Source organism: Methylocaldum sp. MU1018, assembly GCF_053646775.1.
In genome coordinates this window covers 2,103,032-2,159,045 of the sequence record NZ_CM132195.1, presented here as the reverse complement: position 1 = coordinate 2,159,045, position 56,014 = coordinate 2,103,032, and the positions used below count along the sequence as shown (strand labels likewise).

Below are 56,014 nucleotides of genomic sequence, written 5' to 3'. Positions count from 1 at the left end.
CTTCTTTATTTCTTCGAGAAGAACGCGCCGTTGCTGGAATCCTGGCAGCGCGAGGTGATCCGCATCGTCCGCAAGATCGCCCAATATCTCTATCCCCAGCGCCAGACCAAGGTGATGAACGAGGGCTGGGCGACGTTCTGGCACTACACCCTGCTGAACGAGCTCTATGACGAAGGCTTGGTGACCGACGGCTTCATGCTGGAATTCCTGCAATCGCATACCAACGTCATCAGCCAGCCACCGTATCACAGCAATCATTTTTCGGGCATCAACCCGTATGCCCTGGGATTCGCCATGATGAGCGACATTCGCCGCATCTGCGAACAACCCACCGAAGAAGATCGCAGATGGTTCCCGGATCTCGCCGGCAGCGACTGGATCAAGGCGCTGGATTTCGCCATGCGCAACTTCAAGGACGAGAGTTTCATCGCGCAATACCTCTCGCCCAAGGTCATTCGAGATTTCAAGCTGTTCAGCGTGCTGGACGACGATCTGAACGACGAGCTGGAAATCACCCACATTCACGACGAAGACGGCTACCGGGCCGTTCGCCAGGTGCTCTCGGATCAGTACAACCTCGGCAACCTGGAGCCCAGCATTCAGGTTTACCGGGTGGACACCCGGGGCGACCGCTCGCTGACCCTGCGTCACTACCAGCATCACCGCCGTCCCCTGGGGGAGAGCACCAACGAGATGCTGCGGCACGTACGCCGGCTGTGGGGATTCAAGGCGAGGCTCGAGACCGTGGACGAGAACGGGAGGGTTCAGAAATCTTACGAATGCGACTGACCCGGATTCGCCTTCGATCGGACACGCGGCACGCCGGGATCGACCGGGACGTCCTCGATTCGGCGCTCAGCCGCTTTTTCAGTCTCGGACAGCGCTTGAAAAGGACGCTCGTATAAAACCGTGACCACCAAGACCCGCCCGGACGACCTTCATTTACTCACAAAACTCCTGCCGCAAGAGCTTCAGGCATCCCTCGCGCGGCAGGCCCACGATGAATTGCTGGAAATCATCCTGGATTTGGGGCGGTCGCCGCAGGCCCGTTATCCCGCTGCGGCCGTCCATTTATCGAACCGCCCGGTCGCCCGCGAAGACCTCGATGCCGTGATCTCCGTCGTGGGCGAATTCGGCGCCGACAACCGCGCCGGTATCGAGGGAACGTTGCACCGCATCTCGGCCATCCGCAATCGGCGCGGCGAGATCATCGGCCTGACTCTGCGCGTCGGGCGCGCGGTATTCGGAACCATCGATCTGATTCGGGATCTGGTGGAGAGCGGCAAGAGTCTCTTGCTGCTCGGCCGCCCCGGCGTCGGCAAGACGACCAAACTCCGAGAGGTGGCGCGCGTGCTGGCCGACGATTTCGGCAAGCGCGTGGTCGTGATCGACACGTCCAACGAGATCGCCGGCGACGGCGATATTCCGCACCCGGCCATCGGCAGCGCCCGGCGAATGATGGTGCCGCATCCGGATCGACAGCATGCGGTGATGATCGAGGCGGTGGAAAACCATATGCCGGAAGCGATCATCGTCGACGAAATCGGCACGGCGACGGAGACGATGGCGGCGCGCACCATTGCCGAGCGAGGCGTTCAGCTGATCGGAACGGCCCACGGTAACACTCTGGAAAATCTGGTGATGAATCCTACGCTGTCCGATTTGATCGGCGGCGTGCAATCGGTCACCCTCAGCGACGAAGAGGCCCGCCTTCGCGGCACGCAAAAAACCGTCAGCGAGCGGAAAGCGCCGCCCACCTTCGATATCGTCGTGGAAATCATCGCCAGGGACGAGGTGGTCGTACACCCGGATACGGCGCAGGCGGTCGATGCCATTCTCGGCGGCATACAGCCCAAGGGCATTCGGCGCCGCGGGCCGGGCGCCGTTCGGTCGGCGACGCCGGGTGAACCCGAGCCGACCGGGGAAAGACCGAACCAGGTTTCGTTCGTTCGCGCCGACCAGCAACGGCCGGTTCGCATCTACGCCTATGCGCTCAGCCGCGATTCCGTGGAGCGCGTGATTCGGGACCTTCACCTGGAAGCGCGCACCGTAAGGTATGCGGATCAGGCCGATCTCATTATCACTTTGCGGGCGCGGGAAGACGACGCGAGCCTGAGACGCATCGTTCAGTCCGCTCATCTGCCCGTCCATGCCGTCAAGAAGAACACGACCGCTCAGATTCGGCAGCTCCTGCGCGGGCTATTCCATATCGTGCCCGGCGACAAACAGGACGAGGTCGGGGATATGGTGCGCGAGACCGAGCGCGCCGTACAGCAGGTCAAGGCCGATGGCGTCATGGCGGAACTCGCGCCCCGTTCGGCTGCCTTGCGCCAAATGCAGCACCGCATCGTGACCCGCCACGGCCTGGTTGCAGAAAGTATCGGCCTTGAACCTCACCGGCATTTGGTGATTTATCCCGTGTGACCGGTTCGCCGCTCGCGAGCCCGCCGCATCCTCTATAGGCCGCTGCTCTTCAGCCGGATGTCGTTTTTGACGGCTCGTACGCCGGAGACGTCTCGCGCGATCGCTTCGGCGCGCTGTTTCTCCGTCGCCGTATCGGCGAAGCCGCTGAGTTGCACCGTGCCTTTGAAGGTTTCGACTTGAATATCGAGCCCTTTGACGACTTCATCTTTCAGTAAGGCGGCCTTTACCTTTGAGGTTATCGTCGCGTCATCGAGATATTCGCCGGTGCTTTCGCGGGTTTTCGAACCGGAGCAACCGACGACCGCGGCGGCTGCGGCGAGAGCAAGAAATTGTCTTCTTCTCATCATGTTATTCACTCCTTTGACTGATGAACGGCGAAGGACTTCTCGCACAGGATGCTTTTCGGGAAGGGCTGCAAGTTTCGAAGGCCCGCAAAAACCTTTCGGCTGGCGGCATTCCCGGCCCTGCGGACGATGAGGATAAGCGAATGCGCGAAACCCGCCGGAACGGCGATTGCCGTGCGGCCGGATGTGTAAGCGCATGAACGAAGGAAGAAAAGTGGAACTTCCTTGTTCCCAAAATACATCCCAGCCAAATTCGGATCAGTCCGGTTACATGCGGAGCATTCCATGTCCGTGTCGGGCATCCCGGCCCGATGATGGGGAGCGCCCAAATCCATCGGAGCGTTCCGACCTCATTCGCAACATCCTGGTCGCATCGGGGAACATCCCGTTCCGGAGCGGCAATACCTCCACGATGTCGCCCTGCCGGAGCATCCGTTGCCCGGACCCAAGACCATCTCAGGTCGGGCTATTTAAACGCACGGCAGTCGGATTAAATATACGTAGATTTCCTTATTTTTAATAAGGCAATTACGGTCATGCCGCCCTTCGGCTAGACATCGATAGCCTATCCCGGCAGGTTCGGGGCGAACACCATCGGACCCGCATCAACGAAACGGGATAATCGAGTAATATACGTACACTCTGACGGGCTCGCTTCATCGGAACACATTGCTGGCCTGACTCGAAGAGCAGCGGAGCTGAAACCTCCCCTTCAGGGCGAATTTCCGAATCGACGACGATGGGAGGCATCGTTATCCTTCCAGCACCCCCCGCCCACGAGGCGGGGCGATCCGCCGACGGGTTCTCGTCCGGCGGATGAAGCCGGGCGCGGATTGAAACGTCAAATTCTTTCGATCATGGGTTGGACATACTTGTTTATTGCCGGGCTATTCGAGGTGGCCTGGGCGGTTGGATTGAAATTTACCGAAGGGTTTACGCGCTGGTGGCCGAGTTTATGGGTGGCTGTCGGCATGATCATCAGCGTTGTCTTTCTGTCCTGGGCGCTGAGAACGATACCGGTAGGCACCGGTTATGCCGTCTGGACGGGAATAGGCGCTGCGGGGACGGCGATTCTCGGCATGGTGTTGTTCGGCGAGCCCAGAGATCTCGCGCGAGTAGCCTGCGTCCTGCTGATCATCCTGGGAGTGGCGGGGCTGAAGCTTCTGCATGGCGAAAATTGATTCGGCGCTTTTTACGCCGAATCGTTCTTGCCGGCACGTTTTTTAGACGAAAATTCCCGATCCAGGCCGGGTATGCCGACGCTTTGAATGTGCATGGCATTGCGGCCTTCCTCGTAACGCGGCAGCCGTCCTTCGGTGCGCCACAATCGGTAAGACAGGGCGGCCGTCAGAACCCGGATCGGATAGTCGCGGGGAAGGTTTTGCAGATAAGGCTGGATCGTCACGAAATCGCGGGCGCCGTACTGGGTCATGATCGAGCGCAAGCCGCCGTTGGCCGGCCCGATGTTGTAGGCGAGAAGGCCGAGGAACAAGTCGCCGCGCATTTCCCCCAGATAATTATGCAGGGTCGCCGCCGCCACGAAGGTGTTGTGGCGCTGGTTGAGCATGTCCAAGCTGTCGACGTCCAGATGCTTCTTGACGACACTGACGGCGAACTTCGGCGGAGCGGTGATTTGAAAAAGTCCACGACCGCCGTCTTTGCTGTCGCGCGGATAGAACGACGATTCCGTCGCGCCGACGCCGACCATGATCTCGGGATCGACATCGAAGGCTTTCGCGGCTTCGCGGATCGTCGGCAGATAGACTTGGGCGCGCTCCATCATGCGCTGCATCTGGGTCAGATCGGAACGCCGATAGGCGGCGAACACCTGATGCGCGATCGTGGTGCGCTCGGCCTCCTGCATGCCCCCGACCAGGACGCGAAGCTTGCCGAGGTCGCGGCCGAATTCATCTTGAACGGCGAACCAGCCGGCGCCGGCGGCCACGAAAACCGCCGGGACGGCGGGCAGAACCGCGCTCTTGAGCACCAGCCTGGCGCGCATGCCCAGCCAGAGCCACAGCAGCACGGCGGTCGCGATGCCGACGCCGAGAACCGTGGCGGCGAAAGGCAGCAGATTGGACCACAACCCGGTCCCGGCAAACCAATCCGCGGAGCGTCCCAGCACCGCGATGATGCCGATCAGGGCCGATGCCGCCAACGCCAGAATTTCGGTGCCGATGACGGCGGTCCATTGTCCTGGCGTCAGCCGCCCGGCTTTCGCGGCGCTTTTTTTGGTTCGTGTCCGTTTCTTTTTGGGTTGGGTTGGACTTGGGGTTCGCCGCTTTTTGGACGTTGACGTTGCGGCAGCGGAAGAATCTGGCGTTTCCAGCGGCAGTTCGGTCTGGACGGGTTCGTGCGATTTGCACGGCGCTGTTGCGGAGGAGTCGGAGGACGGCGCGGGAGGCAGCGAAGAATTCTCTTTGGAGATCGACTTGCGACCGGACACGAATCACCTCTTGACGGAAGTTCCCAATGCCATCCCTGGCCGGCCATGATTCCGGCGATGCGCAACGTTTTCTTCTAAGGTTGCAGTCGCCCGACTACACGCCAGCCTAGCGTTTCGCCCGCCTTCAGCGGTATCAGGGTGTCGTCGCCGAACGTCATGCGATCCGGAACCGTCCACTCGCTTTTTTCGAGAACGATCTTCGCGCGGTTGCGCGGCAAACGGTAAAAATCCGGGCCGTTGAAGCTGGCGAAGGCTTCCAGCTTATCCAGCGCGCCGACAGCTTCGAAAACCGTGGCGTAAAGTTCGAGCGCCGCGTGCGCGGTATAACAGCCGGCACAGCCGCAGGCCGATTCTTTCTGGCTTCGCGGGTGAGGCGCGCTGTCGGTTCCGAGAAAAAATTTCGGGTTGCCGCCGGTGGCCGCTTCCACCAAGGCCAGACGATGGGCTTCGCGCTTCAATACCGGCAGACAGTAAAAATGGGGACGTATGCCGCCGGCCAGCAAGGCGTTGCGATTATAAAGCAGATGATGGGCGGTGAGGGTAGCCGCGATGTTCGGTCCGCCGTCCTTCACGAATTGAACGCCGTCGCGAGTGGTGACGTGTTCCAGAACGATGCGGAGCGACGGAAAGCGCGCCGCGATGGCGGTCAGATGCCTGTCGATGAACGCTTTTTCCCGGTCGAAGATATCGATCTCGGGATCCGTCACCTCGCCGTGAACCAGCAAGGGAACGCCGTGCCGCTCCATCGCTTCGAGCACCGGGTAGATTTTTTCCAGCGCCGCGACCCCGGCTTCCGAATGAGTGGTCGCGCCGGCGGGATAAAGCTTCAGCGTCGCGACCCCGGGCTCTTCGGCAATTCGCCGGATTTCCTCGGGCGAAGTTCCCTCGGTGAGATAGATCGCCATCAGCGGATCGAATGCAAGTCCGGCCGGCAAGGCGTCCAGAATGCGGCGGCGATAGGCGAGGGCGTCCGCCACCGTCGTCACCGGCGGCTTGAGATTGGGCATGATGAGCCCCCGGGCGAATCGGCGCGCGCTGTCCGGCAGCACGTCGCGCATCGCGGCGCCGTCCCGGAGGTGCAAATGCCAGTCGTCGGGGCAGGTGATGGTCAGTCTTTGCATGGGCAAGCCGTGGTTTTCGAAAGACGTCATCTTACAAGATTCGCCGTCGCCGTAGTTTGACCGACGACACAAACCCGCGCTTCGCCGACCGCCTTGCCGTATTCGGGGATACCGGGGCGCCCGGCGTTTCGCGATTGCGATAAGCAGTTCGCGCCGAAAAGACTTAAAATGATCCATCAACACGGTGGCGGAGATACGGCCGCCCAAGCCATTTGTTCATCAACGCTCGACCGAAAACCCGTGAATTCCGTTTCCCACGAACGCATTCCTCTCAAAGATTTCACCGAGAAGGCGTATCTGGACTATTCCATGTACGTCATCCTAGACCGCGCCTTGCCCAACATCGCCGACGGGCTCAAGCCGGTGCAACGGCGCATCGTCTACGCCATGTCCGAGCTGGGTTTGTCGGCTCAGGCCAAGTACAAGAAATCCGCCCGCACGGTCGGCGACGTCTTGGGTAAATACCATCCTCACGGCGATTCGGCCTGCTACGAAGCCATGGTGCTGATGGCCCAGCCGTTTTCCTACCGCTACCCCCTGATCGACGGGCAGGGCAACTGGGGCTCGCCGGACGACCCCAAGTCGTTCGCGGCCATGCGCTACACCGAGGCGCGCCTGACACCGTACGCCCAAACCCTGTTGTCGGAACTGGAGCAGGGCACGGTCGACTGGGTGCCGAATTTCGACGGCACTCTGGAAGAACCGGCCCTTTTGCCGGCGCGCTTGCCGAACGTGCTGCTGAACGGCTCGACCGGCATTGCGGTGGGCATGGCGACCGATATCCCGCCGCACAATCTGCGCGAGGTGGTCGACGCCTGCATTCGCTTGCTCGACGACCCGCGGCTCGGCGTCGAGGAACTGTGCGACTCGATCAAGGGGCCGGATTTCACCACCGAGGCCGAGATCATCACGCCGCGCCAGGATATCGTCCGCATGTATCGGACCGGGAACGGCTCGATCCGCTTGCGGGCGCGCTGGGAACCGGAAGACGGGAACATCGTCGTCACCGCCTTGCCCCATCAGGTGTCCGGCAACGCGATCATGGAACAGATCGCCGCGCAGATGCAGGCGAAGAAGCTCCCGATGGTGGAGGACCTCCGCGACGAGTCCGATCACGAGAACCCGACCCGGCTGGTCATCATGCCGCGCGGCCGGCGTATCGACGCGGATCAACTGATGTCGCATCTGTTCGCGACTACCGACCTGGAAAAGACCTACCGGGTCAATCTCAACATGATCGGCCTGAACGGCAAGCCGCAGGTCAAGAATCTCCAGGAAATCCTGCTGGAATGGCTGAGTTATCGCACGGAAACCGTGCGCCGGCGGCTTCAATACCGGCTGGACAAGGTCGTCGCGCGCCTGCACATCCTGGAAGGTTTGCTGATCGCCTACCTCAATATCGACGAGGTGATCGCGATCATCCGCAACGAGGACGAGCCCAAGCCCGTGCTGATGGCGCGCTTCGGGCTGAGCGATGCGCAAGCCGAGGCCATTCTGGAACTGAAGCTGCGCCATTTGGCCAAGCTCGAAGAAATCAAGATACGCGGCGAACAGGACGAGCTGGAAAAGGAGCGGGCCTCGCTTGAAGCCACGCTGGGATCGCAAAAAAAGCTGAATAACCTCATCAAGAACGAGCTGAAACAGGATGCCGAAAAATACGGCGACGCGCGCCGCTCGCCCATCGTCGCCCGCCAGGCGTCGCAAGCCCTGGACATCACGGCGGTGATCGGCAGCGAGCCGGTCACGCTCATTCTTTCGGAAAAAGGCTGGATTCGCGCCGCCAAAGGGCACGACATCGACCCCTCCGCGCTGGCTTTCCGGTCCGGCGACAGCTTTCTCTCCGCCGCGCTCGGGCGCAGCAACCAGCCGGCCTATTTTCTCGATTCCACCGGACGAAGCTACGCGGTGCCGGCCCATGACTTCCCCTCGGCAAGGTCCCAGGGCGAACCCTTGACCGGGCGCCTCAACCCGCCGCCGGGCGCGCTGTTCAAGGCGGTGCTGGCGGGCGCGGACGATGACTGGTATCTGTTCGCGACCGACAGCGGCTACGGCTTCATCACTCAGCTCAAGGAACTCCATACCAAGAACCGGGCGGGCAAGGCTCTGCTGACGGTGCCGGAACACGCGAAGGTCCTGACCCCGGTCCGGGTCGGACAACCCGAATCCGATCTGGTCGCGATCGCAACGGCCCAGGGCCGTCTGCTGGTGTTCCCGGTCAACGAGATTCCTGTCCTCAACAAGGGTAAGGGCAACAAACTGATCCAGATTCAACCGAACGATCTGGCCGCGCGGCAGGATTACGCGGTAGCCGCGATCGCGCTACTCCCCGGCGCCGGGCTGAAGGTCCACTGCGGCAAGCGGAGCTTGAACTTGACCGCCAAGGATCTCGTCCATTACCAAGGAACCCGCGCGCGCCGCGGAAATCCGCTGCCGAAAGGGTTTCAACGGGTGGAGCAACTGACGCTTCCGGGCTAAGACTCGGCCGACGCTCCTTTGCGGGAGCGGGCTAGAGCGTGTTATGCACTTTGGAGCAGTGGAGCGGCCTTGACGAGCATGAGGATGGCAAAGACGACAAAGTGCAAGCGCGCCAAGGTTTCGGCCAATCGTTCATAATCGCGAGCCAAGCGCCGAAACTGCGCTCCACCACCCACCGCCGGGGCAACAGCACAAAGCCTCTTTTGGCCTCCGGCAGCTTGACCACGTCCAGCCGAATATCCTGCTGGCGGGCGGCCTCGGCCGCCTCGTCGCCGGTGTATCCCTGATCGACAAACGCCACTTCGACAGGCCGGCCTGTAACCTGTTGAACGGAGCGCGCCAGTTCCGCCACTTGAGCACGCTCTTGCTCGTTGGCCGGCGTGACCAGCAGATGGCCCAAGGTATCGACGGCCCTATGGACCTTGCTGCCCTTCTTGCGCTTGTAGCCATCGTAACCGGCCCTCACACCGCTCTCACAACTGGATAGCAGCGTTCGCCCATCGAAGATGACGGCACGGGGCCGCGCTTTCCGGCTTGGGCCTGGCGCAAAATCTCTCGGAGATCGTGCACGATGGCTTCGAAGCAGCCGGCTGCAAGCCAACGCTGGGGCTATTGATAAACGGCTTGCCACGGCGGCAGGTCATGCGGCGACAGCCGCCAGGGCGCACCGGCCCGCACCAAGCAGCGCAGACCATTGAAGATCTCACGCAGATCGTGCTGGCGTTGGGGCGCGTCCGCCTTCATCAAGGTTAAATAAGGGGCCGCGAACATCCATTCGCCGTCCGACACATCGCTAGGATAAGGTTTACGAGTCATCATGCTTGTAATAATCACTTCTCTAGCAAAAAGTTCATAACACGCTCTAACCGTTCCCGCGGCCGAATTCGAAATGCCCTAATGCTCGGTCGGAATCCGTATCTTCTGGCCCGGAAAAATCAGATCGGGATTCTTGATGACTTCCCGGTTCGCCTCGAAAATCTTCGAATATTTGTTCGGGTCCTTGTAGAACTGCTGCGAGATTTTGGAAAGTGTGTCGCCCGGCTGAATGACGTAGTACCGGGTATCGCCGAATGTCTCCACGGCCTCCGGGCTCGACACGCCCGCCGGCAGCTTGACGTCATTCACCTTCACCGCCTCGACGCCCTTGATGTTGCCGGCCATCAGCGCCGCTTTCTGTAAGGCTTCCGCCGAATCGGCCTCGCCGGACAGATAGGCGACGTTATCCCGGAAATCCACCTTCAGGTTCTTGATGCCGGGATTGTTTTCGTTGATGTGCTCTTCTATTTTTCGGGCGGCCTGGCCTTCCTCGCTGAACAGGCGGTGCCCGATATCCTTTGCAAAATCGAAAAGTCCCATGATCGTCACTCCTCAATCGCTCTGGGCGCAAAATGTTTTCGAAAGCTCGAATCCGCGCGACGGACGGTATCGGACAGGCGGCATCCGGTGCCGGTGTATTTCCTGCGAGTCGGCGATGCGATGGAAAAACAAAAAAAAACCAGGAACATAGCTTCGCCGAACGGGAAACGAGCCGGACAACATCGGTGCTCCTTCGCTTTTCCGTATCCGTAGCCTTTGCGATCATTAGACCATTTGAACGATGACTTATCCGGCGCAATACCGGCTAGGGGAACGTGAGTGCGATGGATTTTATTGCTCGGCTGTTGGCTGTGGCTGGCGTGCGCGTGGGGCGACGAACCGGTCACGGTCAGAATCGAGGGGCTCGACGACGAGAAACTGGAAGAAAACATCCGCGCGCTGTTGACCATCGCGCGGCCGGACGGCATGAGCGGTTCGCACAGTATTCGCATCGCCCACGAGCGCGCCCCGGAAGAGATCCGAAAAGCGTTGCAGCCCTTCGGATACTACCGCCCGAAAATCGATGCGTCGCTGACTCGCGAGGGCGCGGGCTGGCTGGCGGTCTATCGAATCGACCCGGGACCCGCCATCGCGCTGGGCGAGGTAGATGTGCGGCTGACGGGCGAAGGCACGGCGTTGCCTGAATTCAAGACGTTGATCGAGCGTTTTCCGCTCAAGCGGGGGGATGTTCTCGACCATGCCCGATACGAGAAGGGCAAGGACGCGTTTTCGGAAGCCGCCGCCGAATTCGGATTCTTCGACGCCCGCTACATCCGCTCGGAAATTTTGGTGCATCTGTCGGATTACCGAGCCGAAATCCATCTGCATTTCGATACCGGCAAGCGTTATCGCTTCGGCGAGATATCGTTCCCGGAGACCCCGCTCAAGCAGTCGCTGCTCGAACGTTTCGTCAATTTCCGGCCGGGCGAGCCTTTTCGTGCCGCGACTTTGGTCAGGCTTCAGAAAAATCTGATCAACAGCGGTTATTTTTCGAGGGCCGATGCGATTCCGCAGCCGGAACAGGGGGACGGGCAAACGGTGCCGATTTTGGTCGAGCTGGAGATGCAACCGAAAAATCGCTTCCAGGCCGGCGCCGGATACGGAACCGATACCGGGCCGCGTCTGGCCCTGGGCTATCGCAATCGTTATCTGAACCGGCAGGGACACAGCTTCTACGCCGACCTGCGGGTATCGCTCATCCGTACCGATCTCGACGCGCTATACGCGATTCCCCTGAAACACCCGGAGAAGGATCAACTCGGCTTCGCCGCGCAAATAGGCACCGAAGACACCGATGCCGGCGAAGCCCGCGTCATGCGCGCCGGGATCAGGCGTTCGACGGCTCGGCGGAGCTTGCGCGAAGTGCTGTCGCTGGACTTGCAGCACGAGCGTTTCGACGTCGGCGAGGGGCCGCAAACGGCGGTCCTGCTGATGCCGGGCGTGGCTTACACCTGGCTGGAGTCGGACGACGTGCTGAATCCCGACCGCGGAGCGCGTGTCGACTTGATCGGGAACGGGGCCTGGAAAGACGTGCTGTCGGACGTGTCGTTTTTCAAGTTGCGGCTGAACGCCAAGGGCATCTATAGCCTGGGGGAGCGCAACCGGCTGATCGCGCGCGCCCAACTCGGCTATATCGCGACCGGCGAATTCGACCGTTTGCCGCTCACGCAACGGTTCTACGCCGGCGGAGACAAATCGGTGCGTGGATACCGCCTGAACGAGATCAGCGCGCGGAACCAAAACGATCATCGAACCGGAGGGCGTTATCTGACCGTCGGCAGCATCGAATACGAGCGGACGCTGTTCGGGCCCTGGGGCGTGGCCGCGTTCTACGATGTCGGACGGGCCGCCAATCGCTTGGACGAACCGTTCAGCCACGGCGTCGGTGTGGGCGGCCGCTGGCGTTCGCCCATCGGTCCGGTTCGGCTCGATTTCGCCGTGCCGCTGTCGAGATCGGAGGATTCGTTTCAAGTGCATCTGATATTGGGCCCCGATTTATGAAGCGCGCAGCGGCGATCGCATCGGCCGTCCTGTTCGTCCTGGCTACCGGAATCTACGCGCTGCTGGCGACCGAAACCGGTCTGGCCTGGCTCGCCCGCGGAGCGGAGCAGGTATTCGGCGGTTTGAAGATCGGAGCCGTATCCGGCTCGGTGTCGGGCGGGTTTTCGCTTCGCGATCTGAACTATCGGAACGCGACATCGAGCGTCGGCGCGCGAGAAATTCGGATCGAATGGCAACCGGGCGAATTGTTGGATGGCGTCCTGCATTTCGGCGCGATTCGCGTGGAAGATGTCCGGATCGAGCAGACGGGCGAGGAGGCCGAGCCGTCGAAAACGCCCCGGTGGCCGGATTTGCGCCTGCCGCTCGATGTGGCGGTCGACGATTTGCAGGTTCGCGACGCGATCTGGCGATCGTCCGAAGCGGCGGAGCCGGCCCGTCTGGAACGGATCGACGCGCGTCTGAAGATTCGGGAAGGCCGCCTGATCGTCGAGCGGCTGGCTCTGAAGACGCCCGACATCGCCGCAACGCTCGCCGGAAACATTGCTCCCCGCGACAGGCGGCCTATCGATCTCGGCACGTCATGGCGCCTAAATCTGCCGAATCGCCCGCCATTCAGCGGAACCGGAACGGTAACCGGAGACCTCGGCCACCTGACGATCGTCCAGCAGATCGAGGCTCCGACGGCGATGAGCGTGACGGTGGAGGTTTCGATCGGCAAAGAGGCCGTCGCCTGGAGCGCCGAAGCCGACCTCCCCGCGTTTCCGTTGAATCGGATTGAGCCGGGCTGGAAAGACTGGCCGCTGTCCGTGCATTTGCAGGGCAGCGGTGCCGGCCGAGAAGCGAAGGTTTCCGGGAATTTCGCGATGACTCTGCCGGATCTCGGCGAGGCGCGGGGAAACCTGGCGCTGATTTACCGGGAACCGGGCGAACTCGCGATCGAGACGCTCAATCTGGCGCTTCCCGAAAGCGGCACGGAAATCGCCGTTTCAGGGCAGCTCCGCAACATTCGAAAAACGCCGGAAATCGCCCTGGAAGCCCGATGGAAAAATCTGCTCTGGCCGCCGCAAGCCAAAAGCGAATGGCGCAGCCCGGAAGGACGCCTGACGATTGCCGGCACCCGCTCCGATATCCGGGTGGAACTCGAAGGCCGCGTCGGGGAACAGCGGGTGCGGGCGGCGGGCGGCATCGGCTTTCCGACCGATGCCGTGGTTTTCCGGGATTTCCGGGCGAACAGCGCGACCACGGCCTTCGCGCTGGACGGCGTCTGGGGACCGCGGCCGGATCTCCGATGGACCTTGAAATCGGACGATTTGGGCATCTGGCTGCCGGGCGCCAAAGGCAGGATGAGCAGCCGCGGAAAGCTGGAAGGAACCCGGTCAGCGCCGGCCGTCGAGGCGGAACTCGATGCGGCCGGTTTGAGATTTCAGGACTATGGCGCCCGGGAGCTGAGCCTGATCCTGAAAGCGGGCGCCGAGCCCGAATCGCCGCTGGTTTTCAATCTTCGAGCGAAAGAGGCGCGGTTCGATGGCTACACCGTGGCTATCGATCTGTCCGGCCGCGGCAGCCTGCAAAGACACGGATTGAGCGGCCGCATCGACAGTCCGCCCTATGCGCTAGCTTTCGAAGCCGCGGGGGGATGGCGCGAGAGGACCTGGCGCGGCGTTCTGAACCGTTTCGATCTCAAGGAACCCCGGTCGGGCGCCTGGACCCTGAGCGCGCCCGCCGGTTTGAAATTCGCGCGCGCCGGCGCCGAACTCGGCGACATCTGCCTGACCCGCCAGGGCGCTCGCTGGTGTTTCGAAGGAAGTACCGCCGAATCGGGCGAATGGCGAGTCTCGACCCGGCTGTCCGGCTTCCCGCTGGCCGTGCTGAGGAATCTTCTGCCGAAACCCGTGCCGATCTCCGGCGTGCTGAACGGCAGCGCGGCGTTCCGCGGCAAAGAGGAGCTGATCGATCAGGGCATTCTGGAGATCGATGCGGAAGGCGTCGCGTTCGAAGTCGCCGTCGACGAATCGAAAAGAGTCCGAATAAAGCCGGAGACGGCCGCCGTGAAGGCCGATCTGTCCAGCCGGACATTGAGCGTGCGGTTAGATCTGCGGCAGACCGGCCTCATGAGCGTTCGAGGCGCTCTGGAAAGCCAGGGACCGTTCCGGTTGTCCGATCTCCAGGACAGACCCGTTTCCGGGCGCGTGACGGCGGATCTGGAGACGTTGGCGGTGCTCGAGCCTTGGCTCGAACAAATCGAGGGCTTGAACGGCTCGTTCAGGGCGGAGGTCGGAATCGGCGGTACGGCGAAAGTGCCTTCGGTCGATCTGCAGGCCTCCGTGCCCGATGCCGGTTTTCGTGTGCCTCGACTGGGTATCGGCGTCGAGCACGCGACGCTGAGGGCGAATTCCTCGGAGCAAGGCCGGATCCACCTGGAAGGGCGCGCGATGTCGGGCGGAGGCTTCATCGGTCTGAACGGTCTGTGGCGGCTCGACGCGGCGGCCGGCTGGCCGCTGGCGTTGAATCTGGAGGGAAAACGATTTCTCGGCGTCGACACGCCGGAAGCCAAGGTCTTTTTGTCGCCGGATCTGAGGATTACAGTCGAGCGGAAGCGGGTCGACGTACGGGGCCGGGTGGAAGTGCCGGAAGCGTCCATCGACGTTCCCGAGAAGGCGGCGGCCGTCACCCCGTCCGACGATGTGGTACTGATCGATGGCCAAACGGGCGACAAGGAAAGCGAATTCCGGATTTACAGCGATGTAGAAATCGGTCTCGGCGAAAAGATCCGAGTCAAGGCGGCGGGTTTCCAGGGCCGATTGGACGGCAAGGTGAGAATCGTGCAGGAGCCGAACGAAGAGGCCCGCGGAACCGGGCAAATCCTCATTCACGACGGCATGTATTCCTTCCACGGCGTCGAACTGACCATCGATCAAGGACGCTTGATCTTCACGAATACCCCGGTCGATAATCCCGGGTTGGATATTACGGTCACCCGCAAGGTGGATGAGATTCTGGCGGGGCTTCGGGTGCTCGGTTTCCTGAAAAAGCCCAACGCTACGCTGTATTCTCGGCCGCCGCTGCCCGAGACCGACATTCTTGCGTATCTGATCGCCGGAAAACCTCTGGACTTCGCCTCGCACGAGGAAGGCAACCGGCTGCGGGATGCGGCCGTCTCCCTGGGCGGGGCCGCCGGCGGCCTGATCGCGAAAGAAATCGGCAGTCGATTCGGTTTGGGCGGCCTGTTGGACGAGATCGGCGTTTCGGCTCCGAACGGCGCCGAAAGCACGGCGCTGTTCCTGGGAAAATATCTTACGCCGCGGCTTTACCTGCAATACGGTCTCGGCCTGTTTCAGTCGAACAACTCGTTCAGATTGCGCTATAAGCTCAATAAACACTGGCGAATCCAGTCGGAAACCGGCGAACAGAGCGGCGCGGATATCCTTTTCGAATGGGAGAAATAGGGCGCCCGGCAAATGTGGACGACGGACGCGCCGGCCGGAAATGCGCTTGCGATTCGAGCAATCGTTTCGCTAGCATTGCACCCTGATGAATTCCGTGGCCGGCACCGTTATTTAAATCAGCACCTTGTTGCATCGAAACGTTCAGGAATCATGCTCCGATCATGAAAGCGATTTTGTCTTTTATCCAGAAACTGTTTTTCGGGTTATTCGTGTTCGGCCTCGGCGTTCTGGTGCTGATTGCCCTGATTCGCTCCAGGGACGATGAAGGCGGAGACCGAGACGTCTGGAAGCGCGCCAAGGCGCTGAACACACTTGAGGGATATCTGGATTATTTGCGGAATTGCCCATCGTGCCCGCACGAGGCGGATGCTGAAAAAGCCGTGGACCAGTTTCAGCGCCCCCGGGGCCTGCTCGCCCGTCTTGAGCATACGCATGTGCCGTCCCACGCGGCGATCGTTCTTCCCGTCTTTTCGCCCGCAGGGCCAGAGATTTTGGGAGCAGCCGGAACGAGCCTGGATTTTTGGGATTCGACTACGGGACAACAGATCTTGCGCGGCAAAAGCAGCTTTCGAATCCGGGGCGGCCGCCATTTGGAAAGCTTGGCCTATTCCCCGGACGGCCTCCGGATAGCGGCCGGAATGTCGGGAAGCGAGGGCGGCTACCTCCTGCTATGGGATCGAAAAAACGGAGAACTTCTCGCCGATTATGCGCTTGAAGGATATGACATAAAGGCCGTTGCATTCTCGCCGGACGGCGCGGCGGTAGGTTGGATCGCCCACGGGCCGACCGGTATCTGGGAGCCGGCCAGCGGGAAATTCCTGCGGGCAACGCACGAAGGTTCGAGCGCCTTGGCGTTCATTCGCCGGGATGACGGCAAGTCGCTGCTGGTTACCGCTTCGGGCAGGGAAATCTGGTTTTGGGACGCGGCATCCATGGAGATAGTCAAGCAAGCGGAGTTCAATACCGATCGATCTCTTTTGGGATTGAGCCAGGACGGTTTTTTGGTGGCCTTTTACGAGGGACCCGTTCTCGAACTCTGGGACACCCGATTGGGCACCCTCATAGCCACGTTGCCAGAACATGACGGCGAGATTACCGCCTTCTGCCGCGACAGACGGAAAGGCTGGATTGCTGTGGGCACCAAAAGCGGCAGCCTGTATCTGTGGGACCTGGCGGAAGCCAAAAAGCTGGGCAGCGTTCCCGCTCACGAAGGGCCTGTCGAGCAGGTCGCTTGCTCGGCTCAGGGCAGGGTGGCGACCGTCGGTTGGGATGCCACCAAGGTTTGGGATCTGGAAAAACTGCGCTATTCGAGCCGACAAAAGCCATATTGACCCGGCTTGCGGGGAAGCTTGCGCTCATCCCGTCTCAGGCATGTCCGGGGATACAGTAAAGATGCGCGTGAAGTCGCGCTCGGGATGATACGAATTCTTACGTATTCTCCGGAGAAAACGCGGACGGTTAAATACAGCTACTCGACGGCGGCCGAAGCAGGCCGGCAAAAACCTCCCGGGGAGGACGTCGGGTTCGGAACCGGAACGTTCCGGAAAGGAGTGAATGCGGCAAGGGAATGGATGGATTTTGCCAGGGAACAGGACGTTCTGCGAAGGTCGGGATTATTCTCGATCCGACCGGGATGGTCGCGACGGATTTGACATGCCTCATACGTGACTGGACTGATCCAAGTTCGGCTCGGATGCGATTTGGAACAGGGAAGTTCGCGTTTTCGCCGATTTAATGGGAAAACAAACTAAAGGGAATCAGGAGGTACTCTTGGTATGACTAGGAAAGCGCTGAAAGCCGTAGATGATACGCCGGGCGAATCGACGCCGGATTCTTCGAACGGCTTGGTTTCATTTCCAGACGATACAATCAATCAAAAAATCGCTGAAGCGGCTTATTTTCGCGCCGAAAAGCGCGGTTTTGCTCCGGGTTACGAAATCGAAGATTGGCTGGAAGCCGAAAAGGAAATTAGATCGGGCTATTTCGATTAAACGGATTCAGGACGGTTCGACTTCCCCGGAAGGCAGAAATCCCCCCCACAGATATTGTTTCTGCCTTCTCTTTTTGCATACTCGTCGGACAAAACAAACGTCCTCGTTTATTTATCCCGATCGCCTCGTTCACCGTTCACCGCCGTTGCCGGCACGCCATACTTCCTCTTCCTGAAGGTCGGGCTTCATGACTTGACCGGGCTCCCCGGCACATCGGCCGATGCCGGCGGCTGTCGAATTCGGTAGTATTTTCCGATTCAAACCCAATCATGAGACGGCCGACATGCACGATAACGAATTGCGTCAGAAACTCGCGGCGGAAACGGGAGAAGTCGCTTGGCAGGAACTGGAGCGCCATTTTGCCCGGGGCGCCTTGGTTGTGATTGCACCGGAATTGGACCTGGTCGACGCCGCTGCGAAAATCGCCGGGGACGATAAAGGCGCTTTGGAGGCCTGGACGAACGGAGGGCAGGTCGTGCGGGCCAGCGACGACCACGCCAGGCAATGGTCGAGCGCGAAATGCACCCTGCGGGCCGTGGTCGTCGCGCCGTGGGTATTGGTACAGGAGATTCGGTCGCCCGACATGCGCTGACCCGACCGGTATGCGCCGCTGCCCGGTGCGTGCGAGGGCATGCTTCGGGGTTCGATGCCGGCGTTCCGTGGATTTGAACGGCGGACGATCCCGGCTATCGGTCGTGCGGGGCGCTTGAGGTCGACATCATGAGCATCAGAATGAAATGCCTGATCGTGCTGACCGTCCTGATGATCGTGGATATCCTTCCGATACCGATCGTCGGGCTCATCGGGCTGTATGTCGTCCTCAATCGCCCGCGCTGGTTTTTGGGCCTGGTCAACCGCTTGTATGGCGAGAAAGGGTGAACGACCGTCAGGCCCGGAGAAGATCTGCGATAAGGGCGATCACGCTCGTTCGATCCGCCGGAATGAAAATCCCAGCAGAAACCAGCCGGCCAAAAATGCCAGGCCCCCGAGAGGCGTGATCCAGCCCAGCCAGCGAATTCCGCTCATGCTCAAGGCATAAAGGCTTCCGGAAAAAAGCACGATTCCGGCAAACATGCACCATCCGGCCTTGGCAAGAAGGCGCGCATCGGGGAATTGCCTGGACGTCACGCCGATCAGGACGAGACCCAATGCATGCCACATCTGGTATTCCACGCCGGTGCGGTAAATCGCCAGTTGATGCTCGTCCAGCACCGCCCGAAGGCCATGAGCGCCGAACGCTCCCATGGCGACGCCGAGGAATCCGGCGATGGCGCCGAGAATGAAGAATGGCTTGTGCATGATGGCTCCGGGTCGGGTTTTCGGAAGACTGCCAGGATTGGCCGAGCGGGAACGGCCCGGCCAATCCGGATCGGGACGGGTTAGTTCAAGACGTTTTGCAGCAGGCCGTTCAAGCGGCGCACGAAGCCCGCGGTATCGTCCAACTGCCCGCCTTCGCTCAGCACCGCCTGGTCGTAAAGAATGTGAGTCAGATCGGCGAAGCGCGATTCGTCCGCCTCGTCCTTGAGTTTCGCCACCAGCGGATGATCGGGGTTGATCTCGAAAATCGGCTTGCCGGCCGGCACGTTTTGTCCGACCGATTTCATGATGCGCTCCATGGTCCGGCTCATTCCATAGATCTCGCTGACCAGACAAGCCGGGGAATCGGTCAAGCGGGCGCTGATTTTCACATCGCTGATCTTGTCGCCGAGCGTTTGCTTGATCCTGTCGATAACGGGCTGAAACGCCTTGCCGGCTTCCTCGGCATGTTTCTTGTCTTCTTCGTCGGCGAGCGTGCCGAGGTCGAGATCCCCTTTGGCCACCGATTGAAGATGCTTGCCTTCGAAATCGGTGAGATAGCCGACCAACCACTCATCGACCCGATCGTGCAGCAGCAGTGCTTCCAGTCCTTTGCGGCGGAAGATTTCGAGGTGCGGGCTGTTCTTGGCGGCGGCGTAATTCTCGGCCGTGATGTAATAAATCTTGTCCTGTCCCTCTTTCATGCGGCCGATGTAATCCTCCAGGGAAACGTTCTGGACATCGGAATCGTTGTGGGTGGAGGAGAACCGCAGCAGTTTCGCGATGCGGTCGCGATTCTTGAAGTCTTCGATCGGACCTTCCTTGACGACCTGGCCGAACTCCTTCCAGAAATTCTGATATTTTTCCGGCTCGTTCTTGGCCATGTCTTCCAGTAGGCCGAGAACCTTCTTGACCGCGCCGGAGCGGATTTTTTCGAGCAGGGCGTTTTCCTGGAGAATTTCGCGCGAAACGTTCAAAGGCAGCGAATCGGAGTCGATCACGCCGCGGACGAAGCGCAGATAGCGCGGCATCAGTTTTTCCGAGCCTTCCATGATAAACACTTTCCGCACGTAAAGCTTCACTCCGTGCTTGGCGTCGCGGTCCCACAAATCGAACGGCGCGCCGGCCGGGATGTAGAGCAGGAGGGTGTATTCGTTGGTGCCCTCCACCCGGCTGTGGAGACGGGCCAGCGGCTCCTGAAAGTCGTGCGAAACGTGCTTGTAGAACTCGTTGTATTGCTCATCCGAAATCTCGTCCCGGTTTTTCGCCCACAAGGCGGAGGCGCTGTTGACGGTTTCCCATTCGTCGGCCGGCTGTTCCTCTCCGAGCGTCTCCTTTTTCATCCGGATCGGCAGGGAAATGTGATCGGAGAACTTGCGGATGATCGAGCGGAGCTTCCAGCCGTCCAGGAATTCGTCCTCGCCTTCGCGGAGATGCAGGGTGATCGTCGTTCCGCGCTCGGGTTTTTCGACGGTTTCCAGCGTGTAATCGCCTTCGCCCTCGGATTCCCAGCGTACGCCGTGGGTCGCGTCGAGACCCGCCTTGCGGGTTTCCAGAGTGACTTTGTCGGCGACGATGAAGGCGGAGTAAAAGCCCACGCCGAACTGGCCGATGAGCTGACTGTCCTTCGCTTCGTCCCCGGTCAGGGATTCGAAGAACTGGCGGGTGCCGGAGCGGGCGATGGTCCCGATGTTTTCGCGGACTTCGTCGCGGGTCATGCCGATCCCGTTATCGGTAATGGTCAGGGTTCGATTTGCCTTGTCGTATCCGATCGCGATCTTCAACTCGCTGTCGCCCTCGTACAGTGCATCGTCGCCCAAGGCGGAGAAGCGGAGTTTATCCGCGGCGTCGGATGCGTTCGAAACGAGCTCGCGCAAGAAAATTTCCTTGTTGCTGTATAAGGAATGGATCATCAGGTGCAGAAGCTGTTTGACCTCAGCTTCGAATCCCATGGTTACCTTGGTGTCTGCGACGGTCATGGCAGTGTCTTTCCTCCGGAAAAAGTGGTTTGTTTTGAAACGACGATAGGAATTTGGGGCGGCCCTTCGCATTTTCAAGTCCCGGCCTATGAATATGAGGCGGGCCGATTCGGGGCGGGGATGCCCCGGCGCGGCGACGAACCGCATGCCCTCTCCCCAACCCCTCTCCCGGAGGGCGAGGGGTTGGGGAGAGGGGCCGGGGATGAGGGCTTAGAGCTTTTCAGATTGTTTCCGACGGCCGGGTTCAGGATTAATCATTCCGGGCCGTTCCGTTTTTATTTTCGTCTAGACTTTTTTGAGTCAGGACCGGCGCAAACCGGTTTTTCGTCCTCCTCCGGGCGAGGGGCCGTAATGCGTCGTCCTGCCAGTCCGTTTCGGCTCGGAAAACCGAGCATCACGTCGACCGACAATCCGTATCGGCCTCAATCAAGCATCTCTAAAGAGCCAAAGCATGTTCGTCATCATCGGTTATCTCATCGTCATAGGCGCAATTCTGGGCGGATATTTGATGGCGGGAGGCCATATCGGGGTTTTGATTCAGCCGAACGAAGCCGTCATCATTTTCGGCGGCGCCATCGGCGCATTCGTCGTGTCGAACAATCCCAAGGTTTTGAAAGCCGTGGCGGGCGCTTTGGGCGGCGCTCTGAGAAGTTCCAAGTACAACCAGGCGTTCTATCTCGAAACCTTGACGCTCTTGTACAGGATTTTCAGCAAGATCCGTCAAAACGGCCTGCTGTCCATAGAAGGCGATATCGAAAACCCGGAACAGAGCGAATTGTTCAAATCGGCGCCCAAGGTACTGGCCGACCGCCATGCCGTGGGATTCATCACCGATTATTTGCGGCTGATGACCGGCGGCAGCCTGGACGTGCACCAGATCGACAATCTGATGGACATCGACATCGAGACTCATCACGAGGAAGGCCATCTGCCGGTCCAGGCGCTGCAACGACTGGCGGACGGCATGCCGGCGTTCGGTATCGTCGCCGCGGTCATGGGGGTGGTGCACACCATGCAGTCGGTGGGCTTGCCGCCCGCCGAACTGGGCCAGCTCATCGCCGCGGCGCTGGTCGGCACATTCCTCGGAATTCTGGTGGCTTATGGCTTCATCAGCCCTCTGAGCGGTCTTTTGGAGCAGCGTCTGGCCGAGTCGACCAAATACTACCAAAGCATCAAGGCCGGGATGATCGCCTCCATGAACGGCTACGCGCCGACGACCGCCGTGGAGTTTGCGCGCAAGGCGATGTTCTCCGCGGAACGTCCGGAGTTCGCCGAATTGGAAAAACATCTCAAAGAAAACCGCTGATGCGCGCGCCGGAATAAGCTCATGGTCGACAATTCGAATCAGATCGTCGTCAAGAAAGTCAAAAAGGGCGGTCATGGCCATCATGGCGGGGCCTGGAAGCTCGCTTACGCCGATTTCGTCACCGCGATGATGGCGTTCTTCCTGTTGATGTGGCTTTTGGGCACGACCGAGCCGTCGGTCCGGCAGGGTATTGCGGACTACTTCAGAGATCCCTGGAAACCGTCCGTCCAGGGCGGACCCAATACGGGAGACTCGATCAGCGTGGTCAAGGGCGGCGGGGAAGATGTCACGCAGTCCGAGGGGCAGGTCAAGCTGACCAACGAAGGCGCGAAAGACATTGCGGGAGAAGCCCGAGAATCGGAGCAGGAACTGGATCGGCTGGAAGCGCTGAAGGAAAAGATCGAGGAAATGATCGCGACCGATCCGTTGCTTCAGCCGTTTCGAAACCAATTGAAGATCGACATTACCGACGAGGGACTGCGCATCCAGATCATCGATTCCGAAGGGCGGGCCATGTTCGATTCGGCGAGCGCCAAAATGCAAGACTATGCGGCGCGGATTCTTCATGAAATCGCGCCGGTCATCAATGAACTCCCGAACAAGATCAGCATAGCCGGGCATACGGATGCCAGGCCGTTTCCGGGCAGCGGGCGAGGCTATACGAACTGGGAGCTTTCGGCCGACCGGGCCAATTCCGCCCGCAAGGAGCTCATCAAGGGCGGCCTCAGAGAAGACAAGATGATGCGGGTGGTGGGACTTTCCTCGAGCGTTCCCCTGGTTCGGGAAGATCCGCTGGCCGCCACCAATCGGCGTATTTCCATTATCGTCATGAACAAGCACACAGCCGAAGAGATCATGTCCGGCGGCTCCTCGGCCGATGTGTTGGCGGAAAAGCCGCTGAAACCGGAGACGCTCGGACGCGAAGCGGCCGGACTTCAAGCGGTAAAAACTCCATGATCGAAACAGTGCCGGCGTGGTTCAGGGCCGTGCTGAGCCATGCCGTCGCTGTCTGGATCGTGCTCCTGCTCGTCAAGAGCGGTTATCTGTCCGGATTTTCCTTGCCGGCCGGATTCGTCGCGGCGATCGAGGGGCTGATCGCCATGAGCTTCGGCCGGGGATTCGGGCTTCCATACTGGTGGCTGCCGATCCAGGCGCTATTCGCTCCCGCGGCGGTTCTCGCATGGCGACTGGATTTCCCGCCGTCCCTTTATCTGGGCGGTTTCGTGCTGCTTTGGCTGGTTTTCCGCAGCAATTTCCGCGAACGGGTTCCCCTTTATTTGACCCGCCGCGAGACTTGGCTGGCCGTCGCGGAGCTGTTGCCGCGGCACAATGCGTTCGAATTCATCGATCTGGGCTGCGGCTGGGGCGGCGGTTTGGCCGTTTTGTCCGAACAGCGTCCGTCCGGCGAGTTTCTGGGAGTCGAATCGGCGCCGTTGCCGGTTCTGCTGGGCCGGTTTCGCTTGAGGCATGAACGGAAATGCCGTATCCGTTTCGGCAATTTCTGGGACGAGGATCTCGGCCGCTTCGACGTGGTTTACGCTTTCCTGTCGCCGGCGCCCATGCCGCGCTTGTGGCGCAAGGCGCGGAAGGAAATGAAGCCGGGTTCGCTGTTCATCAGCAGCACCTTCGAGGTGCCTGGAGTCGAGCCGGATCGAACGCTGACCCTACGGGACGGCTGCGCCACGAGGCTGCTGGTCTGGCGGATGTAGGCAGACCCGGCAAGAAGCCCGTTCGGCCGGGTACCGGAACCGCGTCAAAAGATATAAGGGTGGGCCGCGTTGAAACCGTGTACTTTGGCGCGTGGCTTGAAATCGGGCGGCAGCCACGGTTCTTTCGTCTGCCCGGCGAGAAAGCGGGCAAGCCAGAGCGCCTGGTGGCGAATCGGCATGATGTAGGCGTACAGCCGGCCGTCCACGAATTCTGCGGCATCGCCGATGGCATGGATATCCGGGTCGTTGGTGCGCAGGAACTGGTCGACCCGTATGCCCCGGTCGACATTCAAACCGATATGTCGCGCTAACTCGGTGCGCGGCTTGAAGCCGCAGGCGACGATAAGGCCGTGAAAACCGCTCACGAGGTCGTCCTGCAATTTCACGGCATAAAGATCGCCGTTTTTTTCGAATCCCTGAACGGCGGCGTTCAGACGGACCTCTATTCCAAGGCTTTGCAGCACTCGGAGCAGGGTTGCCGAATCCTCTTCCACCAATTGGCGTTCCATGAGTCTTGCCAGGGCGTGAAACAAGACGACCCGATCGCCCGCCTTGGCCAGGTCCGAGGCGACTTCGCAGCCGATCAGCCCGCCGCCGATCACCGCCCAGGTGGGCGTGCCTGAAGCCTTGCCGATTCTTTCCCGGTGCCGGCGGAGTTCGAGCAAGTCGTCCAGGCTGTTGACCACGAAGAATAAATCGCGGTTCGGCCGGAAAGGCGGAGGGATCAGCGCGTCCGAGCCCGGCGCCAGCACGAGCTTGTCGTAACTCAGGGTGAATTCCCCGGAGCCATTCCGGCAGAGAACGGTTTTCTCGTCGCGGTTCAGCGTCAGCACGTCGGTTTCGCCGTGGATTTCGATTCCGGCATTCCGCAAGGCGTCGAACGGCTTCAGAATGATCTTGGTCTCGACGTCGTCCCGTGAAAAACCGTGGGACAGCATGGGCCGCGAATAATAGCCGTGGCCTTCTTGAGTGACTACCGAAATGCGGTTTTCGGGCGCCAGCTTTCGAAATTCCTCCGCGAAGGTGATGCCGGCGATACCTGAGCCGATGACGACGACGTGCATGGGATTTCCTCGTGAGTGGTCGGTGAGCGTGAAATGACAAAGCAGGCCGATTCGTTCTTGCGCGACATTCAGCGGCCTTCCGATTCCGGCCGGACGATCTTGCCGAACTTGCGTGCGCGACACAAGAGTTCGTCCGACGTAAGCGAAAGGAGCGGGGCGACGGGGAAGCCCGCGCTGCGCAGCGCGTCTGCCACCCAGACGTTGCAGGTATTGAATATGTGGAATTTGCCGACGGCCGGGTAAAACCGGCTATCCGGATATAGACCCGGAGCGATCGCGGACGCTTTGGCTGCGCCCTCATGGGCGTAGGTGTCGTGGATATACCTGACGATCTGCTTGAGTTGCCGTTCCGATAGAGGAATTTCGAGGATTTCGGCGGAAGGAAAGTAAGCGGTCGGATGGACGGGCAAGCCGACCACGTGCAGGACGCTATCGGTCGGAACCAGGAGAGCCTTGAGGGCAAGCCAGAGGCTGAAGTCGGGGGCCATATAAAAGCCGCGGTCTCCCCAGCCGACTTCGAGATATTCCGCATTCGGAAAGTCTTCGCTTTCCGGCCATGAATCGACCGGGATGTCGGCTCGCCTGATCGCAATGCCGGTGTGCCAGCCCAGATTGATCAAATAGATGGCTCGGCCGGCGTCGCTCCGTTCGGTAGCAGAAGGCTCCCGCAACCGGCTCGGCGCGCAGCAACCGGCAAAGAGCGTCAGCGCTACCAGCAGCCGGAACAGCCTGGCCGGAGTGCCGGTCGGCCTGAGATCTCTCCCGGTTCCGTATGCGGGATCGCGCGACATGTCTCGACAGCCGGCTCGTCGCGGGGAGCGGGGCCGATACGAGTCGCTCCGCCCTTTCGCGCAAAGGTCAGGGGTTCAAGCTGCGGATTCCGATGCTGTGGCGGACCTTCCGCACCAGCGGCGCGCTGTAGCTCCGGGCTTTGCGGGCGCCGTCCTGCAACGCTTCCTCGATCTTGTCGGGCGCCTCCAGCAGCGCTTCGTAACGCTCCCTCGCGGCCTTCAGATGATCGTCCAAATACTCGAACAGAATGTTTTTCATTTCGCCCCAGGCGATGCCTTCCTCGTAGCGGCGGCGTATCGCGGCGGTCTCTTCCTTGGTCGCGAAAGCCCTGTAGATGCCGAACAGCGTGCAGGTGTCGGGGTCCTTGGGTTCGCCGGGCAGCAGGGAATTGGTCTTGATCTTCATGATCAGCTTGCGCAGTTGTTTTTCCGGCACGAACAACGGGATGGTGTTGTCGTAGCTTTTGCTCATCTTGCGTCCGTCCAGTCCGCACAAGACCGCGGTATCTTCGCTGATTTCCGCTTCCGGAAGCACGAAGTGCTCGCCGTAAATATGGTTGAAGCGCCCGGCGATGTCGCGCGCCATCTCGATGTGCTGGATCTGATCCTTGCCCACGGGAACTTTGTTGGCGTTGAACATCAAGATGTCGGCCGCCATCAGAATGGGGTAGTTGAACAAGCCCATCGTGATGCCTTTGTCGGGGTCGCTTTCGCCGCTCTCTTCATTGGCCTGTACGGCGGCCTTGTAGGCGTGGGCGCGATTCATCAGGCCTTTGGCGGTAACGCAGCCGAGTATCCAGGCCAACTCCGCAATCTCGGGAACGTCCGACTGGCGGTAAAACACGGCGTTTTCCGTATCCAGCCCCAAAGCCAGCCAGGTAGCGGCGATTTCCAGCGTCGATTGGCGGACGCGATCCGGATCCTGGCATTTGATGAGAGCGTGGTAGTCCGCCAGAAAATAAAAAGGCAGAACGTCATGATTGCGGCTGGCTTCGATGGCGGGGCGTATGGCGCCCACGTAATTGCCGAGATGAGGCGTTCCGGTCGTGGTGATTCCGGTCAGGACGATGGATTTCGTGCTCATAGGTTCAAGGCGTCGGATGGCTGCGTCGTTCCAAAATGTTCGGCTCGGGACTTGGGCAAGCGGGTTTGAAGGGAAGCGAAGCTTTTTGCCTGTGGGCCAGCCCCTGTCCCGATACCCTTTGCGCTACGCTCGTCTCCCGGGAGGGAAGGCGCAAAATGCACAAGCCCCGTAGCGTCGAGTTGTGTCAATTCAGGCGCGGCAATATGGCACAAAAGGGCGCGGATTGCCAAACCCGGAAGAGCGGCCGGCAAACAACTTCGGTCACGATCTATCGGTTAGAATACCGCTATATTCAACGAGGAGACGCGAATCTATGCTGGAATACGATGAAAAGCGGGATTTCATTCGCATGCAGGCCGACTGCAAGATGACTTTCCGGCTCGCCGATACCGATGTCGTATATGAGGGGACCTGTTTGAACATCAGCGGGTCGGGCATTCTGTTCGAGGCCGGAGTTCCCGTCGATCTCGGCAAGGCCGTTGAAATCCGGCTCGTTCCGCACAATAAAATCACTCCGTCCCTGACGGCGTATATCGAAGTGATCCGGTGCATGGAAACCGAGCCGGGACGCCATCGCATCGCCGGCGAGATCAAAGGCATCAAGAGCAGATAAGCCCGTTCGCCGGTATCCTCGTTTATCCTCGTTGCAATCCATGTTTACGATTACCAAAGAAGTGTATTTTTGCTACGGACACCGTCTAATGGAACATGCGGGCAAGTGCCGTCATCTCCACGGGCATAGTGTCAAGGCAGCGATTACCGTTATGGCGGAAAGTCTGAACGAACAGGGCATGGTGTGCGATTTTGCGGAAATCAGTGCCGCAGCGTCGGAGTACATCGACCGGGAGCTGGATCACAATCTGCTGCTGCACAAGGACGATCCGCTCTTGCCGGCGCTCGTTTCGGCCGGAGAGCGTTTTCTGGCGCTCGACGAGCATCCGACGGCCGAGTGTCTGGCCAAGCTGATCTTCGGACACATCGCGAGCCGAGGTTACAAGGTCAAGAGCGTGACCTTATGGGAGACGTCCAGCGCCTGCGCGACTTACAGTGAATTTTGAGAGATTGTTTTTACCGGAAATGAGTATTTTCCAGCCCGCAGAAAAATCTTTCTGGCTACAAAAAGTCTGCGAATCGAACTACGAGAAACTGGCGAACCTGATTCCCGATCTGGCCCGCATCGACGAAACGGCCGTAGCCCGGGTCAACGGCAAGCCGTCCCTGCATCTGAGGCTGATCGAACGATCGCCCTACACGCTGACGCTGGAGCTTACCCACGACTTCGTGCGCGGGGTCGAGCCGGCCGTGAAGATCCGCGTTAGCCTGGACGCGAAGACCGCCGAGGCGCTCAGCGATCATTGCCGCCCGCTCGTGCTGGATGCGTTAAGGGACGAACCGAGCGCCAAAAGCGTGCTGGATTACAAATGGTCGCTGAACTATTTTCTCACCCGCTGGCTGGATCACTGTCTCCAAAGCGACTATCGATTCGGGGCCGCCCGTTATTCGCAGGAAGAATTCGTCGCGATCTAACACTGTTTTCCCGCCGCGGCCACGGCGGGAAAAACCGATCGGCCGACTCGTCCCGCCCTGAACGATCGGATCGGCCGGTTCGTAATTCCGCCGGACCCCGCGGTCCGAAATCATGCGCCGGCTTCGTAGCGAGGCGAAGCAAAATGTGAACACCTTTATCCTGAACTTGCAGAGCGCCAATCAATTCGAGCGCATCGAGGGCGTGGAAAGTTTCGTCGGCGAGGACGCTTCCGGCAGTTTCGGGGTGCGCGCCCATCATGAACGCTTCATGACCGCCCTGGTCTTAGGCCTTGCCCGCTACCGGCGCGAGGACGAGCCTTGGCAGTATCTGGCGCTGCCGGGCGCCTTGATTTATTTCGTCGACAATCGATTGTTCATCAATGCCAGGCGCTATATCCGGGACTCGGATTACAATCGCATCAGCGAAGCACTGACGGAGCAACTCTTGAAAGAAGAGGAAACGCTGACGAGCCTCAAACAGAATCTGCGCCGGCTGGAAGAAGCCATGATCAAGCGTTTGCTCGAAATCGAGCGGGGCAGGTGACGTGGACGAGCGCGAAAAGCTGCGCCGATCGATAGAACGACAGGCGAAGCGCATGGCGCAGGCCGAGCGAGACCGCCCGACGCTGTTGTCCCAGACGGTCTTTCTCGGTGTCCTGGCGCTTCTCCTTGTCCTGCCGATCGTTTTGGGGGCTTATCTGGGGCATTGGCTGGATGACTTGTCCGAAAATTATTCCATCCATTGGACGGTCAGTCTCATCATCATCGGGGTGATCGTCGGCATCTTCAACGTCTATCTGTTCGTGCGCGAGCATTGACCATGAAACAGACGGAGCTTGTCGCCTTATTGTCGTTTAATATCGGTCCGATCCATGTCGGGCCGACCGTCATCACGACATGGTTGTTGACGATTTTCTTAGGCGTTTTCTCCTGGCTCGCCACCCGCAGGCTGAGCGTCGATCGGCCGTCGGGCCTGCAAGCGATGATGGAAGGCGTGATCGGTTCCATGGAAGAGGCCATTCGGGCGGTGGCGCCCATCCACGGCGTAGAGTTGCTGCCGTTCATCGGCACTCTTTGGATCTATCTCGTGGTGGCCAATCTGAGCGGTTTGATTCCGGGGATCGGTTCGCCTACGGCGGATTTGTCCGAAACCGCCGCTCTCGCGCTTCTGGTGTTTTTTTCGGTGCACTGGTACGGGGTGAAAACCAGCGGCTGGGGATATTTACGTCATTATCTCGCACCCACTCCGCTGATGCTGCCGTTTCATCTTTTGAGCGAGATTTCTCGAACGATCGCGCTCGCGATGCGACTGTTCGGAAATATCATGAGCCTGGAACTCGCGGTGCTTCTGGTATTGCTGGTGGCCGGCTTTTTGGCGCCGGTGCCGCTGCTCTTGCTGCACATCGTGGAAGCGCTCGTGCAGGCTTATATCTTCGGAATGCTGGCCCTGATTTACATTGCCGGCGCGCTTCAAACCCAACGGCTACGAAAGAAGGAGTGATGCATGAGCGATATGACTTGGTTTGTCGTCTCGTCCACGGTTGCCGCGGCGCTGGCCATCGGCGTGGGCGTCTTGGCCCCGGGCATCGCAATGGGCAGGGCGATTTCCCAAGCGCTCGACGCTTTGGCGCGCCAGCCGGAAGCGGAAAAGGCCATTACCCGCACGCTGTTCATCGGGCTTGCCATGATCGAGTCCCTGGCAATCTATGTGCTGGTCGTGGTGCTGATCATTCTGTTCCGCAATCCGCTGCTCGAATATGTATTGAAATAAGACCGTCCGATGAATTTCGACTGGACGACTTTCGCGCTGGAATTTTTCAATTTCATCGTTCTGCTGTGGATACTCCGGCATTTTTTATATCGCCCCGTTCTGGATGTGGTCCAGGCGCGTCAACGGAAGATCGAGGCGCAGTTGCGGCAGGCGGACCAGTCGAGGCAGGAGGCGCTGGCAGCCCGGGAAGCCTGCGAGCGCAACATGGCGAATTGGGAGAAGGAAAAAGCCCTGGCGAGATCGGAATTGGAAAAAGAGATTGCCGCGGAACGCGAACGTCTTTTGGCGAAACTGGCCGAAGAGGAGGCGGAGCGGCGCGCGAAAGGGCAAGCGCAAGAAGAGCGCGAACGGCAGGAATGGCGGCGCATGGCGGAGCAGCAGGCGCTCGAGCTGGGCAGCCGGTTCGTGGTGAGGCTTCTGGAACGGCTGGCTTCGCCCGAATTGGAGGCGAGGTTGATCGCGGTGGCCTTGAGCGATCTCGGCGCTTTGCCGGACGCAGAGCTCGAAAAGCTGCGCTCGGCCATGGCGGAAGATTCGCTCGAGGTGTCGAGCGCTCACCCGCTGGACACGGATCGACAAGCGGTTCTGGCCTCCGCCATAGGACAAGCCGCCGGAACCGGGATCAAGCCGATATTCAAAGAGGATCCGTCACTGCTGGCGGGCGTCCGCATGCATGTCGGTTCCTGGACCCTGTCCGCCAATCTTCGCGACGAACTGGCGTTTTTCCGAGATGTTTTTTCAAGCCATGCCCGGTAGTAGCTCTTTGCTCGAACGTTTGACCGGAGAAGTCGACCGTTATCGATTCGGATTACGCCTGGAAGAATACGGGCGGGTGCTTTCGGTCGGCGACGGTATCGCCTGGATCCGCGGCTTGCCGTCCGCCGCGATGGACGAGCTTTTGTCGTTCGAGGACGGCAGCCGCGGCCTGGTGTTTCATCTCGGCGGCGAACGGCTGGGCGCGATCCTGCTGGAGCAGACGGCCCGCCTGACGTCCGGATCTCCGGTTTATCTCACGGGGCAGAGACTGGCTCTGAGCGTCGGCGACGGCCTGATCGGGCGGGTGATCGACCCCTTGGGAAAGCCGCTGGACGGCCAGCCGGCGCCGGAATTGAATCTTCGCCGGGAACTCGATGTTCCCTCGCCGCCGATCATCGCGAGAGATTTCGTCGACCGGCCGCTCTATACCGGCACGAAAATCGTCGATGCCATGATTCCCCTGGGACGCGGACAACGGCAATTGATCGTCGGCGACAACGGTGTCGGGAAGACTTCGCTGGCGCTGGACGTCGTGCTCAATCAGCGCGATCAGGACGTGTTGTGCGTTTACGTCATAATCGGCCAGAAGCGGTCGGATACCATCAGCGCGATCGATCTGTTGCGCCGTTACGGTGCGATGGCGTACACCACGGTCGTCGTGGCGGAGGCCAGCGATTCGCCGGGATTGAAATATCTGGCGCCGTTCGCCGGCTGCGCCGTGGCCGAGCATTGGATGTGGCATGGCCGGGATACGCTGGTCGCGTATGACGATCTCTCCACCCATGCGCGCGCCTATCGCGAGCTGTCCTTGCTGTTGCGCCGTCCGCCCGGACGGGAAGCTTATCCGGGCGATATCTTTTATCTCCACTCGCGCCTGCTGGAGCGCTCGACCTGTCTTGCGCCGTCTCACGGCGGGGGCAGCATGACGGCTTTGCCGATCGTCGAGACCGAGCAGGGGGAAATCGCCGCCTACATTCCCACCAATCTGATCTCGATCACCGACGGCCAGTTCTACCTGGATCGCCGCTTGTTCGGCAGCGGATTTCTTCCGGCCATCGACATCACCCGATCGGTGTCCCGTATCGGGGGACGCGCGCAGCATCCGTGCATCAAGGAAGAAGCCGCCCGCATGAAGCTCGACTATTTGCAGTTTTTGGAACTCGAGGCTTTCACCCGTTTCGGCTCCAAGCTGGAGTCGTCGATGGAGGAGAAAATTCGGCGCGGCCGGGTGCTGCGCGAGATTTTGAAGCAAGAACGGCTGGCGCCGCTGCCCGCGGCATTCCAATTGGCTTGGATGATGGCTTATAACACGGGACGGTTCGACGATCCGGATTCCGCTTCGATCCGCCGTAAACTGGCCGCCCTGGCGGAAGGCTTGCAGCGCTTTCCCCTTGATTTGACGGCCAGCCGCGAAGAGTGGAATCGATGGCTCGATCTTCGCCTGGCCGAAGGGAACCATCGGACGGCATGAGTCGGCGGGCCGGAATCGAGCAGCGCCTGCGGCGCCTGGGCGAGATCGCGGAGATCATGACCGCCATGAAGACGCTGGCGCTGATCGAAACGCACAAATTCAATAGATTCATGGCGCATCAACAGCGTTTGATCGCGAGTATCGAAGCCGCCAGCGCCGATTTTTTGGCTTTTCATCCGGAATTCCGGAGAGACGGCAGGCGAGAGGAGGGCGAGTCGCATGTGCTCGTTCTGATCGGATCCGAGCGCGGCTTTTGCGGCGATTTTAACGAGACGATCGTTGCGGCTCTGGCCGCATTGCCGCCGATTCGTCCGCGCTTGGTGGTCATTGGGCGCCGGCTCGCGACAAAGCTGCAAAGCCACCCGAATATCGAAGCGGAACTGGACGGTCCCAATGTGGCCGAAGAAGTGCGGCCGGTCCTGGACGAACTGATGACGGCGCTGCACCGCCTGCAAAGAGAGTCGGGATGGAAACGGCTGAGCGTTCTGGCTCATAATCCGGAGGGAGGCGTCGCGTTGCACGGTCTTTTGCCGATAACGCCGGCCCAAGAGCCTGCATTCGCTTACCCGCCGCGGCTGAATCTCGATCCGGCGCCATTCTTCGCCGAACTGACCGAGCATTATCTGCTGGCGAAACTTCCGGGCTTATTCTACGCTTCGCTGATGGCCGAGAACCGGCGGCGGTTGGAACACATGGAGAACGCGCTGCGCCGGATGGACGCCAAAATCGAGGATCTTCGCCGCAAGAGCAACGCCCTGCGCCAGGAAGAGATCGTCGAGGAAATCGAGATTATCCTGCTGAGCGCCGAATCGTTGTTGACCCGTCAGAACTGAATGATGCCAGTTTGCCCGTTGCCGTTTTTATCATCATGAACATCAGCAAAACGATCTTGATCACCGGCTGTTCCTCCGGCATCGGGCTCTGCGTCGCCCGGGGACTGCACCAGCGAGGCTACCGCGTATTTGCCACTGCCCGCAAGGAGCACGACGTGGAGACTTTGCGCGCCGAAGGCTTCGAAGCTTTCCGGCTCGATCTTGCAGATTCCCGATCGATCGAATCGGCCGTGGACTGGGTCTTGCAGAGCACGGGCGGCCGCCTGTTCGCGTTGTTCAATAACGGCGCCTACGGTCAACCGGGCGCGGTAGAGGATTTGAGCCGCGAGACGCTGCGCGAGCAATTCGAGACCAACCTGTTCGGAACGCACGAGCTGACCGCATCGGTGTTGCCGGCGATGCGGAAACAGAGCTGCGGGCGCATCATCCAGAACAGCTCCGTGCTCGGTTTCGCCGCGATGGCGTACCGTGGCGCCTATAATGCGAGCAAATACGCTTTGGAGGGCTTGTCGGATACGCTACGCCTGGAATTGGCGGGCACCGGGATTTTCGTCTCGCTCATCGAGCCCGGGCCGATTCTGAGCCGGTTTCGGGACAATGCCCTGGCGATGTACAGAAAAAACATCGACGGCGAGCGGAGCGTTCACAGAGAAAAATATCGGGCCATGGCGTCGCGGTTGGTCAAGGAAGGGCCCGCCGTACCCTTCACGCTCGGGCCTGAAGCGGTGCTCGAAGCCGTCATCCACGCGCTTGAGTCGAAAAGACCGAAGCCGCGTTATTACGTGACCTTTCCCACTTATCTGTTCGGATTTCTAAAAAGAATCTTGCCGGATCGAGCGCTCGACTGGGTGTTGCGGCGAGCCGGTTGAATCCGCCGCCGGAGCGCGTCCGGCATTGATTGAAATACAATTTTCACCTGCGTGGCAGGGTAGGGCTTACTCGTCATGAAAACCCATGTTTTGTCGGCCGGCGTCGTTATCGTGCGCGGCGCTCCCGAGGAGCCGCGCTATTTGTTGCTCCGGGCGTTTCGATATTGGGATTTCCCGAAAGGCGTGGTGGAGCCGGGCGAAGAGCCATTGGCCGCGGCCCGGCGGGAAGTTTTCGAGGAGACGGCGCTGACGGAACTCGCATTCCGCTGGGGGAAGGGATACCAGGAAACGCCACCCTACGGCGCCGGCAAGATTGCACGTTATTATTTGGCCGAATCTCCCGGCGGCGAGGTGCATTTGCCCATTAACCCGCTGCTGGGCAGACCGGAGCACGATGAGTTTAGATGGGTGACTTTCGCCGAAGCCGACAAGCTGCTCGGCCCTCGTCTCAGGCCGATTTTGAACTGGGCCGACTGGCTGGTGACGCGCGAAGGACACGATGCTTAAACATCGCCGTGCGGACGGAACCAGTCGAGTTTTTCTCGTAGCCTGACGACGTTTCCGACGATGAGCAGCGTCGGCGCCTTGATTTCGGAGCGACTCACGATTTGCGGCAAGGTTTTCAAGGTGCCGGTTAAAACCAACTGATGCCGAGTGGTCCCTTGCTGGACGAGAGCGGCGGGAAGATCGGCGGGGCATCCGTGCTGAATCAGGCGCGAGCAAATCTCGGCCAATCCCTGGAGTCCCATGTAAAACACGAGAGTCTGCCCGGGCCTGGACAACTGACTCCAGTCGATGTCGATGAGCCGGCCGTCTTTCATATGGCCGGTCAGAAAGGTGCAGGACTGAGCGTGGTCGCGATGGGTCAGCGGGATGCCGACATAGGCGGCGCAACCCGAGGCAGCGGTGATTCCCGGAATGACTTGGAAGGGCACGCCTTCGTTCATCAGGGTTTCGATTTCTTCGCCGCCCCGGCCGAAAATGAAGGGATCGCCGCCTTTGAGCCGCACGACGCGTTTGCCGGATTTGGCGAGATCGGCGAGCAGTCGGTTGATTTCGGCTTGAGGAAGCGTGTGCTGGTTTCGCTGCTTGCCGGCATAGATCTGTTCCGCATCGCGCCGGACGAGTTGCAGAATTTCGGGCGAAACGAGGCGGTCGTAAACCACCACGTCGGCTTCCTGTATCAGTCGCAGCGCCCGGATGGTCAGCAAATCCGGATCGCCCGGCCCGGCGCCGACCAAGTAAACCATACCCGGATGCAGATCTTTTTCGCCCGAGGATTCGGCCGCAATGGCTTGTTCCAGGCGTTCGGCCGCTTGCTCGTTCCTGCCGGCGAAAACCAGTTCGGCAACCGTGCCTGAAAGGACGTTTTCCCAAAATATCCGGCGCGCTTGTGGATCTTTTATGGCTTGTTTGACGCGTGTTCGGAATTCCGCCGCGATCCGGGCCAAACGGCCGTAGGCCGGCGGTATCGAGGATTCGAGCCGCATGCGCAGCATTCGGGCCAGTACCGGGGCGGCGCCTCCGGAGGATACGGCAGCGATGACCGGGGAACGGTCGACGATGGCGGGGAAGATAAACGTGCAGAGCGCCGGCCGATCGACGACATTCACGAGGATATTGTGCGCCTTTGCAGCCTCGGCGACCCGGGCGTTCAGTTCGGCGTCGTCGGTTGCCGCCACGACGAGCTTGAAACCGCAGACATCCTGGTGTTGAAACGCCCTGGTCAAGAGGACGACGCCATCGGATTCCCGCAGTTTTAACAGGCGGTCGTGAAATCTTGGGGCCAGCGCGCTGACGCGTCCGCCCGCTTGGAGCAGCGTTCCGGCCTTGCGGGCGGCGACTTGTCCGCCGCCGACGATCAGGCAAGGTTCGTTTTTAAGGTTGATGAAGATGGGCAAATAATCCATATCGTGCTGTTTTGTTAAAATGGCTCCCACTTTTACGTGGTTTCGAGCGAGCATCGCAGAATGGTACAGATCGATCTTGAAATAGACACCTCGGGGCTGAGGTGTCCTCTGCCGCTTTTACGACTAAAAAAGGCATTGCAGGCCATGGAAACCGGTCAGGTGGTGCGGGTTCTGGCTACCGATCCGGCCTCCGTTCTCGATTTCGGGGTTTTTTTGGAGCAGGCCGGACATCACATGCTGGACCGCAAGGAGGAGACCGGAGTTTTCTTTTACTTGATCCGCAAGGCTTGATGGGTTCTTTTCAGTAGCGCGGCATGCTGTTCCGGGCAGCGCCCGTCGCGGAGGCTGATGATCGGCCAGCAGCTTTGCGCGGCATGAGTTGCGAGCGTTTCATCCGGGTCCACGGCAACGGGGAATCCCACGAGCGAGAGTAAAGGCAAATCGTTATGGGAATCGCTGTAAAACCAGCTATCCGCCAAGTTATGGTCGTTTTCCGCCAGCCATTCCTTCAAGCGTTGCACCTTGCCTTCACGAAAACACGGAGTGCCCACGAACCGCCCGGTATAACGGCCACCGTTAAATTCCGGTGTCGTGGCGATGAGATGTTCGATGCCGTAAAGTCGGGCGATCGGTTCCGTTACGAAGCGATTGGTGGCGGTGATGATGATCGGGATGTCGCCCGCACGTCGGTGCTTTTCGATCAGCGCCGCGGCTGCCGGCAACAATAGCGGCCGGATCTTCTCTTCGATAAAGGCGGCGCGCCATTCATGGAGCGCTTCGGGCCGATTGTCGGCCAAAGGGCTCAAGGCAAATTCCAGAAACTTTACGATATCGAGCGTGCCGTTCTTGTAATCCTCGTAAAATCGGGCGTTGGCCTCTTCATAGTACTTTCGGTCGACGATTCCTTTCTCAACTAGAAATTGTCCCCACAGATAGTCGCTATCGCCACCCAAAAGGGTGTTATCAAGGTCAAATATTGCCAGACTCACACGTTTCCTTTAAATTCGAATCGAGTAACCAAGCAAAAGGCAAAGCCAAAAAGGGATTAACGGAGCGCCGCTAAACCGCTGGACCAAGTGGCGGGCGCAGCGATCAGGCTTCGATTAGACCCAACGGGCTGGAATTATATCATCGAGGACAGTAGCAGGATTTAACTCTAACCATGATCGACGCGGATGGTTATCGCCTGAACGTAGGTATCGTCTTGTGTAACGACGATGGCCGCGTGTTCTGGGCAAGGCGGGTCGGCATGCGTTCCTGGCAGTTTCCGCAAGGCGGTATAAAATTAAACGAAGCCCCGGAAGCTGCAATGTACAGAGAGTTGTACGAGGAGGTCGGGCTCAAGAAACAAGACGTGCAACTCATCGGGCGGACCCGAGATTGGCTGCGTTACGACCTTCCCGAGCGATATATCCGTAAACATTCGTTTCCGCTTTGTATCGGGCAAAAGCAGCTCTGGTATATCCTGCGCTTGGCCGGCGATGAGTCGAGGATTTGCTTGGATCGCAGCGGTAGACCGGAGTTTGATGCATGGTGTTGGGTTGATTATTGGCACCCGGTGAGTGATGTAGTGTATTTCAAACGACAAGTCTACCGTCAGGCATTAACGGAACTGGGAAATTATCTAACCTCCGGAAAAACTTCAGTCAGTCCTGCTGACTCTCTGTCGGCTGATCGAAAAAACTAGCCGCGAAACCGAGATTGAATCTCCCGCTTTCAGAGTCTGCGCGCCATTGTCCATTTGTCGCGCGTTTTCTCGCGTTCACCATTTTTTTATTCGCTTCCATGCCGGCGGTTTCGCAAACCGTGGTGGTACATCCGGATGTCCCCGTTTCTGAGATCAGCCAGCAGGAGGCTCGGGCATTGTTCACGATGTCGCAACGTTCATGGCCGGACGGCACTCAGGTAGTCGTGTTCGTTCTGCCGGATAGTAGCCCGATACACAAAGAGTTCTGCAAAAAGGATTTAGGGATGTTTGCTCATCAGCTCAGACAAACCTGGGATCGGAAAGTGTTTTCGGGAACGGGGCAAGCCCCCGAGCTTGCATCGACCGTCGAGGAAATGCGCATGCTGATTTCAAAGACGCCGGGAGCCATCGGTTACCTGCCCGAGTCGGAAATCGACGGCACCGTACGCTCGCTCACCGTTCGCGAAGGTACCCGATGATAAGGGGGAAGCGTCTCAATAATACGTGGCTTGCGGTCGTTTCATCGCTCTTATGGCATTGCCACGACTCCTCGGCCGATTGGAAAGATACCTTTCAATACCACGGCTTTATCAGCCAAAATTTTGTTTTAACTTCCAAAAACAATTTTTACGGAAACAGTAGGCACGGAAGTTTCGATTTTACCGAGGCCGGATTTAATGTTTCATTGCAACCCTTGAGCCGCCTGGGGCTGGCGGCACAAGTGCTGTATCGCCGCGCCGGTGAATTGGAAGATGAGGAGGTGCGGCTGGATTACGGTGTGCTGGATTTGACCGCCTTGGACACCCCGGATGTTAGAGCCGGAGTCCGTCTCGGACGCGTGAAAAATCCACTCGGGCTATACAATGAAACTCGAGACGTGCCCTTTACTCGCGCCTCCATCTTTTTGCCTCAAAGCATTTATTTCGATCGTACTCGCAATTTCGCGCTTTCGTCGGATGGAGGCCAAGTGTACGGTGAGTACGAAAGTTCGATTGGCGAATTTTCAGTGCGGGCGAATATTGGCGTGCCTACGCTCGATAAGTCGCTGGAAAGTTTAATACTCGGCAGGGATCGGCCTGGCGAATTCCATGGAAAACTATCTTATATCGGCCAATTTCTTTACGAATTCCGCAGCGGCCTTATTCGTCTGGCATTTACCGCCGCTTCAGCGCAAGCGGGTTACGATTCCGGACAGGGTGATGTTTTTTCAGGTGGCGATTTCTGGTTTCAGCCGTATATCTTTTCGGCACAGTACAATGGCGAGCGATTATCGCTAACAGCTGAGTACGCGCTACGCAATGATCGTGGAAAACACTTTGGCCAGTTTCTTCCCAATTTTGCGAGGACAGGCGAGAGTTACTATATTCAGGGCGCTTATCGTTTTACCGACGAAATTGAGGCGGTGGTCCGTTACGATGTGCTCTATTTGAACGTAAACGACCGTTACGGTGAGGGATTCGAACGACGGACAGGTAGACCCGGCTTTAGTCGTTTCGCCAAGGATTGGACGGTCGGGCTGCGTTGGGACATCACCCCGAGCTGGATGGCTCGAGTGGAATATCACCGCATCCACGGCACCGGATGGCTTGCCGCGACGGAAAATCCGGATCCTCGAAAGCTTGAGCCGGATTGGGATCTGTTCGCCCTGGAGCTTTCCTTCCGATTTTAGCGCAGAGGCGTAATGCCGTCAGTACCCTTTCGATGCGAACTCCAGGCCCGCCGGCATTTCAGCGAGCCGTTCGATACCGGTGTCCATCGTTCCATCGGAATAAAGTTCAATCCAGCGATAGCCGGGCGGAACTCGATCGAGGGCAAAAGTCGGACTTTGGGGCTTGAACTGAAAGCACGTCGAGGGGGAGGCGAGCAGGCGCAGGTGTCCGCGCTTCTCATCCATTGCTTGATGAACATGGCCGAACACAATGCCCCTGACGCGCAAAGATGCCTGAGCGATCGCCAGTAATTCATCGGCATTTTCCAGCACCATGGTATCCATCCACCGGCTGCCACTGGGAACGGGATGATGGTGAAGAGCGATGAGGGCGTAGCGCTCGGGATGCTCCGCCAGTGAATTTTCGAGCAAGTGGAGTTGATCGTCCGCCAGGCGTCCGCCCGGTTTGCCGCTGATCGTGCTGTCCAGGCAGACGATCTGCCATCCGTCGAGGAGGATTCGAGGCTGGAGGTGAACGTTCCCGGCAGATAAAAACTCGGACATGAGCCGAGGGTCGTCATGGTTGCCGGGAAGACAGTAGCAGGGAATGCCCAGAACGGCCAGTCGTTGTTGGAGGCGTTCATAACTCGAAGCACAGGGATCCTGTACCAGGTCGCCCGTCAATAGAGCCAGATCCGGTTGCCGTGATTTATGCCTGACCGCTTCCAGGACAGCCGCAAAACTGAGCTCGGTTTCTATCCCGAGCATCGTTCGGTCTTGCTCGGCAAGGAAATGAAAATCAGTGATGTGAAGAATGCGGGCGACTGCGGATTTTTTGCCCGGCTGACCGTCCGTGCTTTCGATAGGGCCGACGGCGCTATTCATCCCGATTTCGCTCCGTCGAATGGGGTGTCGGCTGCGGTTGGAAGCGGCAAGCGCGCCGATGAAGACGAATGTCCCCCTCCCTCCTGCGGAAGAAACGCGCCGCGTGTAAGCTCATCGGCGGATAAAGCAGAAATGTTGTCGGGCGATCAATAATGTAAGAGTGAATGAACGGGATAGCGTTCCAATTTTTCTCGCCCTTTCAGTTCGTCGAGTTCCACGACGAAGGCGCAGGCGACGATTTCCGCGCCCAAGGATTCAACGAGCTCGCAACTGGCTTTCGCGGTACCGCCGGTAGCCAATAGGTCGTCGACCAGGAGAACTTTGTCTCCCGGGCCTAAAGCATCGATGTGCATTTCGAGCGAGGCTAAACCGTATTCGAGATCGTAGCTGATGCTCTGGACGTCGTAAGGGAGTTTGCCGGGTTTTCGAAGAGGTACGAACCCTACGCCCAGTTCCCAGGCGACCAGCGATCCAAAAATGAAACCGCGTGCTTCCATGCCGGCAACGGCTGTGATTCCCCGGCCCAGATATGGGTGCAGCAAATGGTGCACCGCGAGTCGCAGAGCAGACGGATCCTTGACCAGCGGGGTAATGTCTTTAAAGAGGATGCCCGGTTTCGGAAAATCGGGAATGTCTCTTATGGAGGCTTTGAGTTTCTCCATTTCAGAGTCCCCGCTTGGCCGCCGCGGCGCGAAGCGAAGCCGGTTTCAAGGTATCGAGGCTTCCCGCGTACCGCTCGATGGCGCCCGCGATTCCATCGGAATCCAAGCCGCAAAGCGCCAGCAGTTCTTCGCGGCTGCCCTGTTCGAGGAACTCGTCGGGCAAGCCGAGATTGAGTACGGGAACGTAGCACTGGCGGGATTGGAGAAGTTCATTGACGGCGCTGCCGGCCCCGCCGGCTACGGCATTATCTTCGACCGTCACGAACATTTCGTGAGTCTTCGCCAATTCCAGAATCAGCGTTTCGTCCAGCGGTTTCACGAAACGCACATTGACCACGGTCCCGTCGATTCGTTCTCCGGCTTCAAGGGCGGGAGCAAGCAGGGTGCCGAAAGCGAGTATCGCGATCTTTTTACCATGCCGCCGGACCTCGGCCTTGCCGATCGGAAGCGCGGCCATTTCCTTGATAACGGATACGCCGGGACCTTTACCGCGGGGATAGCGAACAGCGGCCGGGCCGTTGTGTTGGAACCCCGTGAACAGCATTTGCCGGCATTCGTTTTCGTCGGCCGGTGTCATGATCAGCATGTTCGGAAGGCAGCGCATGAAGCTGATATCGAAGCTGCCGGCGTGAGTCGGTCCGTCGGGTCCGACCAGACCGGCACGGTCGATGGCGAACAGGACCGGCAGATTCTGAAGCGCCACATCGTGTATGAGCTGATCGTAGGCGCGCTGCAGGAAAGTCGAATAAATCGCGACCACCGGCTTGTATCCTTCGCAGGCCTGGCCGGCCGCCAAGGTTACCGCATGTTGTTCGGCGATGCCGACGTCGAAGTAACGGTCCGGAAAGCGCGCGGAAAATTCCACGAGTCCGGAACCCTCCCGCATGGCAGGCGTGATGCCGAGCAGACGACCGTCCTTTTCCGCCATGTCGCACAGCCATTGCCCGAAAACTTCGGTGAAGCTCGGGCTGCCCGGCTTGGATTTCGGCAAATGGTCTTTGCTGAGGTCGAAGGACGAAACGCCGTGGTAGGCGACCGGGTCTTTCTCCGCCGGCAAGTATCCTTTGCCTTTCTTGGTCACGACGTGCAAGAACCTGGGACCCGGCAAATCCCGCAAATTGCGTAGCGTCGTAATCAAGGTATCGAGATCGTGACCATCGACCGGCCCGATGTAGTTGAACCCCAATTCTTCGAACAGGGTTCCGGGCGCGACCATGCCTTTGACATGCTCTTCCGCGCGGCGGGCGAGTTCCCAGACGCTGGGCATGCTCCGCATCAGGATCTGCTTGCTGCCCTGCCGGACCGTCGAGTAGAACTTGCTGGAGAGGAGCTTGGCCAGATAGTTGTTGAGTGCTCCGACGTTGGGCGATATCGACATCTCGTTGTCATTGAGCACGACCAGCAGATTGGCGTCGAGCACCCCGGCGTGGTTAAGCGCTTCGAACGCCATGCCGCCCGTCAATCCGCCGTCGCCGATAATGGCAACGGCATGGGTGTCGCGCTTCCGGAGCGATGCGGCGATCGCCATGCCGAGCGCCGCGCTGATCGACGTGCTCGAGTGGCCGACGCCGAAGCAGTCGTAAGGACTTTCATCCCGATTCGGAAAGGCGGAGAGACCGTCTTTCTTGCGAATGGAAAGCATCCGTTCGCGGCGTCCGGTCAGGATTTTGTGGGGATAGGCCTGATGGCCCACATCCCAGACCAGCTTGTCTTCAGGGGTGTCAAAGACATAGTGCAGCGCGATGGTGAGCTCGACCGTACCCAATCCGGCCGCCAAATGACCGCCCGACTGACTGACGCTGGCCAACAGGAAAGAGCGTAGCTCGTCGGCGAGCTGGGGTAGCTGGTCTTCGGGTAGGGCGCGCAGGTCCGCGGGACTGCCGACGGTTTGCAGGAGAGGGTATTCGTTCGCTTTGTTCATTGATGTTATGAGGCTTCAAACCAGGCTTATTCGCGGGTAAAAGATGATCCTGAGTCAGGTATCAGCCGGCCAATTATGAAACTCGAAGTTTTGGCTTTCAAGGATAGTTTGTTCTTCGGCTGCCGTTTCAGGGGCGCAATATCGCTTTCGCCGAGAGGGCTCAGGCGCGCCGCTCGATAATGAAGAGCGACAACGCGCGAAGGATTTCCGCTTCGGCACCGAAGCCGGATAAGGTCTCCACGGCCTCTTCATGGAGGTCGCGCGCCTTTTGTTTGGCGCCCGCCAGTCCCAAGAGCGCGGGGTAATTGGGCTTGTTGTTGTCTCGGTCCTTGCCTTGGGTTTTGCCCAGGGTCTGAGTGTCGCTTTCTTCGTCCAAGACGTCGTCCTGAATCTGGAACGCCAGACCGATGCATTTCGCGTAATGGTCCAGCTTGTCGGCGATGTCGCCGTCGAGCGACGGATCGGCCAGGGCCGCCAGCTTGACGCTGGCCCGAATGAGGGCTCCCGTTTTCCGGATATGCATGTTTTCCAGGCTCGGCAGATCCAGGATTTTTCCGACCGATTCGAGGTCTATGGCCTGGCCGCCGACCATGCCGAACGATCCGCTCGCCGTCGCCAAGGTTTCAAGCATCGCAAGACGGCTGTCGGTAGGCGCCTTAATGGACGGATCGTGCGCCAGAACGTGAAAAGCCAACGTCTGCAGGGCATCGCCCGCCAGGATTGCCGTTGCTTCGTCGAATGCGATATGGCAGGTGGGCTTGCCGCGGCGCAGGTCGTCATCGTCCATCGCCGGCAAATCGTCGTGAATGAGCGAATAAACGTGAATGAATTCCACCGCGCAGGCCGGACCGTCGAGACATTCCCAGGGAACGCCGACGGCCTGTCCGGTAGCGTAGGTCAGCAAGGGGCGCAGTCTTTTTCCGCCCCCCAAGACGGAATAGCGCATCGCTTGATGCAGGCGTTCCGGCATCCGGTCCGCGGCCGGCAGTCTGGCGTCCAAGGCTGATTCTGCCCGGGTTTGGCAGAGCCGCATAAAATGATTCAAATCGGTTTCAAGATTCATCGGCAAAGGGCTTTAACGTAGGTTCTCCGTTTTCTTCCAGCAAAATCTGGACCTTTTGTTCGGCTTCTTTCAATGCCTTTTGGCAGACGCGAGTCAGTTGAATCCCGCGCTCGAACAGCTTGAGCGATTCCTCCAAGGGAAGGCTGCCCTGTTCCATGCGTTCCACCAATTGCTCCAGTTCGGCCAGAGATTCTTCGAAATTCAGGTTTTTTTTGGCCATATCGGCATGCCCGACGGAAGATTCCAATGCCTTTCGATTGAGAGCAGACGCCCATTATCTCAGATGTTGGAACTTGATAAAAACAGTCGGATTTTTATCTTATTACTTAGGGCGCCTCGAAAAACCATGCACTTCGACCCGTTCGGTGCGAACGGTTCCCATCGGATCGATCGGTTCCGTTCGCACCGAGTCTGTCGAAGCCTGAACCGGGCAGGTTTTTCGAGGCGCCCTTAATTATTCAAAAAGCTCGATCCGGAAGTGCCATATCGACAGGAATACGATCTGTTTTCGGGAGCATTAACCACCGCTTCCGCTTACCGGCGTATCGCTTCGGCCGCCCCATTCGGTCCATGAACCGTCATAGACGGCGACGGATTCATGACCGAGACGATAAAGACCGAGAGCGAGTACGGACGCAGTCACGCCCGTTCCGCACGTGGTGACGATCGGTTTCGCGAAATCGGCGCCGGCCTGCTCGAATTCTTTTCGGATCTGATCGGCGGGTTTCAAACACTGCGTCGTTTCGTCGATCAGTCTCTTGAAGAAGAGATTCAGGCTTCCCGGAATATGGCCCGATCGGATGCCGGGACGAGGTTCGGCTTCGATTCCGGCGAAGCGGCCGGGCGAGCGGGCGTCGATGATTTGCGTTTCGGCATCGCCTAGGAGCGCCGTCATTTCTTTGAGGCTCCGGACCAAGGTCGGGTCGAATGTCGCCTCGAACAGGCGGGATTCGGCGGTTACGCAGCCTGAATCGAGCGGCAAGTCACGGGATTTCCAGTGCGCCAGTCCGCCGTCCAGAACCGACACGCGGTCATGGCCGAACACGCGGAAAGTCCACCAGACCCGGGCCGAGGCCATGAAGCTGTTATTGTCGTAAACGACGACATGGGTTCGATTGTCGATGCCCAGCCGGCCTGCCGATGCGGCAAAGAATTCGGGCGAGGGCAGCATGTGAGGCAGCGGATCGGCTCGATCGGCGACGGCGTCGATATCGAAGAACCGTGCTCCCGGAATGTGAGCGGCGGAATACTCCTGCTTTGCATTGCGCCCTTGATTGGGGAGAAAGAACGTGGCATCGAGAACCACGACATCGGAGGAATGAAGGCGGCTGGCCAGCCATTCCGCGCTCACTAAAGGGGATTGCGCATCTTTTGCCATGATCGGGATCTCTATGACGCGAGCAGATTGACGAGGATCTGTTCGTAAACCTCCGACAGCTTGTCGATATCCTCGATACGCACGTGTTCGTTGATTTTGTGAATGCTGCCGTTGATCGGTCCCAGTTCGACCACCTGCGCTCCGGTCGGCGCGACGAAGCGCCCGTCGGAGGTGCCGCCGCCGGTATCCGGCCGCGCGCGTTGCTTCAGGACGGTTTCGAGCGCCTGTTGAGCGGCTTCGATGAGTTCCGGCCGGGTCGTCAGGAAAGGCGCGCCGGACAGCCGCCAGCTCAATTCGTATTTCAAGCCGTGTTTGTCCAGTATGGCGTGAACGCGCCGCTTTATCTGATCTTCCGTCAACGCCGTCGAAAAGCGGAAGTTGAACGAAACGTCCAGCCGCCCGGGAATCACGTTTTCGGCGCCGGTTCCGGCCTGGATGTTGGATATCTGGAAGCTGGTGGGCGGGAAGTATTCGTTGCCCCGGTCCCAGACTTCGCCGGTCAACTCCGAGAGGGCGGGCGCGAAGCGATGAATCGGGTTTTCCGCCTTGTCCGGATAGGCCACATGACCCTGCACGCCGAACAGCCGCAAGACGCCGCACAGCGAGCCGCGCCGGCCGACGCGGATCACGTCTCCCAGTTGCTCGAAGCAGGAAGGCTCGCCGATGAGGCACCAGTCGATTTTTTCGTTGCGGCTCTGCAAGCACTCGATGACCTTGACCACGCCGTTGGTCGCCGCACCTTCCTCGTCGCTGGTGAGAAGCAGGGCGACCGATCCCTCGTGATCGGGATGGCGGGCGGCGAATCGCGCCAGAGCCGTAGTCATGGCGGCGACGCCGCTTTTCATGTCGGCCGCGCCTCTTCCGTAAAGCCGGCCGTCGCGGATGCTCGGTTCGAACGGGGACGAGGTCCAATCCTCCAGGGGGCCGGCGGGCACCACATCGGTATGACCCAGAAAGACCAGCAATGGCGAAGAATCTCCTCGCCTCAGCCAGATGTTCTTGGTGTCTTCGAAATTGAACCACTCGGTCTTGAAGCCGAAAGGTTCCAGCCTGGCGGCGATCAAGTCCATGCAGCCGGCGTCGTCGGGCGTCACCGACGGGCGCCGGATCAGTTCGATCGTCAAATCCAAAGTATCGCTCATAGTGCCTTTTCGTATTGTTCCGGCGAAAATCCGGCCAAAATCGTGTCGTTTGCCACGAGTACCGGCCGCTTGATCAATGTCGGGGAACGCCGCATCAGGTGCAGGGCTTTTTCGCGGGTCAAATCCATCCGATCGGCATCATCGAGCTGACGCCAGGTCGTGCTGCGCCGGTTGAGAAGATTTTCCCAGCCGAGCGCGCTTTCGATGCGTTCGAGAACGGACTGATCCAGGCCGTCGTCCCGAAAATCGTGAAACCGGTAGATCGTACCGTGCGCGTCGAGCCAGGCGCGCGCTTTCTTGCAGGTGTCGCAGTTTCGAATGCCGTAGAGTTCGATCATGGGCCGGATCACAGTTCGAGGTTTTCGAGGCCGGAAATCCGGGGTTCCTTGCGGCCGTCCGATTCGATCAGATACAAGGGCTCCTTGCGCACGGCCGAGGCAACGGCTTGTTTGATCTCCGCGGCATCGTACAGCGGTCCGGCTTCGATCCGCACCAAAGGGAGACCGGCGGTTTCGCAGACGGTTCTCAAGGGATCGCCAGAGGGCGCCGATCGTTTTCCGGACGGGGCGTGCTCGCAGAGTTCCAGAGCGCAGGCGACGGCCAGATCGGTTTTGCCGCACAGGACGAAATCGAGGCAGCGGTCGGCGACCTGATCGAACGCCTTGGTCGTGCCGTGACGCGGCTCTTTGTCGCGCGGGGAAATCAGCTCGATCACGGGGACTTTGCCGAAAATTTCATAATCCTCGCCGACAGCTTGTTTTAGGGCGAAAAAGAAAACCCGCTGCTCGGGCGAAAATAGAAAATCCTGCTTGCGAAAGACAGGCTTCCCTGCCTTTTCGGAAGATTTCGACGAGCTTCGGGCGAACAAAACCACGGCGGCAAGCGCGGCGACCCCGACAAGAATCAACCAGTTCATTCATTTATCTCCAAAATGCCGGGTTACCTGAAGGCGGATCTCGCCAAAACGCCGCCGTGCCCTCGATTCGCCGGAAGAAAGCGGCGAAACGGGGAGCAGCTCGGCTCGAGTGTCAACCAGGGGCTAGCGTGGATGATCGTTCGATTTGCGCCGCATTATACCGAAAGCCGCCGCTTCATGGCGCACCTCAAAAACCGGCGCTCCGGGTCGTGCCGGAACTCGCCGGCAGCCGAGGGTTCCGGCGCTAAGGATTTGCGGCAAGCACGCAACAATCTGGTTCGACTTTCGACGGTTTGCACATTATCATTCGTCCGTTTGTTCACAGCTTTTGCCAGACATGGAATATTCAATAGCCGAATTGCTGCTTTCCGGTGTCAAGCTCATGCTGATCGGCATGACGATCGTGTATCTCTTTTTATCGTTGCTGGTTTGGGTAATCGGCATCACATCGAAGCTGCTCGATCGCTACACACCTGAACCGGAACACGCTCCAGAGGCTTCTGTCCCGGCGTCGGACATCGAATCGGATCAAACCGAGATCGTAGCGGCCATAACGGCCGCCATTCACCGATACCAGAATCAATAACACAACTTATTACAGAGAAGAACTTAGGAGTCTGTTCCATGGCTAACCCCTTAGGCATAACCGACGTCGTGCTGCGTGACGCGCATCAGTCCCTGCTGGCTACCCGTTTGCGGCTCGAGGACATGCTGCCGATTTGCGACAAGCTGGATCGAGTCGGTTTCTGGTCGCTCGAAAGTTGGGGTGGAGCGACCTTCGACGCCTGTATCCGCTATTTGGGCGAGGACCCGTGGGAGCGCCTGCGCGCGCTCAAAAAGGCTTTGCCGCGCACCCGCCTGCAAATGCTGCTGCGCGGGCAGAATCTGCTGGGTTACCGCCATTACGCCGACGACGTGGTGGACAAGTTCGTCGAGCGGGCGGCGGAAAACGGCGTGGACGTGTTCCGCATCTTCGATGCGTTGAACGACCTGCGCAATTTCGAGAGAGCCATCAAGGCAACCATCGCTGCCGGCAAGCATGCCCAGGGCACGATCTCCTACACCGTGAGCCCGGTGCACACTATTTCCATGTGGGTCGATCTGGCGAAGCGGCTGGAGGACATGGGAGCGCATTCCATCTGCATCAAGGACATGGCGGGCCTTTTGAAGCCTTACGTGGCCGAGCAACTGATCAAACGCCTGAAGAAAGCGGTCGCGGTTCCGATCCACATGCAATGCCACGCCACGACCGGGCTCAGCACTGCGACCATCGTCAAGGCCGTGGAAGCCGGCATCGACAACGTGGACACCGCGATCTCGTCCATGAGCATGACCTACGGCCACAGCCCCACCGAAGCCATCGTGTCGACCTATCAGGGGCATAAGCGAGACACCGGCCTGGATCTGCACCTCCTCGAAGAAATCGCCGCTTATTTCCGTGAAGTCAGAAAAAAATACGCCAAATTCGAAGGCAGTCTGAAAGGCGTCGACAGCCGCATCCTGGTGGCGCAAGTTCCCGGCGGCATGTTGACCAACATGGAAAGCCAGTTGAAAGAGCAGGGCGCTTTGGACCGGTTCGACGAAGTGCTGGAAGAGATTCCCAGGGTTCGGGAAGATTTGGGCTTCATCCCTCTGGTCACGCCCACCTCGCAGATCGTCGGAACCCAGGCCGTCATCAACGTGCTGGCGGGCGAGCGCTACAAGACGATCGCCAAGGAAACCGCGGGCGTGCTCCGGGGCGAATACGGCGCGCCGCCCGCTCCGGTCAACCAGGAACTGCAACGGCGGGTGCTCGAGGATTCCGAGCCGATCACCTGCCGGCCGGCGGACCTGCTGGAGCCGGAGGTAGCGAAACTGACCGCGGAACTCAAGAAGATGGCCGCTGAAAACAAGGTCAAGCTGGCGGAAAACGAAGCGGACGACGTGCTGACCTATGCGCTCTTCCCGCAGATCGGCTGGCGCTTCCTTCAGAATCGCGGCAATCCTTCGGCCTTCGAGCCCGCGCCGGGTACGGAGGAAGCTCCGGCCGCGAAAGCCGAAGTGACTCAGGCCGCGGCATCCGCGGACGGCGGCAAGGCTTACACGGTCACGGTCAACGGCCGGGTTTATCACGTCGAGGTCGCTCCGGGCGGCGCCATCGCATCGATACAACCCTCGGCGAGCCCGGCTCCGCAGCCCGCGGTTCGCACGGGCGCCGGCGAAGCGGTGAAGGCGCCGATGGCCGGACATATCCTCAGGATCAACGTTAAGGAAGGGCAGTTCGTAGCGGAAAGCGAGGTCGTGGTGGTGATGGAAGCCATGAAGATGGAAACCGAGGTTCGTACCCGGACGGGCGGAACGGTGGCTCACATCGCGGTCAAGGTCGGGGATACCGTCGCGGCCAACGATGTCTTGCTGACCCTGGGGTGAGGTAGCCGATGGAGGGTTTCATCCAACTGTGGCAGAGCACCGGCCTGTCGAATTTCGAGATGGGCCAGGCTTTGATGATGGCCGTCGGCTTTCTGTTGATCTTTCTGGCCATCCGCAAGGGTTTCGAGCCGCTGCTCCTGCTCCCCATCGGTTTCGGCGCGGTTTTGAGCAACATCCCGGTGGCCGGGATCGCCGAGGACGGCGGCTTGCTGTCTTATCTTTACTACGGAATCAAAACGGGCATATTCCCCTTGCTCATCTTCATGGGCGTGGGGGCGATGACCGATTTCGGCCCCATGCTGGCGAATCCCAAGACCCTGCTTCTGGGGGCGGCCGCGCAATTCGGCATCTTCGGCACCTTGTTCGGGGCCTTGACGCTGAATCTCGTTCCGGGGATCAATTTCACGTTCAAGGATGCCGCAGCCATCGCCATCATCGGCGGGGCCGACGGACCCACGGCGATTTACGTCGCCTCCAAGCTGGCGCCGGAACTGTTGGGCGCGATCGCGGTGGCGGCTTACTCCTACATGGCTTTGGTGCCGCTGATCCAGCCGCCGATCATGCGCGCCTTGACGACGCCCGAGGAGCGCCTGATCGAGATGGCGCAGCTCCGGATCGTCAGCCGCAAGGAAAAGATCGTCTTTCCGGTGGTCTTGCTGATTCTCACCGCCATGCTGTTGCCGTCGGCGGCCCCTTTGATCGGCATGTTCTGCCTCGGCAATCTGATGCGCGAATGCGGCGTCGTCGAGCGCTTGAGCAAAACGGCGCAGAACGAGCTGATCAATATCGTCACGATCTTTCTGGGGCTCTCGGTCGGATCGAAACTCAGCGCGGCCCAGTTTTTGCGGCCGGAAACCCTGGGCATTCTGGTGCTGGGAGCGATCGCCTTCAGCTTCGGCACGGCTTCCGGCGTGCTCATGGCCAAGGCGATGAACAGATTCAGCGACAACAAGGTCAATCCGCTGATCGGCGCGGCCGGGGTTTCCGCAGTGCCGATGTCCGCCCGGGTGGCCAACAAGGTCGGGCAGGAGAGCAACCCTTACAACTTCCTGCTCATGCATGCCATGGGACCGAACGTGGCTGGGGTTATCGGCTCGGCGGTGGCAGCCGGCGTTCTTCTGGCGCTGGTCCGGTAAGCGGGCGAAAGATTTACCGGAGTCCTTCGGCAAAGCCCGATTTTCGATAAATCCGCCGTTCGACTGGCTCAAACGGAGCGGCCAGCGCGTTTCAGATTCAGCCGCTTTGCGACGGCGCGGTTCGATTCGAACGGGCGGATCGTCGGAGCCTTGGTTCGATCGACTGAACGGCCGTCACAGCCCGGCGGCCGTTCGCAAATCCGCCCGGTCCGTTCCCGTCATGGCGTCTACGGCCTCCCAGAACCGGGCCAGTATGGCGTCGTTTTCCATCATGATTTCGTGGCGCGCCCCTTCGAGCAACAGCAGCCGGCCGTTCGGCAACCGTTGCGCGAATCGCTGCGCCGCCTCGGCGTCGACGATCCGGTCGTCGTCTCCCATCAGAATCGTCACCGGCACGGCGATCGACTCGGCGACTCCCGGCGCGTTCAGCTTGACGATCGAAGCGAACGCCGATCGCACCCAGCGGTATGTCGCGCCGCGGCGCTCCAGTTCCGGATGAGTTCGGACGAGGTCCGGCAAAATCCGGAACCGTTCGGGATCGCTGGTCAGGTTATTGCCCTCGAATCGACGCAGCGACGGCAGATGATGCCGCTCTCCCGGCACCTGACAGTCCGCGAATCCCAGGCCGACGGCGGCGCCGACCAGTATCGGCGCGAACCAGCGCGGCCAGCCCTTGGTTTTGAGATCGATCATGGGCGCGCAAAGCAGGGCGCCATCGACCTTCAAGTGCTGTTCCGCCATGAAGCGCAAGGCCACGTGCCCGCCGGTGGAATGGGCGATGACGTATCGGCGGGCCTCCGGCAAACACCACACCTCCCGGACGAACAACGCGATGTCTTCCAGATAATCGTCGAAAGATTTTACGTCGGTTTTTTTCCGCCCTTTCACGAAGCGCTCGGATAAGCCCTGTCCGTGCCAGTCGAACGAATAGACGTAAAAGCCTCTGGCGGTAAGACCTTCGACGATTTCGCGATATTTTTCCAGGCACTCGGCGCGCCCCTGGAGCAGCAGCACGGACCCTCGCTTTACGGCCTTGACCGGGCGGGCTATTCCGTAGCGGATGGTCGCGCCTTCGACGGTCCGCAGGTTGCCGACGAAATCGAACGGAGTGGACAGCGGGGCAGCGCGCGACGATCGTCGCGCCGGGTGCGAAACGAATAAAGGCGGTTTCCCGCAGGAGGGAAATAATGTGGTGGCCACGATAATTCTTCCGTTGGTAAAGTGTCGAAATAGCGATATACCGAAGCGGCGGGTCTGTCGACCCCGTGACGGTCGTCGCTGCCGGAAAAGATCCGATATTCCGCTCCCAGAAAAGGTGCAGCTTAATGAACGCCATTCGCAAAAACCGTCTGAGCTTCGAAACCAGTCCCTATTTGTTGCAACACGCCGACAATCCGGTCGATTGGTATCCCTGGGGCGACGAGGCGCTCGCAAAAGCCCGCGAGGAGGACAAGCCGATCCTGCTGTCCATCGGATATTCGGCCTGCCATTGGTGTCACGTCATGGCCCATGAGTCGTTCGAGGATGAAGCGACCGCCGCGGTGATGAACGAACTGTTCGTCAACATCAAGGTGGATCGTGAGGAACGGCCGGATTTAGACAAGGTGTATCAACTGGCGCATCAAATTATCGCTCGCCGTCCCGGCGGCTGGCCGCTGACCATGTTTCTCAACCCGCACAATCAGTTACCGTTCTTCGGCGGCACCTACTTCCCGAATACCGCTCGTTACCAGTTGCCGGCATTCGGCACTCTGCTGAAGCAGGTGGCCGAATACTATCGCCGGCAGAAACAAGATCTGGAGGATCATAATGCGTCTTTCGTCCACATTCTACGATCGATTAGACAAGAAGAAGGTTCGGAAACTCCGGATGCAAGTCTTCTGATCCGGGCAAAGCGCGAGTTGGAAGCCGATTTCGACGGCATCAACGGCGGATTCGGCAATGCGCCGAAATTCCCGCAAGCGTCCAATCTCGAATTCCTGCTGCGGTTATGGCGTCAAAATCCGGATGAACACGCCGCCTGCCTCGGAATGGCGACGACGACGCTCGTCAAGATGGCGGAAGGCGGCATTTACGATCAGATCGGCGGCGGGTTTTACCGCTATTCGGTGGATGCCGCCTGGGAAATCCCGCACTTCGAGAAAATGCTTTACGACAACGGCGTTTTTTTGTCATTGTACGCCGAGGCCTGGCGGATGACCCGGAATCCCTTGTTCCGCAAGATCGCCGAGGGGACGGCGGAATGGGTCGTGCGGGAAATGCAGTCGCCGGAAGGCGGGTTTTATTCCAGTCTGGATGCGGATTCCGAGGGCGAGGAAGGCAAGTATTACGTTTGGGACCGGAATGAGATAAAAGCGCTTCTCTCTCCGGAACAATACGCCGTGGCGGAGCTTCATTACGGGTTGAACGAGCCGCCCAATTTCGAAGGACATTGGCACCTGCATGTCGAAGCGCCGCTGCAAGAGGTCGCGGCCCGTCTCAGTATCGATCCGGCGGAAGCCGAAAGGCGGCTTGCATCCGCTCGCGCCGCTTTGTTCGAGGCTCGCGAAAAACGAATCGGGCCGGGGCTGGACGACAAGGCGCTGACCGCCTGGAACGGCCTGATGATCAAAAGCCTGGGGCTTGCCGGCCGGTTGCTGGAGCGCCAGGACCTGATCGATGCGGCGGATCGGGCCTTCGAATTTCTGCGGCGCGAGGTTTGCGTCGGAGAAAATCGGCTGCTGGCCACCTGCAAGGACGGCAAAGCCCATCTCAATGCTTATCTGGACGATCATGCGTTCTTGCTCGACGCCGGCCTGGAGATGTTGCAATACCGGTGGCGGACGGACCGCCTCGATTGGCTTCTGACGCTGGCCGATCAACTCCTCGCCCGGTTCGAAGACCGTGAGCATGGCGGGTTTTTCTTCACTTCCGACGATCACGAAACCCTGATCCAGAGGCCGAAAACCTTCATGGACGAATCGATGCCGTCGGGTAACGGAGTCGCGGCGATGGCCTTGCTCAGGCTCGGCCATCTGGTCGGCGAATACCGCTATACTGAAGCCGCGGAACGGACCTTGCGGGCCGCCGCCGCCTCCGTGCGGCAATATCCGCACGCTCACGGCGCCTTGCTGAACGCCCTGCTGGACCGGCTGTTTCCGCCACAGTTCGTGGTGTTGCGCGGGAGACCGGATGCTCTCAGGGCCTGGACCGATGCGATCCGCGATTCGCCCGTCACGGACGTTCGACGCTTGGCGTTCGCCATTCCCGCCGATGAGCGGGCGTTGCCCGGAACTTTGGCCGAACGCAAGGCGGAGGCGGGAGAGGTCGCCTATGTGTGCTCGGGCATGACATGTCTCGCGCCCATTCGCGCTTTGTCGGAATTCAGAACCTTTTTGCAAGCGCCGTCATAGCGAAAGCGCACGGCTCATCTCAAACGGTTCGTCCTAAATCCGGTCGTTGGAAACAACCCGAAAAGCTCTAAGCCCTCATCCCCAGCCCTTCTCCCAAGATTCTCTCCCGAAGGGAGAGGGCGTTTTGAAGGTCGGAACCAGGGCGTCTGGCCCCTCTCCCTTCGGGAGAGGGGTTGGGGGAGAGGGCATGAGGCGGCTGACGCGGTATGGCGGCCGTTTCGGAGATTCAACGGCGGTTTTAGGTTCATGGCTGATGCGGGAGCGGGTTTCAGCCCGCGACCGGAGGTCGAAACCGATCGGAAATCCATCGCCACTTCGGTTGCATCGCGTGAAGGAAATCAAGATCGATCACCGCACCTATTCTCCGATTGCCGCGCTGAAAGCGGCATCCGCGCCGGTTTATCGGCCCGAGGCGGACACGCCGCCGATAGAGGAGCGGCTTTACGTTCGGGGGGACGCGTTTTTCATCGATCTCATCCGGGATATCAACTCGGCCGCCCGTGAGGTTCTGCTCGAGACCTATATCTTCGAACTGGACGCGGTCGGGCGCGCCTTCATCGCCGCCTTGAGCCATGCCCATCGGCGGGGCGTCAGAGTGCGCCTCCTGGTGGACGGCGTCGGATTGCCGCTGGCGGGAGGGGAACTGCTCATAACCCTCGAAGAGGCCGGATTTCCCTTCAGGATTTTTCATCCGATCCCGTGGTTCTTCAGGCAATGGCGGCACATGGCCGGAGGCCGTGCGGCGCCGCCTCGGTTTTTGCAATTGCTGGCCCGGCTCAACAACCGCAATCATCGAAAGACGTGCCTGATCGACCGGCGGATTGCCTGGATCGGCAGTTTCAACATCTCAGCGCTGCACCTGCCCGTCGCAAATGGCGGAGAAGAGTGGCGGGACACGGCGGTCCGCGCCGAGAACGTCGATACCCAGCCGCCCGGCCGGGCTTTCCGGCGCGCCTGGAATCCTTGGCGCTGGCGCCCGGTGGCGCGCCGGGGAGCGCGGTCGCCGTTCCGGCTGAACGATACCCGGCGCCAGCGCCGCGCGCTCTTGAGGGATCTGTTGCGGCGGATCGGCCGGAGCAAGCGGCGTATCTGGATCACGAACGCCTATTTCGTACCCGACGAGCGTCTGCTGCACGCGCTCGTCCGAGCCGCGAAACGAGGCGTCGACGTCCGTATCATTCTGCCCTCGGTATCGGATGTGTTCTTCATGCCGTGGACTTCGGCAACCTTTTACGGAAGCCTGCTGGATCGCGGCGTGAGAATTTACGAGTATCAGCCCGGCGTGCTGCACGCCAAGACCATCATCATCGACGACTGGATGACGGTGGGTTCGAGCAATATGAACTCGCGGAGTCTCAGGCACGATCTTGAAATCGATTACGTTCTAAGCCGGACGGACGCGAAGTCGGCGCTGGCGTCGGAGTTTTCGAGGGATCTGAACCATTCCCGCGAAATCCTGCGCGCAGCCTATCCGAACCGGCCGTTATGGCAACGGTTCCTGGCGCATGTGATTCTTTTCGCGAAATATTGGATTTGAGGCATCGGGTATTTGCGACGCCGGATAAGGCAGGATGCGGCGAGCACCCGAACCGCCCGGACGACCCTTACTGCGAACGCGATCCGAGCCATTCGGCGATCGCCGGCGGTATCTCTTTCTGCGAGCGGCTGCTGACGTATATCCCGATGTGGCCGTCCGGAAACACGAGCGTCGAATAATCCCGGGTTCCGACGCATTTCTCCAGCGGAATCGAAGCTGACGGCGGCACTAGATGATCCTCGGTGGCGTAGACATTCAGCACCGGCAT

Annotated in this window: 56 protein-coding genes and 2 pseudogenes (2 of these 58 cut by a window edge); 35 read left to right on the top strand and 23 right to left on the bottom strand. The window is 59.7% G+C overall.

From position 1 onward, the window contains the following. Positions 1 to 789 carry the 3' portion of a SpoVR family protein gene (locus ACWJKU_RS09950; RefSeq protein WP_454142151.1) on the top strand. 702 nt of this gene lie to the left of the window's left edge, so 789 of the gene's 1,491 nt are visible here — the last part of the coding sequence; its start codon lies off the left edge, out of view; it ends in the stop codon at positions 787 to 789. A gap of 120 nt (positions 790 to 909) precedes the next feature. Beyond that, positions 910 to 2,424 (top strand): R3H domain-containing nucleic acid-binding protein, encoded by a 1,515-nt coding sequence (locus ACWJKU_RS09945; protein WP_454142150.1) that lies wholly within the window; start codon positions 910 to 912, stop codon positions 2,422 to 2,424. Between the two features lie 32 nt (positions 2,425 to 2,456). On the opposite strand, the gene ACWJKU_RS09940 is transcribed toward ACWJKU_RS09945, so the two are convergent. Further along, on the bottom strand, positions 2,457 to 2,771 hold the full coding sequence (locus ACWJKU_RS09940) for a BON domain-containing protein (protein ID WP_454142149.1): 315 nt from the start codon (positions 2,769 to 2,771) through the stop codon (positions 2,457 to 2,459). A gap of 830 nt (positions 2,772 to 3,601) precedes the next feature. Here ACWJKU_RS09940 and ACWJKU_RS09935 point away from each other — a divergent pair. Further along, the gene (locus tag ACWJKU_RS09935; protein WP_454142148.1) at positions 3,602 to 3,949 is read left to right on the top strand and encodes a DMT family transporter; all 348 of its coding nucleotides are present in this window, start codon (positions 3,602 to 3,604) and stop codon (positions 3,947 to 3,949) included. Between the two features lie 11 nt (positions 3,950 to 3,960). On the opposite strand, the gene ACWJKU_RS09930 is transcribed toward ACWJKU_RS09935, so the two are convergent. Then, positions 3,961 to 5,214: a lytic transglycosylase domain-containing protein gene (locus ACWJKU_RS09930; protein ID WP_454142147.1), complete on the bottom strand. Its 1,254-nt coding sequence runs from the start codon at positions 5,212 to 5,214 to the stop codon at positions 3,961 to 3,963. 74 nt (positions 5,215 to 5,288) lie between these two features. Beyond that, on the bottom strand, positions 5,289 to 6,335 hold the full coding sequence (gene pyrC, locus ACWJKU_RS09925) for a dihydroorotase (protein WP_454148100.1): 1,047 nt from the start codon (positions 6,333 to 6,335) through the stop codon (positions 5,289 to 5,291). Positions 6,336 to 6,575: 240 nt separating this feature from the next. Between pyrC and parC the strand changes: the two genes are divergently transcribed. Next, positions 6,576 to 8,810, top strand: a complete 2,235-nt coding sequence (parC, locus tag ACWJKU_RS09920; RefSeq protein ID WP_454142146.1) for a DNA topoisomerase IV subunit A — start codon at positions 6,576 to 6,578, stop codon at positions 8,808 to 8,810. Positions 8,811 to 8,851: 41 nt separating this feature from the next. Here the strand turns inward: parC and ACWJKU_RS09915 are convergent. Both ACWJKU_RS09915 and lysM read right to left on the bottom strand, forming a co-directional pair. Then, positions 8,852 to 9,626 (bottom strand): annotated as a pseudogene (locus ACWJKU_RS09915) (IS5 family transposase). 78 nt (positions 9,627 to 9,704) lie between these two features. After that, positions 9,705 to 10,166 (bottom strand): peptidoglycan-binding protein LysM, encoded by a 462-nt coding sequence (gene lysM, locus ACWJKU_RS09910; protein WP_454142145.1) that lies wholly within the window; start codon positions 10,164 to 10,166, stop codon positions 9,705 to 9,707. A 279-nt stretch (positions 10,167 to 10,445) separates the two neighbouring features. Between lysM and ACWJKU_RS09905 the strand changes: the two genes are divergently transcribed. The 6 genes and pseudogenes from ACWJKU_RS09905 (at position 10,446) to ACWJKU_RS09880 (ending at position 18,483) form a co-directional block, all read left to right on the top strand. Continuing rightward, entirely contained in the window at positions 10,446 to 12,167 is a 1,722-nt protein-coding gene (locus ACWJKU_RS09905; RefSeq protein WP_454142144.1) for an autotransporter assembly complex protein TamA, read from the top strand. Then, positions 12,164 to 15,613, top strand: coding sequence for a translocation/assembly module TamB domain-containing protein (locus ACWJKU_RS09900; protein WP_454142143.1), 3,450 nt, complete (start codon positions 12,164 to 12,166; stop codon positions 15,611 to 15,613). The genes ACWJKU_RS09905 and ACWJKU_RS09900 overlap by 4 nt, the downstream gene beginning before the upstream one ends. Before the next feature lie 161 nt (positions 15,614 to 15,774). Then, a complete protein-coding gene (locus tag ACWJKU_RS09895; protein ID WP_454142142.1) occupies positions 15,775 to 16,944 on the top strand; it encodes a WD40 repeat domain-containing protein in 1,170 nt (389 codons plus the stop codon). A 546-nt stretch (positions 16,945 to 17,490) separates the two neighbouring features. Next, positions 17,491 to 17,604 (top strand): annotated as a pseudogene (locus ACWJKU_RS09890) (DUF2934 domain-containing protein); the annotation flags it as partial. 283 nt (positions 17,605 to 17,887) lie between these two features. Next, positions 17,888 to 18,196 carry a DUF2288 domain-containing protein gene (locus ACWJKU_RS09885; protein WP_454142141.1) on the top strand — a complete coding sequence of 103 codons (309 nt, stop codon included), beginning with the start codon at positions 17,888 to 17,890 and terminating at the stop codon, positions 18,194 to 18,196. A 128-nt stretch (positions 18,197 to 18,324) separates the two neighbouring features. Continuing rightward, the gene (locus tag ACWJKU_RS09880; RefSeq protein ID WP_454142140.1) at positions 18,325 to 18,483 is read left to right on the top strand and encodes a hypothetical protein; all 159 of its coding nucleotides are present in this window, start codon (positions 18,325 to 18,327) and stop codon (positions 18,481 to 18,483) included. Positions 18,484 to 18,522: 39 nt separating this feature from the next. On the opposite strand, the gene ACWJKU_RS09875 is transcribed toward ACWJKU_RS09880, so the two are convergent. Continuing rightward, complete coding sequence (locus ACWJKU_RS09875; RefSeq protein WP_454142139.1) at positions 18,523 to 18,903, bottom strand: DUF423 domain-containing protein; 381 nt, start codon at positions 18,901 to 18,903, stop codon at positions 18,523 to 18,525. A gap of 80 nt (positions 18,904 to 18,983) precedes the next feature. Next, on the bottom strand, positions 18,984 to 20,879 hold the full coding sequence (gene htpG / locus ACWJKU_RS09870) for a molecular chaperone HtpG (protein ID WP_454142138.1): 1,896 nt from the start codon (positions 20,877 to 20,879) through the stop codon (positions 18,984 to 18,986). Positions 20,880 to 21,330: 451 nt separating this feature from the next. Between htpG and motA the strand changes: the two genes are divergently transcribed. From motA to ACWJKU_RS09855, 3 genes are read left to right on the top strand one after another with little or no spacing between them, the layout of a single operon-like run. Then, entirely contained in the window at positions 21,331 to 22,185 is an 855-nt protein-coding gene (gene motA / locus ACWJKU_RS09865) for a flagellar motor stator protein MotA (RefSeq protein ID WP_454142137.1), read from the top strand. Between the two features lie 21 nt (positions 22,186 to 22,206). After that, entirely contained in the window at positions 22,207 to 23,142 is a 936-nt protein-coding gene (motB, locus tag ACWJKU_RS09860) for a flagellar motor protein MotB (protein WP_454142136.1), read from the top strand. Beyond that, a complete protein-coding gene (locus tag ACWJKU_RS09855; protein ID WP_454142135.1) occupies positions 23,139 to 23,894 on the top strand; it encodes a class I SAM-dependent methyltransferase in 756 nt (251 codons plus the stop codon). Before motB ends, ACWJKU_RS09855 begins: the two co-directional genes overlap by 4 nt. 44 nt (positions 23,895 to 23,938) lie before the next feature. On the opposite strand, the gene ACWJKU_RS09850 is transcribed toward ACWJKU_RS09855, so the two are convergent. The 3 genes from ACWJKU_RS09850 to ACWJKU_RS09840 form a co-directional block, all read right to left on the bottom strand. Further along, complete coding sequence (locus ACWJKU_RS09850) at positions 23,939 to 24,958, bottom strand: NAD(P)/FAD-dependent oxidoreductase (protein WP_454142134.1); 1,020 nt, start codon at positions 24,956 to 24,958, stop codon at positions 23,939 to 23,941. 68 nt (positions 24,959 to 25,026) lie between these two features. After that, positions 25,027 to 25,749, bottom strand: a complete 723-nt coding sequence (locus ACWJKU_RS09845; RefSeq protein ID WP_454142133.1) for a DUF2459 domain-containing protein — start codon at positions 25,747 to 25,749, stop codon at positions 25,027 to 25,029. 67 nt (positions 25,750 to 25,816) lie between these two features. Next, positions 25,817 to 26,833, bottom strand: coding sequence for a tryptophan--tRNA ligase (locus ACWJKU_RS09840; RefSeq protein ID WP_454142132.1), 1,017 nt, complete (start codon positions 26,831 to 26,833; stop codon positions 25,817 to 25,819). Between the two features lie 313 nt (positions 26,834 to 27,146). Here ACWJKU_RS09840 and ACWJKU_RS09835 point away from each other — a divergent pair, with 313 nt between their 5' ends. From ACWJKU_RS09835 to ACWJKU_RS09780, 12 genes are all read left to right on the top strand, one after another. Beyond that, a complete protein-coding gene (locus tag ACWJKU_RS09835) occupies positions 27,147 to 27,446 on the top strand; it encodes a PilZ domain-containing protein (RefSeq protein WP_454142131.1) in 300 nt (99 codons plus the stop codon). A gap of 40 nt (positions 27,447 to 27,486) precedes the next feature. After that, a complete protein-coding gene (locus tag ACWJKU_RS09830) occupies positions 27,487 to 27,891 on the top strand; it encodes a 6-pyruvoyl trahydropterin synthase family protein (RefSeq protein WP_454142130.1) in 405 nt (134 codons plus the stop codon). Positions 27,892 to 27,910: 19 nt separating this feature from the next. Beyond that, entirely contained in the window at positions 27,911 to 28,360 is a 450-nt protein-coding gene (locus ACWJKU_RS09825; protein ID WP_454142129.1) for a DUF1249 domain-containing protein, read from the top strand. 145 nt (positions 28,361 to 28,505) lie between these two features. After that, on the top strand, positions 28,506 to 28,904 hold the full coding sequence (locus ACWJKU_RS09820) for a F0F1 ATP synthase subunit epsilon (RefSeq protein ID WP_454142128.1): 399 nt from the start codon (positions 28,506 to 28,508) through the stop codon (positions 28,902 to 28,904). Between the two features lies 1 nt (position 28,905). After that, complete coding sequence (locus tag ACWJKU_RS09815; RefSeq protein WP_454142127.1) at positions 28,906 to 29,178, top strand: AtpZ/AtpI family protein; 273 nt, start codon at positions 28,906 to 28,908, stop codon at positions 29,176 to 29,178. Positions 29,179 to 29,180: 2 nt separating this feature from the next. Next, complete coding sequence (locus ACWJKU_RS09810) at positions 29,181 to 29,861, top strand: F0F1 ATP synthase subunit A (RefSeq protein ID WP_454142126.1); 681 nt, start codon at positions 29,181 to 29,183, stop codon at positions 29,859 to 29,861. Positions 29,862 to 29,864: 3 nt separating this feature from the next. Beyond that, positions 29,865 to 30,131 (top strand): F0F1 ATP synthase subunit C, encoded by a 267-nt coding sequence (locus tag ACWJKU_RS09805; RefSeq protein ID WP_454142125.1) that lies wholly within the window; start codon positions 29,865 to 29,867, stop codon positions 30,129 to 30,131. Positions 30,132 to 30,140: 9 nt separating this feature from the next. Next, entirely contained in the window at positions 30,141 to 30,887 is a 747-nt protein-coding gene (locus ACWJKU_RS09800) for a F0F1 ATP synthase subunit delta (protein WP_454142124.1), read from the top strand. Beyond that, positions 30,877 to 32,358 carry a F0F1 ATP synthase subunit alpha gene (locus ACWJKU_RS09795; RefSeq protein ID WP_454142123.1) on the top strand — a complete coding sequence of 494 codons (1,482 nt, stop codon included), beginning with the start codon at positions 30,877 to 30,879 and terminating at the stop codon, positions 32,356 to 32,358. The genes ACWJKU_RS09800 and ACWJKU_RS09795 overlap by 11 nt, the downstream gene beginning before the upstream one ends. After that, positions 32,355 to 33,191 (top strand): F0F1 ATP synthase subunit gamma, encoded by an 837-nt coding sequence (locus ACWJKU_RS09790; RefSeq protein WP_454142122.1) that lies wholly within the window; start codon positions 32,355 to 32,357, stop codon positions 33,189 to 33,191. Before ACWJKU_RS09795 ends, ACWJKU_RS09790 begins: the two co-directional genes overlap by 4 nt. A gap of 35 nt (positions 33,192 to 33,226) precedes the next feature. Continuing rightward, positions 33,227 to 34,060, top strand: a complete 834-nt coding sequence (locus ACWJKU_RS09785; RefSeq protein ID WP_454142121.1) for an SDR family oxidoreductase — start codon at positions 33,227 to 33,229, stop codon at positions 34,058 to 34,060. A gap of 75 nt (positions 34,061 to 34,135) precedes the next feature. After that, positions 34,136 to 34,567, top strand: a complete 432-nt coding sequence (locus tag ACWJKU_RS09780; protein ID WP_454142120.1) for a bis(5'-nucleosyl)-tetraphosphatase — start codon at positions 34,136 to 34,138, stop codon at positions 34,565 to 34,567. On the opposite strand, the gene cysG is transcribed toward ACWJKU_RS09780, so the two are convergent. After that, the gene (gene cysG / locus ACWJKU_RS09775) at positions 34,564 to 35,970 is read right to left on the bottom strand and encodes a siroheme synthase CysG (protein ID WP_454142119.1); all 1,407 of its coding nucleotides are present in this window, start codon (positions 35,968 to 35,970) and stop codon (positions 34,564 to 34,566) included. The two genes, ACWJKU_RS09780 and cysG, sit on opposite strands and share 4 nt — an antisense overlap. 60 nt (positions 35,971 to 36,030) lie before the next feature. Between cysG and ACWJKU_RS09770 the strand changes: the two genes are divergently transcribed. Then, positions 36,031 to 36,261: a sulfurtransferase TusA family protein gene (locus ACWJKU_RS09770; protein ID WP_454142118.1), complete on the top strand. Its 231-nt coding sequence runs from the start codon at positions 36,031 to 36,033 to the stop codon at positions 36,259 to 36,261. Here ACWJKU_RS09770 and ACWJKU_RS09765 read toward each other — a convergent pair. Then, positions 36,240 to 36,959: a histidinol-phosphatase gene (locus ACWJKU_RS09765; RefSeq protein ID WP_454142117.1), complete on the bottom strand. Its 720-nt coding sequence runs from the start codon at positions 36,957 to 36,959 to the stop codon at positions 36,240 to 36,242. The genes ACWJKU_RS09770 and ACWJKU_RS09765 overlap by 22 nt on opposite strands. A 173-nt stretch (positions 36,960 to 37,132) precedes the next feature. Here ACWJKU_RS09765 and ACWJKU_RS09760 point away from each other — a divergent pair, with 173 nt between their 5' ends. From ACWJKU_RS09760 to ACWJKU_RS09750, 3 genes are all read left to right on the top strand, one after another. Continuing rightward, positions 37,133 to 37,657 carry an RNA pyrophosphohydrolase gene (locus ACWJKU_RS09760; RefSeq protein ID WP_454142116.1) on the top strand — a complete coding sequence of 175 codons (525 nt, stop codon included), beginning with the start codon at positions 37,133 to 37,135 and terminating at the stop codon, positions 37,655 to 37,657. A gap of 284 nt (positions 37,658 to 37,941) precedes the next feature. Further along, positions 37,942 to 38,136: a hypothetical protein gene (locus ACWJKU_RS09755; RefSeq protein WP_454142115.1), complete on the top strand. Its 195-nt coding sequence runs from the start codon at positions 37,942 to 37,944 to the stop codon at positions 38,134 to 38,136. Next, the gene (locus ACWJKU_RS09750; RefSeq protein ID WP_454142114.1) at positions 38,133 to 39,326 is read left to right on the top strand and encodes a hypothetical protein; all 1,194 of its coding nucleotides are present in this window, start codon (positions 38,133 to 38,135) and stop codon (positions 39,324 to 39,326) included. Before ACWJKU_RS09755 ends, ACWJKU_RS09750 begins: the two co-directional genes overlap by 4 nt. Before the next feature lie 18 nt (positions 39,327 to 39,344). Here the strand turns inward: ACWJKU_RS09750 and cpdA are convergent, their stop codons facing one another. Next, complete coding sequence (gene cpdA, locus ACWJKU_RS09745) at positions 39,345 to 40,112, bottom strand: 3',5'-cyclic-AMP phosphodiesterase (protein ID WP_454148098.1); 768 nt, start codon at positions 40,110 to 40,112, stop codon at positions 39,345 to 39,347. Here cpdA and ACWJKU_RS09740 point away from each other — a divergent pair. After that, on the top strand, positions 40,017 to 40,343 hold the full coding sequence (locus ACWJKU_RS09740) for a hypothetical protein (RefSeq protein WP_454148200.1): 327 nt from the start codon (positions 40,017 to 40,019) through the stop codon (positions 40,341 to 40,343). The genes cpdA and ACWJKU_RS09740 overlap by 96 nt on opposite strands. Here ACWJKU_RS09740 and ACWJKU_RS09735 read toward each other — a convergent pair. From ACWJKU_RS09735 to ACWJKU_RS09700, 8 genes are all read right to left on the bottom strand, one after another. Next, the gene (locus tag ACWJKU_RS09735; protein WP_454142113.1) at positions 40,337 to 40,852 is read right to left on the bottom strand and encodes an adenine phosphoribosyltransferase; all 516 of its coding nucleotides are present in this window, start codon (positions 40,850 to 40,852) and stop codon (positions 40,337 to 40,339) included. The genes ACWJKU_RS09740 and ACWJKU_RS09735 overlap by 7 nt on opposite strands. Position 40,853: 1 nt before the next feature. Beyond that, positions 40,854 to 42,773: a 1-deoxy-D-xylulose-5-phosphate synthase gene (gene dxs / locus ACWJKU_RS09730; protein ID WP_454142112.1), complete on the bottom strand. Its 1,920-nt coding sequence runs from the start codon at positions 42,771 to 42,773 to the stop codon at positions 40,854 to 40,856. 160 nt (positions 42,774 to 42,933) lie between these two features. Next, entirely contained in the window at positions 42,934 to 43,836 is a 903-nt protein-coding gene (ispA, locus tag ACWJKU_RS09725) for a (2E,6E)-farnesyl diphosphate synthase (RefSeq protein ID WP_454142111.1), read from the bottom strand. Beyond that, on the bottom strand, positions 43,826 to 44,056 hold the full coding sequence (locus tag ACWJKU_RS09720) for an exodeoxyribonuclease VII small subunit (protein ID WP_454142110.1): 231 nt from the start codon (positions 44,054 to 44,056) through the stop codon (positions 43,826 to 43,828). Before ACWJKU_RS09720 ends, ispA begins: the two co-directional genes overlap by 11 nt. Before the next feature lie 297 nt (positions 44,057 to 44,353). After that, complete coding sequence (gene sseA / locus ACWJKU_RS09715; protein WP_454142109.1) at positions 44,354 to 45,214, bottom strand: 3-mercaptopyruvate sulfurtransferase; 861 nt, start codon at positions 45,212 to 45,214, stop codon at positions 44,354 to 44,356. Positions 45,215 to 45,225: 11 nt separating this feature from the next. Beyond that, complete coding sequence (gene dapE, locus ACWJKU_RS09710; RefSeq protein ID WP_454142108.1) at positions 45,226 to 46,356, bottom strand: succinyl-diaminopimelate desuccinylase; 1,131 nt, start codon at positions 46,354 to 46,356, stop codon at positions 45,226 to 45,228. Continuing rightward, positions 46,353 to 46,694, bottom strand: a complete 342-nt coding sequence (locus tag ACWJKU_RS09705) for an ArsC family reductase (RefSeq protein ID WP_454142106.1) — start codon at positions 46,692 to 46,694, stop codon at positions 46,353 to 46,355. The genes dapE and ACWJKU_RS09705 overlap by 4 nt, the downstream gene beginning before the upstream one ends. 8 nt (positions 46,695 to 46,702) lie before the next feature. Then, positions 46,703 to 47,272: a DUF2726 domain-containing protein gene (locus ACWJKU_RS09700; protein ID WP_454142104.1), complete on the bottom strand. Its 570-nt coding sequence runs from the start codon at positions 47,270 to 47,272 to the stop codon at positions 46,703 to 46,705. Between the two features lie 145 nt (positions 47,273 to 47,417). Here ACWJKU_RS09700 and ACWJKU_RS09695 point away from each other — a divergent pair, with 145 nt between their 5' ends. From ACWJKU_RS09695 to ACWJKU_RS09685, 3 genes are read left to right on the top strand one after another with little or no spacing between them, the layout of a single operon-like run. Next, on the top strand, positions 47,418 to 47,858 hold the full coding sequence (locus tag ACWJKU_RS09695; RefSeq protein ID WP_454142103.1) for an OadG family protein: 441 nt from the start codon (positions 47,418 to 47,420) through the stop codon (positions 47,856 to 47,858). Positions 47,859 to 47,896: 38 nt separating this feature from the next. Further along, positions 47,897 to 49,681: a sodium-extruding oxaloacetate decarboxylase subunit alpha gene (gene oadA, locus ACWJKU_RS09690; protein WP_454142102.1), complete on the top strand. Its 1,785-nt coding sequence runs from the start codon at positions 47,897 to 47,899 to the stop codon at positions 49,679 to 49,681. Positions 49,682 to 49,689: 8 nt separating this feature from the next. Beyond that, positions 49,690 to 50,817, top strand: coding sequence for a sodium ion-translocating decarboxylase subunit beta (locus ACWJKU_RS09685; RefSeq protein ID WP_454142101.1), 1,128 nt, complete (start codon positions 49,690 to 49,692; stop codon positions 50,815 to 50,817). A gap of 174 nt (positions 50,818 to 50,991) precedes the next feature. On the opposite strand, the gene ACWJKU_RS09680 is transcribed toward ACWJKU_RS09685, so the two are convergent. After that, entirely contained in the window at positions 50,992 to 52,017 is a 1,026-nt protein-coding gene (locus ACWJKU_RS09680) for an alpha/beta fold hydrolase (protein ID WP_454142100.1), read from the bottom strand. Between the two features lie 125 nt (positions 52,018 to 52,142). On the opposite strand from ACWJKU_RS09680, the gene ACWJKU_RS09675 reads away from it, so the two are divergent. Both ACWJKU_RS09675 and ACWJKU_RS09670 read left to right on the top strand, forming a co-directional pair. After that, a complete protein-coding gene (locus tag ACWJKU_RS09675; RefSeq protein WP_454142099.1) occupies positions 52,143 to 54,209 on the top strand; it encodes a thioredoxin domain-containing protein in 2,067 nt (688 codons plus the stop codon). Between the two features lie 328 nt (positions 54,210 to 54,537). Next, complete coding sequence (locus ACWJKU_RS09670; protein WP_454142098.1) at positions 54,538 to 55,746, top strand: phospholipase D-like domain-containing protein; 1,209 nt, start codon at positions 54,538 to 54,540, stop codon at positions 55,744 to 55,746. A gap of 67 nt (positions 55,747 to 55,813) precedes the next feature. On the opposite strand, the gene phaC is transcribed toward ACWJKU_RS09670, so the two are convergent. Beyond that, positions 55,814 to 56,014: the final stretch of a class III poly(R)-hydroxyalkanoic acid synthase subunit PhaC gene (phaC, locus tag ACWJKU_RS09665; RefSeq protein WP_454142096.1), read on the bottom strand. Its footprint extends 855 nt past the window's final position; 201 of the gene's 1,056 nt are visible here — the last part of the coding sequence; its start codon lies beyond the right edge, outside the window; the stop codon is at positions 55,814 to 55,816.

Excerpts from the sequence above, each read along its gene's own strand:
- ACWJKU_RS09940 (WP_454142149.1), bottom strand. The coding sequence starts at position 2,771 with ATGATGAGAAGAAGACAATTTCTTGCTCTCGCCGCAGCCGCCGCGGTC.
- pyrC (WP_454148100.1), bottom strand. The coding sequence starts at position 6,335 with ATGCAAAGACTGACCATCACCTGCCCCGACGACTGGCATTTGCACCTC.
- lysM (WP_454142145.1), bottom strand. The coding sequence starts at position 10,166 with ATGGGACTTTTCGATTTTGCAAAGGATATCGGGCACCGCCTGTTCAGC.
- ACWJKU_RS09900 (WP_454142143.1), top strand. The coding sequence starts at position 12,164 with ATGAAGCGCGCAGCGGCGATCGCATCGGCCGTCCTGTTCGTCCTGGCT.
- ACWJKU_RS09895 (WP_454142142.1), top strand. The coding sequence starts at position 15,775 with ATGAAAGCGATTTTGTCTTTTATCCAGAAACTGTTTTTCGGGTTATTC.
- ACWJKU_RS09885 (WP_454142141.1), top strand. The coding sequence starts at position 17,888 with ATGCACGATAACGAATTGCGTCAGAAACTCGCGGCGGAAACGGGAGAA.
- ACWJKU_RS09880 (WP_454142140.1), top strand. The coding sequence starts at position 18,325 with ATGAGCATCAGAATGAAATGCCTGATCGTGCTGACCGTCCTGATGATC.
- ACWJKU_RS09875 (WP_454142139.1), bottom strand. The coding sequence starts at position 18,903 with ATGCACAAGCCATTCTTCATTCTCGGCGCCATCGCCGGATTCCTCGGC.
- htpG (WP_454142138.1), bottom strand. The coding sequence starts at position 20,879 with ATGACCGTCGCAGACACCAAGGTAACCATGGGATTCGAAGCTGAGGTC.
- motA (WP_454142137.1), top strand. The coding sequence starts at position 21,331 with ATGTTCGTCATCATCGGTTATCTCATCGTCATAGGCGCAATTCTGGGC.
- motB (WP_454142136.1), top strand. The coding sequence starts at position 22,207 with ATGGTCGACAATTCGAATCAGATCGTCGTCAAGAAAGTCAAAAAGGGC.
- ACWJKU_RS09855 (WP_454142135.1), top strand. The coding sequence starts at position 23,139 with ATGATCGAAACAGTGCCGGCGTGGTTCAGGGCCGTGCTGAGCCATGCC.
- ACWJKU_RS09850 (WP_454142134.1), bottom strand. The coding sequence starts at position 24,958 with ATGCACGTCGTCGTCATCGGCTCAGGTATCGCCGGCATCACCTTCGCG.
- ACWJKU_RS09845 (WP_454142133.1), bottom strand. The coding sequence starts at position 25,749 with ATGTCGCGCGATCCCGCATACGGAACCGGGAGAGATCTCAGGCCGACC.
- ACWJKU_RS09840 (WP_454142132.1), bottom strand. The coding sequence starts at position 26,833 with ATGAGCACGAAATCCATCGTCCTGACCGGAATCACCACGACCGGAACG.
- ACWJKU_RS09835 (WP_454142131.1), top strand. The coding sequence starts at position 27,147 with ATGCTGGAATACGATGAAAAGCGGGATTTCATTCGCATGCAGGCCGAC.
- ACWJKU_RS09830 (WP_454142130.1), top strand. The coding sequence starts at position 27,487 with ATGTTTACGATTACCAAAGAAGTGTATTTTTGCTACGGACACCGTCTA.
- ACWJKU_RS09825 (WP_454142129.1), top strand. The coding sequence starts at position 27,911 with ATGAGTATTTTCCAGCCCGCAGAAAAATCTTTCTGGCTACAAAAAGTC.
- ACWJKU_RS09810 (WP_454142126.1), top strand. The coding sequence starts at position 29,181 with ATGAAACAGACGGAGCTTGTCGCCTTATTGTCGTTTAATATCGGTCCG.
- ACWJKU_RS09805 (WP_454142125.1), top strand. The coding sequence starts at position 29,865 with ATGAGCGATATGACTTGGTTTGTCGTCTCGTCCACGGTTGCCGCGGCG.
- ACWJKU_RS09800 (WP_454142124.1), top strand. The coding sequence starts at position 30,141 with ATGAATTTCGACTGGACGACTTTCGCGCTGGAATTTTTCAATTTCATC.
- ACWJKU_RS09795 (WP_454142123.1), top strand. The coding sequence starts at position 30,877 with ATGCCCGGTAGTAGCTCTTTGCTCGAACGTTTGACCGGAGAAGTCGAC.
- ACWJKU_RS09790 (WP_454142122.1), top strand. The coding sequence starts at position 32,355 with ATGAGTCGGCGGGCCGGAATCGAGCAGCGCCTGCGGCGCCTGGGCGAG.
- ACWJKU_RS09785 (WP_454142121.1), top strand. The coding sequence starts at position 33,227 with ATGAACATCAGCAAAACGATCTTGATCACCGGCTGTTCCTCCGGCATC.
- ACWJKU_RS09780 (WP_454142120.1), top strand. The coding sequence starts at position 34,136 with ATGAAAACCCATGTTTTGTCGGCCGGCGTCGTTATCGTGCGCGGCGCT.
- cysG (WP_454142119.1), bottom strand. The coding sequence starts at position 35,970 with ATGGATTATTTGCCCATCTTCATCAACCTTAAAAACGAACCTTGCCTG.
- ACWJKU_RS09770 (WP_454142118.1), top strand. The coding sequence starts at position 36,031 with ATGGTACAGATCGATCTTGAAATAGACACCTCGGGGCTGAGGTGTCCT.
- ACWJKU_RS09760 (WP_454142116.1), top strand. The coding sequence starts at position 37,133 with ATGATCGACGCGGATGGTTATCGCCTGAACGTAGGTATCGTCTTGTGT.
- ACWJKU_RS09755 (WP_454142115.1), top strand. The coding sequence starts at position 37,942 with ATGTTTGCTCATCAGCTCAGACAAACCTGGGATCGGAAAGTGTTTTCG.
- ACWJKU_RS09750 (WP_454142114.1), top strand. The coding sequence starts at position 38,133 with ATGATAAGGGGGAAGCGTCTCAATAATACGTGGCTTGCGGTCGTTTCA.
- ACWJKU_RS09740 (WP_454148200.1), top strand. The coding sequence starts at position 40,017 with ATGCCTGACCGCTTCCAGGACAGCCGCAAAACTGAGCTCGGTTTCTAT.
- ACWJKU_RS09735 (WP_454142113.1), bottom strand. The coding sequence starts at position 40,852 with ATGGAGAAACTCAAAGCCTCCATAAGAGACATTCCCGATTTTCCGAAA.
- dxs (WP_454142112.1), bottom strand. The coding sequence starts at position 42,773 with ATGAACAAAGCGAACGAATACCCTCTCCTGCAAACCGTCGGCAGTCCC.
- ispA (WP_454142111.1), bottom strand. The coding sequence starts at position 43,836 with ATGAATCTTGAAACCGATTTGAATCATTTTATGCGGCTCTGCCAAACC.
- ACWJKU_RS09720 (WP_454142110.1), bottom strand. The coding sequence starts at position 44,056 with ATGGCCAAAAAAAACCTGAATTTCGAAGAATCTCTGGCCGAACTGGAG.
- sseA (WP_454142109.1), bottom strand. The coding sequence starts at position 45,214 with ATGGCAAAAGATGCGCAATCCCCTTTAGTGAGCGCGGAATGGCTGGCC.
- dapE (WP_454142108.1), bottom strand. The coding sequence starts at position 46,356 with ATGAGCGATACTTTGGATTTGACGATCGAACTGATCCGGCGCCCGTCG.
- ACWJKU_RS09705 (WP_454142106.1), bottom strand. The coding sequence starts at position 46,694 with ATGATCGAACTCTACGGCATTCGAAACTGCGACACCTGCAAGAAAGCG.
- ACWJKU_RS09700 (WP_454142104.1), bottom strand. The coding sequence starts at position 47,272 with ATGAACTGGTTGATTCTTGTCGGGGTCGCCGCGCTTGCCGCCGTGGTT.
- oadA (WP_454142102.1), top strand. The coding sequence starts at position 47,897 with ATGGCTAACCCCTTAGGCATAACCGACGTCGTGCTGCGTGACGCGCAT.
- ACWJKU_RS09685 (WP_454142101.1), top strand. The coding sequence starts at position 49,690 with ATGGAGGGTTTCATCCAACTGTGGCAGAGCACCGGCCTGTCGAATTTC.
- ACWJKU_RS09675 (WP_454142099.1), top strand. The coding sequence starts at position 52,143 with ATGAACGCCATTCGCAAAAACCGTCTGAGCTTCGAAACCAGTCCCTAT.